Below are 57,671 nucleotides of genomic sequence, written 5' to 3' on the forward strand. Positions count from 1 at the left end.
TCGCGCATCGCCTGGAAGGCGCGAAACTGGTCGAGCGGGTGCAGCGGCGCGCGCTGGACGTTCTCGGCCAGGCTGTCTTCCTCGGCGAGCCCGTCCGTGCGGACGATGCAGGGCACCAGCGCGGTCTTGTTCATGCGCTTCTGTTTCACCAGAAGTTCCAGCGCCCGGAACCGCCGCCCGCCGGCGGGGATCGTGTACATGCCTGTCTCGGCGCCGCTGTCGTCCAGCACCGGCCGCACGGTGATGGAGCTGAGCAGCGTCCGCCGCGCGATGTCCTCGGCCAGTTCCTCGATCGAGACGCCCGCCTTGACGTTGCGCACGTTCGACTGGCTGAGCATCAGCTTGTTGAAGGGGATGTCGCGCGAGGCGCTGAGGGTGATCTTCTGTTGCTTGGTCATCGGGATATCTCCGCGACGGGCCGGCCGGGGGACACTCCTCTGACCTCCAAACCCGTCACGGAAAACCCGGCCCATCTCTCCCTCGGGGGATCGATGGGCCGTGACCGCCGAGGAAGGGCGGCTCGCCTGCTAGGCGACCCTGTCCAGCAACACCTTCGCTTTACCCTCCATCACCAGCCGCGCATCCTGGTTCGGCTTGGTGCGCGCCACAGCGGTGATCCCTTGCACGAAATCGAAGACGCTCTCGGGCGGGCGGCCTTCTTCGGCCAGAGCCGTCTCGACGATCCGCCCCGTCTCCGCCTTGGAGAACCCGCGCTTGCGCAGGAAATCCTGACGGTCCTCGTCCGACCGCGCGACGATCTTCTCGCGTGCCGCCCGGATGCCGTCGATGAAGGGCCCGGGCGAGGACTCGGCAAAGCGGTTCAGCGCCGGGGCGGCCTCGTGGGCGAAGCGGGAGGCGGCGTATTTCGAATGCCGGATCGTGATCTCCTGGAAGTCCTCGACGCCCCAGAGGTTGCGGTTCTGGCAGACCGCGCGCAGGTAGAAGCTGGCGATGCCAAGCGTCTTGGCGCCCACCTCCGAGTTCCAGCAATAGAAGCCCCGGAAATAGAGGTCGGGCGAGCCGTCGGGCAGCAGCCCCGCCTCGATGGGGTTCAGGTCGTCGACGAGGAACAGGAACACGTCGCGGTCCGAAGCGTAGAGCGTCGTCGTCTCCTTCGTGACGTCCGCGCGCGGGTTGTAGATGCCGGCCGACCAGTCGAGCACGCCGGGGACCTTCCAGCGCGTGTCGCCAACGCCGTTGCCCGCGATGCGCTGAACGGCGGAGACCAGTTCATGGTCGTAGATGCGGCCATAATCGGGGCCGGTCACGGCGCGCAGTTCGGTACGGCCATCCATGACTTCCAAGGTCTTGATTTGCTCGGCCCGGTGGTTGGTCAGGCCGTACTGCAGGTTGATCCCCGCCAGCGGCGCGGGCAGTTGGCGCAGATAGGCCGCAGGCGCGCCGACGAGGCTCGAGAGTTGGCCGAAACTCCAATGCGTCGGCGCGATGGGCTCATCCGCACCGGGCAGGACAAGCCCCAGCTTTTCCGGATTGTCGCGATGCGCCTCGACCCGGATCGCCGCACTCTCCACCGTGCGCGTCCGGCTGCGCTCCGCCCGGCCCTTGACCGAGGCGAAGAGGTCGTCGAGCGACAGATACCGCTCGTCATCGGGCCGCGAGAACCACTCCGACGACACGCGATCCACATTCTCGCCGCGCGACACATCCACCTTGTAGCCGCCGGTCGCGTCGCGGCAGCCATCCAGAACCTGCACATCCATCCTTCATCTCCCGGGACGGGCGGCGCAGGGCCTCTCCCTCGCCTCCAAACCCGTCATCGGACCAAGGCCGCAGGCTCTGGCTCTGGCAGCGCGCAGCATCCGAGTCGCCAGGCGCGGACCCCGGAATCCGAAGGTCTAACCAAGGGACTGCCCGAGCCGGAAGACCGGGCTCGCAATAGCCTTCCGATTGATCATGTCGGCGCAGAAGAAATGGCACAGGTTCGACGAGCAGAATGGCCAGCAGAAAGTCATCGAAGGGCTTGAGTTCCGCGACAGCCTCCACCACCTTCAAGCTGCCACCTGATCACGCGTCAACAACTGCCGCGCATAACGCTCACCCCTTGCGCCGGCCTGACATCGTTTCGTCTTCCCGCCTGGCCCGGAGATGGTAGATGAGCAGTCATTGGACAGATCGGTTGCTGCCCCCGCCCCTGCTTCTCAGCATCTCATTCCTCGTCCTGTTCGCGCTGCAGTTCGTTTTCGTCCTGCGCTTCGCAGACAACGACGACATCGTCATGCAGACAATCGTCTCCGGTTTCTGGAACGGCGAGCCATCGGCCTTTACCGTCTTCATGAATTACTACCTCGGCTTCGGCCTTGCGGTCCTCTATGACCTAGTGCCGTTTCTTGACTGGTATACAGCCTTCTTCTTCGTAATTTACGGCCTCTGCCTCTATGCCGGCCTGCGGGTTCTGGTCGAGGCAGCCCGGCGACGCGATCCCCCGCTGGCCGCGGCCGGCGGTCTCATTCTCTTCGTCATCATCCTGAACGTCCAGGCGCTGCAGTTCACCACACTCGCGGCCAGCGCGATCTGCTGCGCCGCGCTTGCCTACACCTTCGGGCGCGGGCGGTGGGATGGCGCCATCGCCCTTATCCTTTTGCCCATAGCCTTCCTCATCCGCTTCGAGGCGGCCGTTCTGGTCTCGCTGATCTTCCTGGTCTTTCTCGCCGTGTCCGCCGTCCTCAACACCACCGCCTTTCCCGCGCGCAAGGCGTTCGTCGGCCTGGCGGGCCTCCTGATCCTCGCGACCCTGGCCGAGACCGCCAGCAACCGCGCGATGATCGCAGCCGACGCGGACTATGTCGCCTTCAACGCGGCACGTGGCCAGATCAACGACAACAAGAATGTCGATCTCGACCGCATCACGCTGCCGCCCGACATGACCCGGGACGAGCTGGTGATGCTCGTGAATTTCCTGCCCGACCCGTCGAGCTACACGGCAGAGGATCTGCAGCAGGTCGTTGCGCAGGTGTCGCAGAACATGATCCGGTCCCTCACGCCGGAACGGCTTGCCGGCAATCTCTATATGCTGGTCACATGGGCTGAACTCACCGGGGTCCTGATCCTTCTGGCCGGGGCCACGCTCTGTTCGGGGTCGCTGCCACGGACTGCACCGGTTTTGATGGCCGTAGGGAGCCTCTTCGTCCTGCTCCTCTATGTATCGATTACGGCCGTCGTGAAGGAGCGGGTGGTCTATGCAGGGATGCTCGCGATTCTTGTCTGTTTCGCCATCTGGGCCGGGCAGCCCCACTTTGGTCGGTGGCGGTCGGTGGCACTGTTGCTATCCTACATCCCACTGTCGGCAGCGCTGCTCGTCGAAGGGAACCAGAAGACTCTTGAAGCGGCCCAGCTACAGGCGACGTTCGAAGCGGGTACCAAGCTTGTGGACGCGTGGCCGGGAAAGATCATCCCCTACAGGGGGCATTACGAGATGGAGGGGCAAAGAGTTCACTGGGGACGGTCACTGTATCTGCCCGACAACCTGGCCCTGTCCGCCTGGTTTGCCGGCCATCCGGACAATCCCGCCTATAGGGGGCTCTCCGATCTGCTCGACCCCGGCACGGTGATGTTTCTGAAAAACGACGCCGGCAGGGAGGTTCGTAACGCGATTCTGTCCGAACTGGAACACCGGACCGGGCGCCGGATCACGGAGGACATGGTGGCCCGAAACGAGACGGCAATGCTGCTGCGTTTCGTCCCGGAAGGATAGGCGCGACGCCCACCCCGCCGCACAAAACCAGGCGCCTGCTGGAGATTGCCTCAGGCCGAAACACGTTGCCAGGGGGTAGTCGGGGTGACACCATGCATCCCACATACGCTCGCCTGGGCAAAGTCCGCCAAACGCAATAAGGGTTTCCGGTTTGTCACGACGTTTATTTGTTTTGGACGGGTTGCGCGGTTGGGCTGCACTCGTTGTTCTTGGGTATCACGTCTATCTGCAAGTCCTGCCTCCTGTTAACATCTCCCGCCTTCATCTCGATCTCTGGTGGCCCTTTACTGGGAGTTTTGCCGTCGCGCTTTTTTTCCTGGTCTCCGGGTTTTCGCTTTCCATGGGGTTCGTGGAGACGGGCAACAGACATATGGTAATGCGGACAGCTGCAGGACGCTACCTGCGGCTGGGTATTCCGATCTTTTTCGCCTGCATGCTGTCGAGCGCCCTGCTTAACGCCAACCTGATCCCCGATCCGGAAAACCGTCCCTTCTGGAACCAGCAATATTTCGACTTCGATCCCACACTGTGGCATCTGATACGGTTTTCCCTTTTCGATGTTTACTTCAACCATTCATATGAAGGCAGCTACGCCCCGCCTCTCTGGACGATGTCCTATGAACTCTTCGGATCGTTCGGACTGGCGGCAATGCTGCTTCTGGTTGGCAAACCTTCCGACAACAAGCTGGCCTATGGCCTGGTGACAGCGGTGCTGTTTGTCCTTCAGCCCTGGTACAGCCTTTTCCTGATCGGCATCGTCGCGGTTCAGCTGCGTCAATGGCTGGTAGAGCATGTCCCGGGGTGGGCGGGTCTGATGTCGATGATCGCAGGATCGGCCATTGCCGTGATCCTCGATCAACACATAAAGGTTCTGGTCATTTCCAGCACGCTGTTCTTCATAGGCGCCCTGCACGCCCCGGCGGCGTGCACCTTCTTTTCGAACAGGCTGAGCCGTTGGCTGGGGGAGATTTCCTTTCCCTTGTATCTGACGCATGTTCCAATCACCTTTGCCGTTGGCATGCCGATTTACATGATTGACTTTGAAAACAACTTGTTACGCTTTGGCGCGGGGTGCCTCGCCGTGGCGGCCTCCATACTGGTGGCCATGATGTTCAGTCCCATCAACACCTGGGCCATGCAGGCCTCCAGATGGGCCGGACGCACCATCATACCCGGGCAGAAGGTCACGGGCCTAGCGTCCTGAGGCGCCCAGCCTGAACACGCCGATCAGGCTATGCCTGAGCGTCGATCCACTTGTGGAAGGTATAAAGGCCGTGAGACATGCAAAAGCCCTGCCGCGCCCAGACCTTCTGCACCGCCACGTTGTTGATCTGCGTCGATACGATCACGCGGGTGCAGCCCGCCGCGCGGCCCGCCGCCATGCCGTGCTCGACCAGCCGCCCGTAAAGGCCCTGGCGCTGCGCCTCGGGGTGCACCGCGTTCAGGACGATCTCGATCTCGGTGTCGGAGTTCCGGCGCAACGTCAGGAACCCCACGACTCGGTCAGCCTGCAGCGCCACCAGGGCCGGCCGGCGCGGGCCGACGGTCTGGACGCTGGTCTCGGCCCATTCCACATAGGCGGCGTCGGCGGCGGCAGCGCCCAGGCGCGGATCGGCATGGTAATGGCCCAGATAGCCGGCAAAGGCCGCCCGCGCCACCTGCCCCACCGCGGGCGCATCCGCCGCCGTGGCCGGGCGCAGGATCTCTCCTGCCGGAGAGGGTGCCCGATCAGCGACGCCGTCCAGACCGCGGGCATAATAGACCAGCGTGTCCATCAGCCGGTAGCCCGCCTCTTCCAGCGCATGCACGCGGGGCAGATCGCCCACATCGACGCGCGCGGTCAGCATCTGCACACCCCGGTCGCGGGCGGCGGCCTCGATCTCGGCCGGGCTTGCCTGCGCATCGGTCACCCGCGCGGCCACGATGCCGAAGCGCGCGGTTTCCAGGTCGTTCAGTTCAATGGGCATGTCCGGACTTCCTCTCCCCGAACCGCAACAGGCGGAGGCAGGTATAGATCACCACGGCGGTGATGCCGATATTGAGGATCTGCGCCAGTTCCGCAGGCAGCCAGAACAGCAGCAGGCTGATCGTCACGAGCGTACTAACGAACCCCACCCCATAGGCCAGCAGGAACTTGGGCAGATCGCGGCCATGGCTGTCATTGCTGCCAAAGGTCCAGCGGCGATTGAGCAGATAGCTCATCGCAACGCCCAGAGCGTAGCACAGCCCGGCGGATACCACCGGGGACACGCCCAGGCGCAGCAGCAGCAGGAAGACCAGGTAAAGCGACAGGTTCGTCGCCAGACCCACGATCCCGTATCTGGAAAAGCGCCGCGCTTCGGCGAAAATGCTCTTCATCGGCGGATCCCTAGACTGCCTTTCTATCATCCCGGGCGGCGATGGATTCCATCGTCGTCGTCTCGACGAGAATTCGCGGCCTGTCCTGCACCTCGCGGAAGACCCGGCCGAGGTAGAAGCCGTGAATGCCCAGCGTGGCCAGGATCAGGCCCGACAGGAACCACATGGACAGGATCGTACTGGTCCACCCCGCCACCGTGAAGGTCCCCATCAGCCACAGGATCAGCAGGAGCAGTGAAATCGCGGCCGCCGCGCCGCTGAAGATCAGCCCGATGATGACGCTGAGCTTCAGCGGCCGGTCGGTAAAGCGGATGATGATCGCGACCGCCAGTTGCAGCAGGCGGCGCACCGAATAGGAACTGCTGCCCGCATGCCGCGCGTCACGATCGACCGTATGGCGGATCGTGGACAGGCCGGTCAGGCTGACCATGACCGGCAGAAAGACCTCCTGTTCCTTGAACAACAGAAGCGTGTCGACCATGCGGCGGCTGTAAAGGCCGAAATTCCCGATATTGCTGATCGTGACGCCGGTCAGGTATTTCACTGTCCCGTAGAAGCTGCGCGAGGCCAGCCGCCGGAATTTCGAATCCGACCAGCTGCCCCGGTCGACGAGAACGGCATCGACCTGCTCTTCCCGGATGCGCCGGTACAGGTCCGGAATCACCGTCGGATCGTCCTGCAGGTCGCAGTCGATGATCGCCACATAGTCGCCCGTCGCGGCGGCGAGGCCGGCCCAGATCGCCAGATGCTGCCCGTGGTTGCGGGCCAACCGGATTCCGCGGATACGGTCATCGGCCGCGGCCAGTTTCACGATGATGTCCCAAGGCGCGTCGGGCCCGCGGTCGTCGACCAGGACGAGCTCCCAGTCCAGCTCCGTGCCTTCGAAGGTCTCGCGGACCCTGTCGGCGAGCGCCTTGAGGCAGTCGCGGCAGCCGTAGATCGGCGACAGAACGCTGATCTTTTTGCCGGATTCCGGCCGGGCCATCACGCTTCCTCCAGGGCCCGAAAAGCCGCCTCGATGACGGTCTCGATGTCGGAGCCGAGATCGAAATACATGGGCAACCGCACGAGCGTGTCGGAGATGCGGTCGGTCACCGCCATCGCGCCGGGGGTGTGCCCGAACCGACGCCCTGCCGGGGCGCTGTGCAAGGGCACATAGTGGAACGGCGTAGCGATATTCTGTTCCTTCATCCGGGCGATGAAGGCGCTGCGCGCCTCCTGGTCTTCCATCAGCAGGTAGAACATGTGACCGTTGCCGGTGCAGTGCGGCGGAACCTTCGGCAGGCCGACCCGGTTCCCTTCGGCGAGGGGCTGGAAGGCCTCCTGATAGGCGTCGAAGACCGACAGGCGGCGGGTGCGGATGGCAGATTCGCTTTCGAGCTGTGCGAAGAGATAGGCCGCGATCAGTTCTCCGGGCAGATAGGACGACCCCAGATCCACCCAGGTGTACTTGTCGACCTGTCCGCGGAAGAACTGGGACCGGTTCGTCCCCTTTTCGCGGATGATCTCGGCGCGCCTGGCCAGATCGGGCACATTTATGGTGAGCGCGCCGCCTTCCCCGCTTATGACGTTCTTGGTCTCATGGAAGCTGAAGGCAGCCATGTGCCCGAGGCTGCCCGCCGGTCGACCCTTGTAGGTCGACCCCAGAGCCTGGGCCGCATCTTCCACCAGCATGAGACCGTGTTTCGATGCGATCGCGGCCAGCGCATCCATGTCTGCCGGAAAGCCCGCATAATGCACGGCGAAAATCGCCCGGGTCCGGGGCGTGACGTATTTCGCGACCTCGGCGGGATCGATGTTCAGCGTGTCGGGGTCGATATCCACGAAAACCGGTGTCGCCCCGCGCAGAACGACCGCGTTGGCGGTGGACACGAAGGTGAAGGAGGGCATGATGACCTCATCACCGGGGCCGAGATCGCACAGGATCGCCGCCATTTCCAGGGCCGCGGTGCAGGAATGCGTCAAGAGCGCCGTCCCGGAACCGGTCAGGTGCCGAATTCGCTCGTTGCACCAACGCGTATAGGTTCCGTCCCCAGCAAGCTGACCACGCCGGACCGCATCCCGAATGTATTTGATTTCATTGCCGATGAGGCTCGGTTTATTGAATGGAATGTTTTCGGCCATACGATTTCTTTTCAACGATCCCGGCATTTCGGCCTGCGCTTCATACGATCGGTGCAAGGACGAGGCCTCATGCGTTTATGCCCCCAAGAGGGCGAAAGCGCCGGGGCGCAATCGGCCCCCCGCGGGACGGTGTACCAGCCCCTCGAAAACTGCAAGCGCGTTTCCCCGTCACGGCTAACTCCGCACTGGTGCGGCCCCCTCCAAAGACGTGGTGACCCCGTCACCAGAGCGCCGACAGGCTGTCCCACTGCAGCCAGCAGGCGAGACCGGTGATCGCAAATCCCAGCCCCATCAGTCCGAACTCGCCCTTCGGATCCCAGGCATCGTACCGAGAAATCAGCCAGACGCGCAGAGGATAGGTGAGCAGGATGGTCAACCCATGCGCCAGGATCACACCGGCGAGCCCCAGGGTCAGAACCCCCACAAGGCTGAGGGTGATCTGTACGGCAGCCATCGCTGCCATGAGGAAAAAATGTCGCTTACTGTCGCCAAAACCCAGAAGTACCTGATTGGACCCGGCCAGCGCCGCGCTCGGGATCCAGCTCAACGCGAAGAGCACGACCATGGGCCCGGCAAGCGCATAGCGAGGATCGTAGAGAAGCTGCACCAGCCAGTCGCCAATAAAGGCCAGAACCCCCAGCATCGCGATCAACAGGCTCGCTGCCATGCGCCGGGCTTTGAACAGATTGCGCCGGTTTTCCGCGCTCTCCTGCGGGGGCTTGATCCGATAAAGTGGGAAGATGACCTTCTGCGCGATGGCCATGCCGATCAATCCAGGGGCCGTTCCCAGAATCTCTGCAATGCTGAAAACGCCAAAGAGGCCAATATCAACATGAGCACCGAGAATGAACCGTCCCCCCATGTTCACTAGGAAGGTGCAGATGGTGCTCAAGAAAATGAAGCTTCCAAAACCAAAAGCTTCGCGCACGATCGACATGTCCCAGTGCAGCCGGTTGCGCCCGCCCGGCAGGAAGGCGTGGAACGCCGCGACCCGGAGGGCGGACATCACGAGGGTCCCGAACACCACGGCCCAGACCGAGCGAAGTAAAAAGGCCAGGAGCGCCATGATCACGAGACCGATCACCTGGCTTGCCAGGTCCAGCGCGACCACGCGTTCCAGTCTGAGTTCGCGGTTTGCTTCCGCCTCCTTCGTCGTCTTGAACCCCTCGATGATCAGGATCAGGGACAGAACGGGCAACATGGCCGCAATCTGCGGCTGTTCATAGATCGCGGCCACCGGATAGGCGATCGCACAGGCCACCAGCCAGAGCAGCCCCCCCCGCAGGATCTGCAACGTCCATGCGGTATCGAGGAACGCGCGATCGGTCCCCCGCCGGTGCTGGATCAGAAGGACGTCGATACCGAGATCGGAGAACAGCTTCAGGCCGACGATGAACACCATCATCAGTGCCATCAGCCCAAAGGCCTCCGGGAACAGCAACCGCGTCAGGACAAGATTGGACAGCAGGCGCAGGACATTCGACGCGACGACGTGGAAAATGGTGACCCCGGATCCCCGCAGGGCCCGGGCCTTCGTCGACCCCCCTCGCAACCCGGACAAGGCCAGGGAAAGACGCGACTTCAGCATGTTCACCCCTGCCATGGCCGCAGCCCTTATCCCGGGATCCGCCCGGCAATGGTGTCCAGAGTCGCGCTCACGCGAACGGATCCCGGTAGATCCCCAGCCGCTGCTTCAGCACCGCCCAGAGGAAGGGCGGATCCTGGATCACGTAGCGATGAAACCGGGCGCGGGGCTGCTTCACCAGCCGGTAGAGCCATTCGAACCCCGCATCGGTGATCCAGGCAGGCGGGCGGGCGAAGGTACCGCTTTCGTAGTCGATCGTGCCGCCGAGCGGCAGCCAGAGCTTCACGCCGGGCATCCGGTCACGATAGTCCATGATGAACTTTTCCTGCCGCCCGCCGCCCAGCCCCACCAGGCAGACGGTTGCGCCGCTGTCATTCACCGCCGCGATCATCCGGTCGATTTCGGCCGGGTTCGTCTCGAAATCGAAGGCGGGCGCATCGGTGCCGACGATCATCGCGCGACCTACCCTGGCGTTGATGTTCTGCGCCGCCATCTCGGCGATGCCGGGCTTGCCGCCCATCAGGAAGACCGTGACATCCGGGTTGTCCTTGTGGCGCCTGTAGAAGCGCGGGAAGTAGTCCGAGCCAGAGACCCGCTCCTTCACCGGCGTGCCGAGGAATTTCAGCGCGAAATACATGACCTGGCTGTCGCAGGTGATCACGTCGAAGCGGTCGAGGATGTCGTAGAAGGCCCGATCCTTCTGCAGCTTCACCATCATGTCGACATGAAGGGTCAGGATCGCGCCCTCGGTGACATTCTCCAGCAGCTCGTCCATGGTCAGGTCATGGACATGCGCGTTCAGGATCTTCACCCTGGGATATTGCAGCCCGGTGACGTTCCGGGCCATCGCCGTACCATCGGCCATCATGCCGCCTCCTTCGTCCTTTTGGCGTGACGCATCTTCCAGGCTCAGGGTTTCGGAAGCGCAAAGGAATTGATGGCCGGGAACGCACAGGTCCGGCAGGCCTCTATCCGACTCTTGCTGCCCATACCTGAACCCCTGCCCGACATCTGACGGGTCTATCACAATCGGCTGCGAAAACGGCGACACGTTAGTTCCGTTGCGACCAGAGGTGCAACAGGGATGGGGCTGTAACAGGACGATATCCGCAGGATTTCCGGCCTCGCCGCGATACACCGTCGGGACCGTAGCCGAATCCGAACCGATCCTCGCCCAGAGCATTCAGCGTTTCCCACGGCTTCGCCGGCGGACAGCCCTGCCGGGATTCGCCGCGATCGGTCCATGATCGCGCCGGCGCCCCTGCACGGGCGGGGGAATTCATCCGGAAGCTGAATCTTCCCGTCCCCATGAAGGCTTTCAAAGCAAAGCCCCACCAGATAATCTGAGCATGGGGATAATGTGCTTTTGCGTGTCCGGATCGGGACATATCCGAAGGGTGCTTTCGGATGAAATGCCGCGATACGGAACCTTGGGGGTGGACATGATCAGGACTGTTGTGCTGGCCTCGGCTGGCCTTTTTCTTCTTTGCGGTTCTGTTGCTCAGGCGGCGACCGTCAGCATCACGCAGACGGTGACCGGAACGAACGGTTTCGCCAATGATCTGACCTTCGCGTTCGCCGGCCTAGCCCCGAGTGACGGCATCGGGGGCGTCCTGACCATCGCGACCGGGCCTGCTCTCGACGCGCCGGATTTTTCCGGGCTGGATGTCACGGGTCCGGGCGAGTTCTTCACGCTGCGGGCCGATGGGGAAGTTTTAGGCAGCTACACCTGCGCAGCTGACGCGACAGAGGAGACTAACCCACAGCGTATTCCCGGGGGCGCAGTCAACGCAGACGATACCGATTGTACCTTCTCGCTGAACCTCGCCCTTCCGGGGGGCCTCCTCGACACGCTGCTGGCCGATGGTGCGACGGTGGTGGAGATGCTCTTCAGCGACATCGTCGACGATTTCGGGGACGGGGATACCGTGACGGCAACGCTGTCCTATACCGAGGCCAGCGCCCCCGAGATCATCCCGCTTCCGGCGACGGCCTCGATGTTGCTGGGGGGGCTGGGCCTCATGGGTGCCCTGCGACGGCGGGACAGGCGCGCCAGGCACTGATATCGGGGACCGAACGGCCTCGGAACAGAACAGACACCTCGCAGGTATTTTGCAGACGGTGCGCAGTCACTCGCAATTCGCCTCGATTGTATCAGACTGCGCTGAAACGGGCCTGAGCTTGCGGGAAGCCGAGTGCGCCACACCGCAGCCAGCCGAAACCGAACCACATGCCGCACCCCCACCCCTTGGTCGGCATGGATCCACCGACCGGACCTGAAACGTTCGGCAAGACTTCGCCGCCGATCCGGAAAGTTCATGCCACCAGATCGTGAGTGTCGTTGTCTTGAGACGGGCAACCTGTAGGTTCGGTCGCGCCAACCGCAGGCTCCAGGGCTTCCCATGACATGATGCCGGCGTCGCCCCCACACCGGGTGCCTTGGCCGGGATGTGACAGGGGGCGCCTCGATCCGTCCGTGGTTTGCACCGACGAAAAAAGAATGAAACGGCGTCACGCGCCGGAGAGGAATGGGTGAGGCGCTCGGCCGCGGTTTGGCTGCTGTGCGTGGTTGGAGTGTGCTTTGTCATGGTGACTCCCATCCGTTGCGTGGCCGGCCAGGAGCACAGCATGCAGAACGCCCTCTCGAATATTCGCGCCGATCGCACGAGAACGGAAACCGACACCACCCTCTCCACGCCTCCCCCCCGGTCCGACTGGGACATCGTCATTCTGGACCCCGGCGAAACCGAACCCCCGGCAACCGGAACGGCCGGACGTGACAGCGAAACCGCGACCCGGCGCGACCCCAACCCGGGCCGCGCCCCTGAAACAGACGACGACCGCGCCGAAGACGAAACTCCCGATCCGGCGGATCCCGGCGACAGCGGGGAAACGGGTGACGGCGAAGAAAACGGCGGGCCAGGGGACGAAACGGACACGGAAACCGGCGAAGAGGATCCCCAGCCCCCCGACGAGACCGACGGCCAGGACGATGCCGGGCAACCATCCGATCCGGCCGGTCCGGTCGTCACCCTGTCGCCGGGCACGACACTGTCGCTGGCGGGCGGGCGCGTCACGACGCTCCTGCCCGAGCAGGCCGACGAGATCGCTGCGGTGGAAATCACCGACCTGCCCGAACATGGCAACGCGACGGTGAACCCCGACAACACCATCGCGCTGGTGCTGTCGGGCAGCGATTACAGCGGGCCGCTGTCGCTGGACTACACGATCACCTACACCGATGGCACGGTCGATGCCCGCACCGCCAGCTTCGACGTCGCCGCCCCGACCCAGGAGGCCGGATGGGGCACGGGCACGCATTACATGCTGGCAGAGGATGCCAATGGCGACATCGTCGTCGAGCATGGCGACAATCACCGGAAGGTCTATGTCTCGGGCAGCGAGACCGCGCTGAGCAAGGCGGACATTGCCGCGCGGGAAGGACTGTCGGAAGGCGAGATCACCGCGAAATGGCTGGTCGCCCACCCCGAATACGGCGGATCCGAGGCGATGGCCCTGGCCGTCGACGCAGGCATGGAGCTCTGGATCGGCAAGGGCGGTCTGACCGGGCTGACCCTGAACAACACGTCACCGGCCCCGTCGTCCCACTGGCTCATGTTCGAGAAGGGCTACACATACGAGGATCTCGGCGGTGTCTTCGCCTGGGGCGCCAGGGGCGAGTCGGAATTGCACCCGCTTCACGTGACATCCTGGGGCACAGGCGACCGTCCGGTGATCGATTCAGCGTTCGGCATCGCCCCCCAATGGGCCACGTCAAACATCGTGGTCAGCGACCTGGAACTGGTCCAAGGGTTCGGCAATCTGACGGCCGACAACGTCATCCTGACCAATATGCACTTCTCCGGAGGGGTAAGTTTTCAAGGGTTCAGTCGTCCTCTCAAGGGCTTCACCCTGCACAATTCCGAAATCGTCGATGTCGTTCCGCCAGAACCGGAGGGCGGCACCTGGAGTGGCACCGCTGCCGGGCTTTTCGTACGCGAGACTTCCGGCATCCTGATCGAGGATACGCTCTTCCACCACAATGGCTGGGGAGACGACTACCGGCTGGACGGCTCCACCGAAGGCGGCATGCCGCCCAACAAGTTCAGCCATAACATCTATCTTCAGAACACGACGACCGACGTCACCTTCCGCGACAACATCTCGGCCCAGGCCGCCTCTGTCGGCGCCCAGTTCCGGGGCGGTGGCCATATCGAGAACAATGCCTTCATCGACAACAACGTGGCCTTCAACGTTCTGGGTGGGGTATACAGAAATGACGGTCCGATCGGGAATTACAGCTTCGTTGCCGACAATGTCGTCACATCCGCGGGCTACAAGCTTTCCTCGAATATTGGCGCGGTGAATTGGGGCATACAAAACACGGGGTACGACACCACCGTCTTCAACAATATCATCGCTCACCTGGCTGACCCCAACAATCCGGCGGAAATCGCCTGGAAGACCGGTACAAGCAACCCGCTGACAACCACGACGGATCTCTTCCACGACGATACCATCATCTACAACTGGCTCGGGACTGATCCGAACTCAACCCGCACCCATGGCAACGAGCGCTACGATAGCGATCTCGATACCGACATCGCCGATCAGACAACGATCCAGAACTTTGCGGCGCAGTTCCTTGGTCGCCCCGCCGGTGCGCATCCCGATGACGAACAGCTGGACAATTATTACAAAAGCGGCTGGCTCACCGAGCTGATGGCTTATGCAAGAGAGAACTGGACCGACGGCGCCCCCACGGCGCAAGATATTGTCGCCTATTTCCAGAACAGCTTCGGCGTTGCACCGAATGGCACTGAGACGACCCACCGCTTTGTGCCGAACACGCTTGCCGACGGCATCCGCTGGGACACCCGGATCAACTGGACGACCCAGGCCGTCCCCGACGATGGCGATAATGTCGATCTGGGCGGCAACTGGGTGTATTACGGCGCGCGGACCACGACGATCACGGATCTCGACCTGGGATCAGGCGGGCGGCTGCATGTCACCAGCGGCAAGCTGACGGTCGAGGGCGCGCTCGAGACCGGCGCGGATGGCGGGCTGATCACAGTGGAGGGCCCGGGCCAGTTCTGGTTCGACGGCTATGGCGACGCGGATCTGATGATCTTCGATGTCACTGGCGGCCGGCTTGCCAATACCGGTGAGGTAACGGGGACGACCGCGGTCGCGATCTCGGGCGGGCAGGCGATTCTCGCCACCGACGGGGCGCGCTATGATCTAACCGGCGGCAGCGAGCTGCGCATCGAAGGCGCGGACGCCAGCGTCGGCTTCGACGGGAACGGCACCGGCACCGCCCTGCTGCGCATGCATGACGGGTCGGTTCTGACCTTCGATGCCGACGCGGAGGGCTTCGCGACGTTGACGGAGTTCCGCAGCGGCCGCTGGGATCAGCAGGGCAGCCCGGTGGACTCGCATGTCATCCTCGACGGGACGTTGAAACTCGATCTTTCCGATCTTCCTGGCGGGGCCGACAGCCTCAGCCTGATCGAGGTGGACATGCTGTCCGGAACCTTCGACGCCATCGACATCCATGGTCTGGGTGGCGACAGGAACGCGACGATCATCCTCGACCATGCGGCCGATGAGCTGCGGCTGGAACTGAGTGCCGGCAGCGGCCAGACCGCGTTCCTCGAAATCGGCATCGACCTCGCCGATCCCGCGCTGCATGTCCTTTCGGGCGATCTGCCGGATCTGTTCGATCTGGGCTGAGCTCCGGGTTTCGCATGCGAAACCCGGACCGGCCGGGCGCGGCGGAAAGCGCCGCGCCCGCAAGAAACGATCGCCGGGAATGCCAGCCCTGGCGCCCCCTGCCGTGCCGCCTTGGCCCGGCTACAGGAACGTCGCGGCGAGGCCCGCGCCGAACATCAGGATGACGCAAATCTGACTGATCCGATCTTTCGCCGCATAGACGACGGGATCGTCATGCATGCCCCCTCGATGGGTGACCATTACCATCCGTGTGATCCAGTAGAGCAGAACCAGGCAGATCCCCCAGAGCGCCGGCGGATAGCTGTAAAGCTCCCCCACCGCAGGCGAATTGACGTAAAGCGCCATGACCAGCACCGAGACATAACCCGCCGAGACCGCGAATTGCGAGATCAGCGGCAGATCGTCCGCGTGATAGCCCCGCCCCGTGGCTGCGAGCTGGCCGCGCCGGACGCCGTCGACAAGCTCGGCCTGACGCTTCACCGCCGCCAATGCAAAGAAGAAGAACACCGAAAACGCCAGCAGCCAGACCGACAGCGCGATCCCCGTCGCGACCCCGCCAGCGACGATGCGGATCGTGTAAAGACAGGCGAGCGTCACGATATCGATGATCGTGCGGCGCTTGAGATTCAGCGAATAGGCGGTGGTGGCGACGAAATAGACCGACATGACCCCGAGGAACGCCCAGCCGAGGCTTGCCGAGACCAGCACGCCGCCGGCCAGCAGCCCCGCGGCCATCCAGGAACCATGGGCGATCGGAACGTTGCCGCTGGCGAACGGCCGACGGGATTTGCGCGGATGGGCGCGGTCCGCCGACAGGTCCAGCAGATCGTTCAGGACGTAGACGGCGCTGGCCACCAGGCTGAAGGCGACAAAGGCCATAAGGCTTAGCCCCAGCGTCGCGAGGTCATAGCGATGCCCGGCAATCATGGGCAGGAAGACGAGGATGTTCTTCAGCCACTGATGCGGGCGCAGCGCCTTCAGATAAGGGCCGACCGCCGCCCGGGCCGGTCCCAGATGCTCAACCTCGCGCCCGATCGCCGCGACCCGGCGGCGCAGGGCTGCGGGCGCGTTCACGGTGATCGCCTTCGTCGCCCGTTCCCAGACCGGCAGGTCGGCGGGCGCATCACCCATATAGGCAAAGCCCCCGTCCCCGAAGCGGGCGGTCAAGAAGTCGGCCTTGACCGCGCCCTTCAGATTGCGTGCCCCGTCCGAGCCATGGACCTCGTCGAACACGCCCAGATGGTCGGCGATCCGGGTCGCGAGGCCTTCGTCGCTGGCGGTCACCAGCGCCGTGCGCCCGCCCGCCGCCCGCCAGTCCCGCACATAGGTCAGCACGTCCGCATCATAGGGCAGCGTCGCGATGTCCACCACGCTCGCCGCGGCCAGATGGCGCTTCAGCGCCGCCCGCCCGGCCCGCAGCGTCAGCGCCGCCCGGACGGGGCTGCGCCAGTCGGCGGCAAGCGCGCTCCAGAAGGTCTCGAACAGCAGGTCCGACCGCAACAGCGTCCCGTCCAGATCGACGATCAGAACGGGACAGCGGGTCGGGCGATCTTCGAGCAAGGCTGTCGTCATGAAATCTCTGCTTGGCTGGACACTGGGCGGGCGGCATCTTCAGGATCATGTTCTACGCCCGGGGTTTCGCATGCGAAACCGAACATTGCATGAAGATGTCCCAGCCCCCCTGCCTCGCCCTACCCCCGTGCGACGAGCCAGCGGCGAAGGTCCTCGGCAAGGCCCGCGTCGACCCCTTTGCCCGACAGCGTCAGCCGGCCGCGCACCACTTGCAGGGCGACGCCAGGGGCAATCTCTTCGGGGAGGGCGGCGGATTTGCCCGCCCGGCCCTGCCCTTTCACGGCACGTTCGAGCACAGCGCGCTCGGCCGCGGCATCCCTTGAGGCGGCATCTCGCAGGGCCGCGGCCAGCCGGTCGGCGAACCCCTCTTGCGCCTGCACTGCGCCGGCCAGCGCCAGGCCCAGATGCTCGGGGATCGCGGCGGGAAAGCGCAAGCTGTCGTCGAACGCCTCGACCAGATGGGTAAAGGCCAGGATCTTGGACCGCTTCGGCGCGGGCGCAGCAGCGAACAGCCCGGCCACCGCCGCGGCCTTGTCGGGATAGACCCCCTGCCCCGCCGCCTGCACCGCGATCCGCGCGCGTTCGTAGAAGCTGAGGCCCGCGCGGATCTCGTTCTCCTCGACCATCGCGCGATAGGCCTCCGGCGCGCCCTCGGGGCTGCGGACCAGCGCCAGGATCCCGGCGAAACGATCCTCGCCGGTCTCGGCATGCAGACGCCGGAGCGCGGTCAGCCGCCGCCAGCCCGAAATCAGCCCGTAGCGACCGTGGCCGAGGTCCACTACCTCCACCGGCATCTGCTGGCCACGGTCGCGCAGGCTGGCCATCAGCGTGCCAAGCTCCGCCTCGTCCATCGTGATGCGGTCACGCACCAGGTGCGCCTCCTCCAGCGCCGCAAGCGGCAGCCGCATCACGAAGCGGCCTTCGCTGCGCGCGCTTTGCAGTTCCTGCGTGACCTCATCGAGCGCGGCGCGGGTGGCGGCATCGCGCGAGACCTCGGCGATCGGGGCAGGGGGCCGGCGATAGGTCTGGGCCACCCCCATCGCCTTGGTTTCGGGGGCGCCGCCGAGGATCTCGGGCGCGGCGGGGCTGAGACGCTTGCGTTTAGCCATGGGTTTAGACCCTCTTCCTGCTCGATCCGCCCCGTTTCGGCCTGTCCGGGGCGTTTTTCAACAGACTCTGTTCCACCACGATTTTCGCATGCGAAACCTCACTCGGCGGCCAGCCCCTCGCGGGTGCGTTCCTCACGCCTCCATATCCCGAGAAGCAGCCGCTTAAAGGCGGCGTAGGTCTCGTCGAAGGTAGCGCGGCCGCGGGCATAGGTATCACGGTTGAAGTTGCGGTAATCGGCCTCGTATATCCCGTTCACGCTTTCGCCGGCCTGACCGATGAGTGCGGTGAAATCCTGCCGGTAGGGCGACAGGGTGCGGCCCATATAGGCCTGCATTAGCGCGGCCATCTCGGCCTGCTGGGCAGCGTCATAGCGGGTGACGACGGCCTGCACCGCGTCCCATTCGAAGGCCAGTTCCTCGCGCCCCAGTGCGCGGGCGGCGATGTTCTCGCCCTCCTCGATCGAGGAAAAGGTGGCGTGCAGCATGTCGAAGAAGCGCCCCGTCGAGTCGAACTCGACGAAACTGGCGCCGACGGGCACCAGCAGGATGTCGGCCGCCGCCAGCCCGTTGATCGTGAGATAGCCAAGCGCCGGGGGGGTGTCGAGGAACACCAGGTCATAGCGGTCGAGCACGCCACCCGCGGTCAGCGCCTCGGAGAGCGCATCCCACAGCTTCCAGGACCGCGCGTTCATCCGCCAGACGGGGATCTGGAATTCCGACCAGTAAAGGTTCAGCTGCGCGCCGATCAGGTCGATATTGGGCCAGTGGGTCGGCTTGATGACATCCGCGGGCGACACCTTGAGCGCCTCGCTCAGCGTTTCGTCGAGCGGCAGGGGCGCCTCGCCCCGGTCCAGCCGGCGCTGGTTCTCGGCTCTCAGATGCTCGCCGTAATGGCGGGCGAGCAGGGGGAAGACCGTTTCCCATTCATCGGCCACCTTGCCGCCGAAGATCGAGGTCATGGACCCTTGACTGTCGAGATCCACCACCAGCACCCGGTAGCCGTCCAGCGCCGCCGACATCGCCAGATGGGCGCAGGTCGAGGTCTTGCCGACGCCCCCCTTGAAGTTCGCCACCGCCACGACCTTGGCTGGCAGCCCCTCGGGGCGGTAGGGCAGGTACTCCTTGGACTTCGAGCCCGACGCCCCGAAATGGGCCCTGAGCCGCAGCACCTCGTCGAGGCTGAACCACTTGGCCCCGCCCTCGGTCTCGGACACGCCCTGGGGCAGGTCGGGATTCTCGCGCAGCACGCGGCGGAAATGGGCGGGGGCCACGGGGATGAGATACCTGGTGATCTCCCAGGTCGAGAACGGCCGCAGCCGTCGTTCGCCGGTCTCGTCGAGACCCCGGCCCGCCAGGTCCGCCCGCCCACGCGCGCAGGCCTCGGCAATCGCCCGGAGCCCGTCCGTTCCGGTGGGCGGTGGCAGCTCCGTCATCGCCTTGTCGGGCGAGATGTTGAAATAGGGAGGCAGTTCGTTCGCCTGCATGCTCGACCCCCGATGTATCGCGTTTTGCTCAATGTGCCACAGATCCCGATACACGCAAAGGGAAACGTATCCCCCTCTTCTTTTTCTCAGCAATTGGGGGACGATTCGGACCGCCCGGTTCCTGGGGGCGGGGCATGCACCTGGCTTGGGGCTTGTTATTTTCCGTTATTTCATAGTTACGGAGGGCTTCCGGCAACAAAAAATCCTTGAGAATCAGGAGGGCAGGGCGGTTTCGGCAGGGTCGGTCCGACTCCGAAACCCCGATAAAGCGACTCCGATCCCACGCTTTCCCGACTCCGAAACGCCGATCCCGATCGGACAAGGCTGGACGGAGTTATCCACAGGCCCTAGGGTGGGGTGTCAATGAAACCCCGAAACCGGGGCGGACCCGGAAACCGGGCCGAACGGGCAGGCAGAACGAGGCAGGACGCGCATGACCGGGGCAGTCGGCTCCCCCCTCCAGCAGGATTTTTTCGTCTGCGATTTCTTCGCTGCCGTGCCCAAGCACGACCTCGCCTCGATGGAACATCCGCTGTTCTCGCTTTCCACCCGGCCCGACCGGCGGATCCTGGAATATGATCACAACGGGGTGCAGGTCACCGTGACGCCCTCGGTCAAGGGCCGGGCCACGATCTTCGATGCCGATATCCTGATCTTCTGCATCTCCCAGCTGATGGCGGCGATCAATGCCGGGCGCCCGACCGCGCGGACGCTGACGCTGACCGCCCATGACCTGCTGATCGCGACGGGGCGCGAGACGAGCGGAGACGGCTACAAGCGGCTGCGCGACGCGTTCGAGCGGCTGGCGGGCACGCGGATCACCACCAACATCGTCACCGGCGAGCAGGAGACCACCACCGGCTTCGGCCTGATCGAAAGCTGGCAGATCGTGCGCAAGACCCGCGGCGGGCGGATGGTCAGTGTCGCGGTGACGCTGTCGGAATGGCTCTACCGTGCGGTGCTGGCGAAATCGGTCCTCACGCTTTCCCGCGATTATTTTCGCATGCGAAAACCGCTGGAGCGGCGGATCTACGAACTTGCCCGCAAGCATTGCGGCCGCCAGCCGGCCTGGCGGGTCTCGGTCGAGACTCTGCTCAAGAAATCCGGCTCAGCAAGCCCGCGCCGGGTGTTCCGCGCGATGCTGCGCGAGATCATCCGCGCGGGCAACCTGCCCGATTATGACCTGGCCGAGGAAGAGGGCGACATCATCCGGGTGACGCCCAAGGCGGCGGTGATCGAGCCGGGGCAGGGCAGGGGGCCGCAGCTTTCGCCGGACGCGCTCGACGAGGCGCGCCGGCTGCTGCCCGGGGCGGATGTCTACGCGCTCGAGGCCGAGTGGCGGGCGATGTGGGCGGCCACGGGCAAGAAGGTGCTCCGTAGCCCCGACAAGGCGTTCCTGGGCTGGGTGAAGCGGCAGGCCGGGCGGGCGTGACACACCGTTTCCCGGCAGGGCGGGCAGAACCAGGCCAAGCCTGTTGCAATTCGCCCGGGGCTGGCCGATACCGGCGGGGAGTTTTCCGGCCCGGATATTTGAGCCGATGCAGATTGAACAGACCGCGCTGCCCGGCGTCCTGATCCTGACGCCCGCCCGTCACGGGGACGCCCGGGGCTTCTTCTCCGAAAGCTGGAACCGGGCGCGGCTAGCCGAGGCCGGCATCGCGATCGATTTCGTGCAGGACAACCACTCGTTTTCGCATGCGAAAGGCACGCTGAGGGGGATGCATTTTCAGGCCCCGCCCCATGCCCAGGCCAAGCTGGTGCGCTGCGGACGGGGGGCGCTCTATGATGTGGTCGTCGATATCCGCAAGGGCGCGCCCAGCTATGGGGCCTGGGTCGGGACGGAACTCAGCTTCGACAACGGTCGGCAGATGCTCATCCCCGAGGGGTTCCTGCACGGCTTCGTCACGCTGACCGAGGAGACCGAGATTCTTTACAAATGCTCGGACTACTACACCCCCGACTGCGACGGCGCGGTGCGCTGGGACAGTTGCGGCATCGACTGGCCACTGGCGGGTGATCCCGTCCTTTCGGCGAAGGATCAGGCCGCTCCCCCCTTTGCCGCGTTCGACAGCCCCTTTGTCTGGGAGATGCCATGAAACTGCTTGTGACCGGGGGGGCGGGCTTCATCGGCTCGGCCGTGGTGCGGCGCGCCATCGCCGAAGGCCATGAGGTCGTGAACCTCGACGCGCTGACCTATGCCGCCTGCCTCGAGAACGTGGCGAGCGTCGCCGCTCTCCCGGGCTATGCCTTTGTCGAGGGTGACATCCGCGACGCGGATCTGCTGGCCCGCGTCTTCGCCGAACACGCCCCCGATGCGGTGATGCATCTGGCGGCCGAATCCCATGTCGACCGCTCGATCGACGGGCCCGGCGCCTTCATTGAGACCAACGTGATGGGCACCTATGCCCTGTTACAGGCCGCCCGTGGCCACTGGGAAAGCCGGGGGCGGCCCGCCGGCTTCCGCTTTCACCACATCTCGACCGACGAGGTGTTCGGCAGTCTTGGCCCGACCGGCAAGTTCACCGAGACCACGCCCTACGACCCGCGCTCTCCCTATTCCGCCTCGAAAGCGGCCTCGGACCACCTGGTGCGCGCCTGGCACGAGACCTATGGGTTACCGGTGGTGCTGACCAATTGCTCGAACAATTACGGCCCCTTCCACTTCCCCGAGAAACTGGTGCCCGTGGTGATCCTGAACGCGATCCACGGCCGGCCGATCCCGGTCTACGGGGCGGGCGAGAATGTGCGTGACTGGCTCTATGTCGAGGACCACGCCGAGGCGCTGCTGCTGGTGCTGGAACAGGGCCGGGTGGGACGCTCCTACAATATCGGCGGCGAGAACGAGGCGAAGAACATCGACCTCGTACGCATGATCTGCGCGATCCTCGACGAGATGCGGCCCGAGGGCGCGCCGCACGATCGGCTGATCACCTTCGTCACGGACCGCCCCGGCCACGACCTGCGCTACGCGATCGACCCCACCCGCATCCGCGAGGAACTGGGCTGGCGGCCCTCTGTGACGCTGGGGGAGGGGCTGCGCCGGACCGTGCGCTGGTATCTCGACAACGAGACCTGGTGGCGCCCGCTGCTGAACCGGGACGGTGTGGGGCAGCGGCTGGGGACGGGGGCGTGAGCCTGCTGGTCTTCGGGCGGACGGGCCAGGTGGCGCGCGAACTGGCGCTGCTTGCGCCCGAGGCGACCGTCCTCGGCCGGGACATGGCCGACCTCGCCGAGCCCGAGGCCTGCGCCGCGGCCATCGCCGCCCATGCGCCTGACGCGGTCATCAACGCCGCCGCCTGGACCGCCGTGGATCGGGCTGAAGAGGAAGAGGCGCTTGCCACGCGCATCAACGGCGCGGCGCCGGGCGCGATGGCGCGGGCCTGTGCGGCGCGCGGCATTCCCTTCGTCCATATCTCCACCGATTATGTCTTCGACGGCTCGGGCACGCGGCCCTGGCGCCCCGACGATCCGCCCGCGCCGCTCTCGGCCTATGGCCGAAGCAAGTTGGCCGGCGAAGAGGCGGTGCGCGCGGCAGGCGGCGCGCACGCGATCCTGCGCACTTCCTGGGTGTTCTCGGCCCATGGGGCGAATTTCGTGAAAACCATGCTGCGACTGGGGGCAGAGCGCGACAGCCTGCGGATCGTGGCCGATCAGGTCGGAGGCCCCACGCCCGCCGCTGCGATCGCCGCCGCCTGCCTCGCTCTGGCCGAGGCGCTGGCAAAAGATCCTGACAAGGCCGGAACCTACCATTTCGCGGGCGCCCCCGATGTCAGCTGGGCGGATTTCGCATGCGAAATCTTTGCCCGGGCCGGGCTGCGCGTCGCGGTCGAGGAGATCGCCACGGCCGGGTACCCGACGCCTGCACGCCGCCCGCTCAATTCCCGGCTCGATTGCGCCGCGCTGGAGGCTCGATTCGGCATTCCCCGCCCAGCCTGGCAGGCCGGGCTCGCACAGGTTCTGGCCCAGCTCGCTGCAGAACGACCATGACGAAACCCACGGGCATTGGGGGCGGGGAGGGCGGGTGTAAACGCTCCTGCCATATCGTGCTTGCGATAGAGGGTAGTGTTTGCAACAGCAGACACATGGAGCGGTTGGGAAGATGACGATGGGTTCGCATGCGGTGAACGACGTCTTCGTGCTTTACGGTGCGCTGCGCTCGGGCACGACATTGGTGCGGCTTCTGCTCGATGCGCATCCCGATATCGGCTGTCCGGGCGAGCGGGACTTCATGCTCGACCATCTCGAACAGAACGGCGCCGATCTTGTCCTGAACGCGGGCGATCTGGAACTCGACCGGATCTTCCGAGCCTCGGGCCTGCCTGTGCCGGATGTCCGGGAGGGGGAAGCCGCCTTCCGGACCATGTTGGCCGGGGACCGGGCGCGCTCCGGCAAGAAGGTCCATGTTCTTGTCCTGCACAGGGAACTGGGGCGTCTGAGGCAGCTCTGCCCCGAGGCCCGGATCATCCACCTGCTGCGCGATCCGCGCGATGTCGCCCGGTCGTCCATCGGAATGGGATGGGCGGGGAATACGTGGCACGGCATCGATCACTGGCTCGGGACCGAACGCGACTGGGACCGTCTGGCCATTCCCGAAGAACGGGTTTTCACCCTGCGCTACGAGGATCTGCTTGCCGCCCCCAAGGACCAGCTTTCCCGGCTCTGCGCCTTCCTGGGGCTGTCCTACAGCCCTGCGATGCTGGACTATGCGCAACATTCCACATACGAGGCCATCGATCCAAGGCTGGCGTTTCAATGGCGCAGCAAGCAATCGCCCCGGGAGATCGCCGAGGTCGAATACAAACTCGGCCATCTGCTTGAGGCGCGGGGATATCGTCCCAGCGGTGCCGTTGTCGGGCCGCCGGGCGTGATCCGCAGGGCACGTCTAGCGCTGCAGAACAAGCTTCATACTTGGAAGGTCCGCACCGAGCGGTACGGCTATGTCGATCCGGTTCTCGTCATGCTGGCAGGGCGGTTGCGCTGGAAATCCCTAGGCCGGGGGGCGCAGTTGCGGATCGACCGGAAAACACAGGGATATCTCAAATGACCGTTCTGCGGCTTGGCATCTCGGGGAAGACGACATGAGCACGCGCAAGGGCATCATCCTGGCCGGCGGGTCGGGCACGCGGCTTTATCCGATCACCATGGGCGTCTCGAAGCAGCTTTTGCCGCTCTATGACAAGCCGATGATCTACTATCCGCTCAGCGTGCTGATGCTAGCCGGCATCCGCGAGATCGCGGTGATCACCACGCCCGAGGATCAGGCGCAGTTCCAGCGCCTGATGGGGGACGGGGCGAAATGGGGGCTGTCCTTCACCTGGATCACGCAGGCCTCGCCCGACGGTCTGGCCCAGGCCTATCTGCTGGCCGAAGAGTTTTTGGCCGGTGCGCCGTCTGCCATGGTGCTGGGCGACAACGTCTTCTTTGGCCATGGCTTGCCCGAAATCCTCGCTCGCGCCGATGCAAGGGGGCAGGGGGGCACCGTCTTCGGCTATCAGGTCGCCGATCCGGAACGCTATGGTGTGGTGACGTTCGATGCGACCGGCACCCGGGCCGTCGAGATCGTGGAAAAGCCCGAACGCCCGGCCTCGGATTATGCGGTGACGGGGCTCTATTTTTTGGATGGCACGGCGCCCGAACGCGCCAAGTCCATCCGGCCCTCGGCGCGCGGTGAGCTGGAGATTACCTCGCTTCTGGAAACATACCTATTCGAGGGCAGCCTGACGGTCGAGAAGATGGGCCGGGGCTATGCCTGGCTCGACACCGGGACGCATGCGAGCCTGCTGGACGCGGGCAATTTCGTGCGCACGTTGCAGGACCGGCAGGGGCTGCAGATCGGCGCGCCTGAAGAGATCGCCTACCGGCAGGGCTGGATCGACCGCGAGGCGCTCGAGGCCCATGCGAAATTCTTCGGCAAGACCCGTTACGGGACCTTCCTTGCGCGGCTGGCGGACAGCGCCTGAGCAATCCCGGAAAAGGCGGCAGCGCAGCGGGTCATGGGGCGATCAACCGCCCACGATGGGCTGGACGCGCGGGACGAGGGCCAGGAGACGCGGACGATGGCAGGCAATTACATCATCTACACTTTGCCCTATTCGGAAGACATGCGCCGCGCGCGGACTGGGTGAAGAACCACGCGCTTGCCCGTTACGGGGTCGCCTACGGGCTGGATGACATCGCTCATGCCGAGACCACCCGGGATCAGGTTCTCGGCCTGCTCGAGGCAGAGGAGGCGAAAGGCGTCACTACGGTGCGCCGTTTCGTTGACCTGACCAAGACCAGGTTCTGGGTGGGGTGAAACCTCCCGCGCGGCGGCGCGGCAGAGGGTGAAGTCAGAGCTTGATCAGACGGCCTGACGGGAGCGTTCAGGCAGATCGAAGCGCCAGATGCTGCCCGTCCCCATCGGTGACATGCCCGGGTGGCGTGCATCCGGCGACGCGCTTTGGCAAATCGATCATCATCAGACTCAGAGGTGTAAGCGCCTCGGGATACGAAAAAGGCCCACTCACAACCTTGAATCCGAAGCGCTCGTAGAAAGGCGCATGGTTATGGCGCGCGATCATTGTGCCATGGTCGGCCTTGACGCTGCTTGAAAGCCCTGCCGCCAAGCTCAACGTATACATGACGACACGTCGGCGCAGTGCGCTATCATTGCACCTGACTGCAAGGCGCGAGCCGTCGATCAATCTCTCGCCGCAGTCGAGAAGCGGATCGAGATAATCCTTGAACAAGGCATAGGTGACGCAGTTCTTGTGCTCCCGGCTTATCACACTCAGCCTTATGGTCGATACAAGGCTACCGTGAAGGGTAACGCCGTAAATCGAGGAACTGCTCTCGTCGTCCTGCCAATCCGAAAGACTTGCCTCGCCGCTGCCCTGAATGAGACCTTCGCCATGGTAGGCATCATATCGAAGCTTGAAGATGCCCTCTTTTTGCCGCGTCGTACGAGCGACGAAGTGATTGAGACCCTGGAAATTGTCGAGGCGCTTGGAAACAAGGTTCTCAAGCTTGGCTTCACTGTATCCCACGGCCGCTCTCCTCATTCTAAGGATTTTTGATTGGATATGGCGAGAAAGGGGCCAGATGCATATGGCAAGAGTATGGCCAGAATCGATCCATATTGGCTCCGTCGCGAGTGTTATGCCCGTGAAGGTTATGCTTTCGTGAAGACACTGAGGCAGTCATGCTTAAGCTCGGCAGATAACTGCCCGCAGCGGCTCTGATGGATTGATTGTTGAACCACCAGTGGTGGGGTCAGAGGCGTGTTGCACAGAAGTACTTCCTGTTGACAGCAGGGAAAGCATTCGTGCCACCCGCGCGGCCACTATTTTCCGGTAAAGTTACGGCATCATGGTGCGAGACCTGTTGAGACAAGGTGAATTCACATACGTGCTGCCACCCAAGGCAGACACCACCCCAAGGCACTCTTTCCAAACAGCCGACTAGCAAGCTAAGCGGAGGAGCCGGAGCGACAACCGAATTCTGGGAATCGTTGGGGCCACGAGCAGGCTTTCGCCACTTATGGGGTTCCGGGTGGCTGTCTCTCGCCTGCCCGACAATTGGATGTCTTGCCCTGGGCTGTTGGCTTCACTTAAGATTCCAGGCTTCGAATACAGAGCGTGATGGACCGCCGGCTTTGGCCGGCCGCGTGCAAGGTCTGCCAGCGACGGCCTTGCGGATGCCGAGAACGGTTCTCTTGAGCGCGCTGCCAACTCGTGGCACAGTAAACATGTTTGCTAAGAGAACGAGGCATGTTAACTTCTCATTGAACTATCGCGTTGGCGGCCGAGGAGAATCATGGCGGCGGCAGTGGTGGTGTATATATGTCTCAGGTGTGGACATCATTTTAGACGGGGGTAATCAGATGGATATGAAGATTTTGGCAGCGGCAGCATCGGGCGCGCTGCTCTTGGGTGTGGGACAGGCCGCGGCCGCAACGATCGTTATCGATTCGTTTGTGACCGATCAGCAGGTGGGCGATGCGGACGCTTTGCCGAGCTTGGCGCAAGGGTCTGAATTGGCGGCGGCCGATGCGGTCGGCGGTTGGCGCGATATGTATGTCGTCTCGAGTGGCACCGCGATCAGCGCGACGGGGCTCGTGGCGGGCATTCCCGATGGTGTCCTGGCGTTCAACAATGCTGACAATGTTACCGGGCAAGCCTGGGTCACCTATGACGGGAATGACGGCGATGCGATCGCAGTGGATAACCTCGGCCTGAATCTCGATCTCGGCGGCCAACCGGGCAGCGGCTTCCAGTTCCAGGTTCTGCGCCTGGATCAGGGTGCCCTTTCCGCAGAAATCAGGGTATGGGACCGGACAGGAGCGTTCACGTCGTTTGGCGGTCCGATCAGCCCGGGTGGCGACACGTTCGTGCCGTTTGCATTGTTCGATAATGCTGCTTTCGACTGGACACAGGTCGGTGCGATTCAGTTCTACGCGGAGACCACAGGGGCGATCAGCGTTGATGCGGCGATCGGTCCGATCACCGTCGAGACGGTGCCGCTGCCGGCCTCGGCGCTCCTGCTGCTGGGTGGCCTTGGCGGCCTGTCGGCCGTTGGCATGCGCCGCCGCAAGCGTAGCTGAGGACTCCGGCAAGGGGCGGGGAACCGACTTCGCCGCCCTTCCGGACATGGTCTGAAAGATTGAAAACACGCGCTTCGGCGCGTGTTTTTCATTGCGTGCCGGTCCGGGACCGCCTGCAATATACCGCGCAGGGCCGCCGGGCAGCCATCCAGGCTTACAGCCCCGCGGCGCGGGTCAGGTTGACGCGAAAACGGTCGCGGCGGCGCTGGTAGCGGCGGGTCATCTCGGCGGAGGCGTGGCCGAGGTGTTTCTGGACGTGGCGTTCGTCGATCTCGGCGCTGCTGGCGAGGCCCGCGCGTAGCGAGTGGCCGGAATAGAGCGCGAGGCGCTCGGCTTCGGGCAGGTCCGGGCGCAGGCCGGCGGCGAGGACGCAGCGCTTGACGAGCCGCGCGACATGGCGGTCGTTCAGGCGGGCCCCGAGCGCGCGGGTCCCGTCGCGCGAGACCCGCACGAAGACCGGGCCGAAGTCGATCCGGGCAAAGTGCAGCCATTGTTCCAGCGCGTGCACCGGGCAGGTCCGGTCGGAGGTGCCGCGGCCCACCTCGACCTCGCGCCAGCCGGTCTTGGCGTTCAGCGTCAACAGCGCGCCGCCCTCCAGGAATTCGATCCAGCCGCGCTGGTCGGGCGTGTCGTCACGCCCCGTATCGAGCCCCACGATTTCCGAACGCCGCAGCCCGCCGGCATAGCCCAGCAGCAGCATCGCCCGGTCGCGCAAGCCCCGCAGGTCATGGGGCAGGGTGGCGGCCATCGCAAGGATATCCTCGGCCTGAACCGCCTCTTTCTGGCGCGGCGGACGGGCATGTCTGCGCCGGATCCCGGCCAGCACGCCGGCGACATGGCGGTCGTCGCGGTCGAGGCGAAAGCCGCGCTGGCGAAAATTCCAGGCCAATCCGGAAAGCCGACGCTCGATACTGGCGACCGAGAGGGCAGGGGCCTTGCTCGCGGGCGCGGCCAGATCAGCGATGTAAAGCGCGATCAGTTCCGGCGAGGGGGGCAGGGGCTCTGCCCCGCGCCTCCGGCACCAGCGCGCGAACTGGGCCCAGTCCGTGGCATAGGCCCGCTGCGTGGTCTCCGCGGCGGCGGCCTGCGCGTAATCCCGCGCGGTCTCGACGAGCCGGTCGAGTGTGCCGGAGCCGGCAACGTGGTCGGGCAGGGCGATGTCATCTTCGGGCATGGCCGGCGCCTTCTCTTGACTTAGCTAAGTTAGCCATATAAGAATATTCTATGCAGTTCTCCGTCCATACCGCCAAGACACAGCTTTCCAAACTCATCGACGCGGCGCTGCGCGGCGAGGAGGTGGTGATCGCCAAGGGATCGCAGCCGGTCGTGCGCCTGGTGCCCGTGCCGCAGAGGCGCAATCTGATCGGTGCATTGGAAGGCAAGGTGACCGTGCCGGAGGATCTGTTCGAGCCGATGTCCGAGGACGAACTCAGGCTCTGGGAGGGCAACTGATCCTTGGACGTGCTTCTCGACACGCATGCATGGACCTGGATGCTCACGAACGATCCGAAACTGACCCGCGCGGCGCTTGAGGCTGCAGAGGCGGCCGATGCGGTTCGTCTCAGCCCGATCAGTTTCTTCGAGATCAGCCAGAAGGTCCGGATGGGAAAGTGGCCGGAGATGGCGGCCTTTCTGGACCAGCTCCCGGATCTTGCGGCGGGGCAGGGCATCCTTTCGGCCCCGCTTGTCCCGGAGGTGGCGGTCCTCGCCGGGTCCATGGTCTGGCCCCACCGCGATCCGTTCGACCGGATCATCGCGGCCACGGCGGTTCTGTCCGGTGCGGTCCTTCTGTCGGCGGACGCGATGTTCGACACGCTCGAAAACGGTGGTCTGCAGCGCGTCTGGTAGCGGGGTTCCCATGCTCTGCCGCCGTTTCCTGACATGTCCGATAAACCAATATTACCGGACATATAAGTACCGAGCAAGGTGCGGCGGTTTTACTGTTTCGAAGTGGCAGAAAGCGCCGTCACGGGGTAGGCTCGGGGCATGCAGCACGCCCGTCCGACACCCGCCCGCGACCCCGAAAGCCTGCCCCGGATGCCCGCCTGGGTCACCCGGGGCGGCGGCCAATCCGCTGAAGATGTGGCCTTCCGGTCGGGCGCGGCGCTGGCCACGCTGGATCTTGTGGCCGGGTCCGCCGAGATTCCCCTGGGCCTGTTGCGCGACCGGCTGGCGCTCGCTGCGGCAGAGGCCTGCGTCGCGCGCGCCGGCCGTCCGGAACGGGCGCGCGACCTGCGCGATGCGGTGCATCTTCTGCGCCCCGGCGGGGCTCCGGGTCCGGCCGGCGCGGTCTTCGCGCTGTGGCGCCGGGCGGTGCGGGTGCCGCTGTGCCCCGGGCTGGCGGGCCTGCGGCGTCTGGTGCCGGAGGCGGCCGGCGCGGCGATGTCCGCCGACGCGGCGGGGCAGGGGGCCGTGACAGGTGCGGCCGCGGTGCTCGCGGCGGTGCTGCCCGCTCGGCCGCAGGAAGAGGACGCGGCGCTGATCTTGGCCGATGCTACGCTGGCGCACGCGCTCGGCTGGCCGCACATGCTGCCGCTGCTGGCCACCGGGCTGAAACGCCGCGACCTGGCGCTGACCGGGGCCGATCTGCACCGTGCCTGCCACCGCGCCGCACTGTCCGGGGCGGTGGTGGCGCACCGGACGGCGCTGGATCTGGCCCGCCGCGCCGCGCATCTGCGCGCGGTCGCGCCCCGGCTGCGCGCGAAGGGCGCGGCGGCGGCGGTGGCGCTGTTTCTCGCCGAGGATGCACTGGCGCCCGGGCTGGCGCTGTCGCCCGTGGTCCGGGGCAGCAGGGTTTCGATGAGCGATCGCGCCGCGCGCCGGCTGTGCGACCGGCTGGTCGCGCTCGGCGCGCTGCGCGAGCTGACCGGCCGGCCCGAGTTCCGGCTCTACGGGCTGTGAGAATGGCCGGGCGGCGGATACCGACAGGCGCTGCGGCGGGGACGCTCGACCGCGAGCTGGCCGACCTGCCCCCGGAGCGGCGCTGGCGCGAATGGATACGGCGGATCGAGGCGGTGCTGTTCGCCTCGGCCAGCCCGGTAGCGCGCACGGATCTGGCGCGCGTGGTGGGACAGGGGGTGTCGGTCGATCTGCTGGTCGCGGACCTGGCCGCCGAGCTCGAGGGCCGCGCGGTCGAACTGGCCCGCATCGGCGATGGCTGGATGCTGCGCACCCGGCCCGCCTATGCCGCGGCGATCCGCGTCGCGGCGGATGTGGCGGGGCAGGGGCTGGATCTCTCCGAGACCGAGCTCGCCGTCCTCGCCGCCATCGCGTATCACCAGCCGATTACCCGCGACGGGCTGCGGCAGATCTTCGGCAGCGAGATCGGCCGCGAGCTGATCGGCCGGCTCGCCGCGCGCGAGCTGATCGCCCCTGGCCCCCGCGCGCCCCGCCGCGGCGCGCCCTACAGCTTTGTCACCACCGATACCTTCCTCACCGTCTTCGGCCTGGAAACCTTGCGCGACTTGCCCGACCCGGAGCAGATGCAGGATTCGGGTCTGTACGGCGGAGGGGGCTGAGGCGATTTTCCAACCGACCCAGCGTGGCCGACCGGCCGATACGAGGGGCAGGCGCTGCCGTCCGGTTCGGATACGCTGGATTGACGCGTGTGCGTTCCGCCCGCCGGTTGAGATGGGTGGAACGCTCTGTGTCACACATTCATGCAACGACGGCACAGCTATCCGGCACTCTGGGACGGCCCGCCTTTCGCCAGAGCCGTCGGCGGGCGGAGCCTGTATGTTCTGGACTCTGCGATTGCCAAATCGCGCCCTGTATCGCCTTTCCTGTAACGCTTGACCTTCCCCTCCGAACCGGACCAGATCGGCAGGCGTGGGGGCGCGATGTCGGGGCGGGGCGATCTCCACGTGTCGCCACTGGTGCCGATCTGTTAAAACCTTCGGCCAAAGCGCCCGGAGTATAGAAGAGACCTGTTTCCATGATCCATCCCGTCATTCTTTGCGGCGGCTCGGGCACCAGGCTCTGGCCTGTCTCGCGCAAGGCATATCCCAAGCAATTCGCCCCCCTGGTCGGCACCGAAAGCCTCTACCAGCAGACCCTGCGTCGTTTCGCCGGGCCCGATTTCGCGGCCCCCCTGATCATGACCGGGGACGAGTTCCGCTTCATGGCCGCCGAACAGGCCGCCGCGCTTGGGCTGTCGGATGCCCGCGTGGTGATCGAACCCGTGGCGCGCGACACCGCGCCGGCGATCCTGACCGCGGCGCTGCTTTTGGCCGACGACCCGGAGGCACGGATGCTGGTGGCCCCCTCGGACCACGTGATCGGCGATCTGCCCGCCTTCCTGGCGGCGGTGGCCACCGGCGCGGGCGCGGCGACCGGTGGCAGGCTGGTGACTTTCGGGGTGACGCCGGACCGGCCCGAGACGGGATATGGCTACCTGGAACTCGCCTCAGAGCCCGTTCCGGGCGAAACAGTGTCTTTGAAGAGCTTCCGCGAGAAGCCCGACCAGGCCACCGCCGAGGCCTTCCTGGCGGCCGGCACCTACTTGTGGAACGCTGGCATCTTCCTGTTCCGGGTGACCGATGTCATCGCCGCATTCGAGGCGCATGCGCCGGGGCTGATCGCCCCCTGCCGCGCGGCGATCGAAAAGGGACGCGAGGATATCGGCTTCCTGCGGCTCGACGAGGACGGCTATGCGGGCGCGCAGGCAATCTCGTTCGACTACGCGATCATGGAAAAGGCGCCCCATGTCGCCGCGGTACCGTTGGCGGGGGGCTGGTCCGATCTCGGGTCCTGGGATGCGATCTGGCAGACCCGCGCGCCCGATGCCAACGGGGTCGCGACCGACGGGCCGGTGACCGCGATCGAGTGTTCCGACAGCTACCTGCGCTCGGAAGAGGGCAACATGCAGCTGGTGGGGCTTGGGCTGAACGGCATCGTCGCGGTGGCGATGCGCGACGCGGTGCTGGTGGCCGACAAGTCCCGCGCCCAGGACGTCAAGGCGGTGGTCAGCGCGCTGCGCGCGGCGAAGGTCGCCCAGGCCGACGACTATCCCCGCTTCCACCGGCCCTGGGGCTGGTACGAGACGCTGTGCCTGGGCGGGCGCTTCCAGGTCAAGCGGATCATGGTGAAACCGGGCGGCGTGCTGTCGCTTCAAAGCCACATGCACCGGTCGGAACACTGGATCGTGGTCGAGGGCACCGCCGAGGTGACGATCGGCGAGGAGGTGCGCCTGGTGACCGAGAACCAGGGCGTCTACATTCCGCTGGGCACCGTGCACCGGATGGCCAATCGCGGCCGGCTGCCGATGTACCTGATCGAGGTGCAGACCGGCAGCTATCTCGGCGAGGACGACATCACCCGCTACGAGGACATCTACGACCGGTCCTGAAACCGGCCAGACCCGGGACGGGAATCGGTTTCAATTTTGGATTGCATGCCTCGACGAGGCTGTCGCGCCAGTCTTGTACAAGGCGCATGAAAGGGCTTTCGCCCCCTGCCCCCGCAACCCGAAACGACACCGCGCCGGCTGGGACCAATATTCCCTCGGCATGCGCATTTATGCGCGCCGGGAAACAAACCCGATCCCCACCCGGACTCCCCTCAAAAATGTGGCGGAAATCCAGAAGAAACTTGTCACAAGGATGGCATTCCTGCTTATCATGTTCCCCGTGAGTGGTGACGGGGGTGAGGAAGACCGGCCAGGCGCCGAGGGGAGTTTCGGGTTTTCGATTACAAGACCATTGGAAAGACTATTCGTCGAAGCAGGCGCATACGGGCCCTGCCTTAGTGATTAAGGAACGGCAGACCCGGCCATGTTTCGGCCACCATGGGCAAAGACCGCTCCCCTTTCCGTCCCCAAGGCATCAGGACCAGGCATCTTTCGTCCGACATGCGCGATTTGACTCGGGCCATCGTGGGTGGTGGCTCGGCACGGACCGGTAACGGCGCCCTTTAGAGGCCCAGAGGGGACAGAGAGATGACCTATTATTACAGCAGCTACACGACCTACGAATTCACCGCCTTCAGCGAGAGCAGCCTTCTCGCGCAGGGGGAGCTGGGCACCAATGTCGGCTGCGGCGACACCTTCACGATGCCGACCCATGCCGATACCTGCATCTCGGTCTGCGACAACGACCGCTACCTCTCGGGCGATGCCTGCTATAACGAGAAATCCGACGACAGCTATGGCCAGCAGGCCACGATCACGACGGACGGCGCCCATGTGGGCAATGGCGGCCAGATTTACGCCGAAAGCTATTTCTGGGTCTGTGACCAGCACGGCAACTGGTACGTGATGATCGAGATCGAGCAGGAAGGCGCCTCGGGGGACTATTTCACCTTCCACTCGGGCTACGGCATGCCGCCGGCGGGCGCCCATCTGACCGTCCACAGCGAGTGCAACGTCTCGGGGAACTGGGTCGACTACAAATGCCTCGACGCCGGGCCGCAATGCGACCCGAACGACGCGCCGGTCTTTGACAACGTTCCGGCGGACGGCGAGGTCTGCATCGACGAGAACACCACCGCCGTTCTCGACCTGGATGCAAGCGATGCCGATGGCGACAGCCTGACCTATGCGATCGCCGGTGGCGCCGACGCCGCGCTGTTCGAAATCGACGCCCATACCGGCGAATTGCGTTTCAAGGCCGCCCCCGATTACGAGGCCCCGGCCGATGCCGGCGGCGACAATGTCTACGAGGTCGAGGTTAAGGTCTCGGACGGCCAGGGCGGCGAGCAGACCAAGCTGCTCAAGGTCTGCGTCAACGACGTGGACGAAGGCACCCCGGGCGGCACCTGCACCGTGATCGAGGCCGAGGACATGCACCTGTCGGGCTATACGGTCGAGCATCGCTCGGATGCCTCGGACGGCGCCGGAATCAAGCTTTGCTCGTCCTATGGCTATGCCTCGACCACCTTCAAGGGCGATGCCGGCAGCTATGACCTCAAGATCAGCTACATGGACGAGAGCGACGGCGAGGGCTGGCTGAAGGTCTATGTCAACGGCTGCGAGGTGAAGCGCATCCAGCTGAACGCCAATGACGGCGGCGACGGGCTGGACGGCAGCTCGTCCTGGTCGGTGCTGACGCTGGAAGACCTGGACCTGAAATACGGCGACACGATCACGCTGAAGGGCGTGGGCGACTGCGCGGAATACGCCCGCATCGACAAGATCGAGATCTGCGAGCCGGCCTGCGCGCCCTGCGTCACGATCGAAGCCGAGGACATGTACGCCTACAACTACAAGACGGTGTGCGGCGCCGAGGCCTCGGGCGGCGAGCTGGTCAAGCTCAAGACCGACTGGTGCGGCGGCATCGAGGACGGCAAGCTGAAGACCACCTTCAAGGGCTGCGACGGCACCTATGACCTGAAGATCCTGGCCCAGGACGAGAATGACGGCCAGTCGACCATCGTGGTCAAGGTGAACGGCGTCGAGGTCGGCACCGTGTTCCTGGACCAGGACGATGACGGCGCGGGCGACGACAATGGCGGGTTCTCGGAATTCACGCTGGAGAATATCGAGATCGGCTATGGCGACGAGATCGCGCTTTATGCGTTCAGCGATGGCGGCGAATATGTCCGCATCGACAAGATCGAGCTGTGCAAGGACGAAGAGCCCCAGCTGGGCGCGATCGGCGACACGGTCTGGTTCGACGCCGATGGCGACGGCATCCAGGACGCGAGCGAGGCCGGCGTGGCGAACGTCACCGTGACCCTGCTGGACGGGGACGGCAACGAGGTCGCCAGCCAGGCCACCGACGGCAACGGGAACTACCTGTTCGAGGGCCTGGCGGCGGGCGATTACCAGGTGGTGTTCGAACTGCCCGCGGGCGGGTTCGCCTTCACCACGCCGGACGCGGGCGGGGACGACGCGGCGGATTCCGATGCCGATGCGACCGGCGCGACCGGCACGATCACCCTGGCGGCGGGCGAGGAAAACCTCACCGTGGATGCCGGGATCGTGGAACTGCCCGGGTCGATCTCGGGCCGCTATTTCTGCGACACCAACGACAATGACGTGGATGACGGCAGCGTCGATCCGGGCGTCGAGGGCGTGGTCGTGGAATTGCTGGATGCCAGCGGCGTGCCAACCGGCATCACCACGACGACCGGCGCGAACGGCGAATACAGCTTTACCGGGCTGGAAGCGGGCACCTACGGCGTGCAGTTCACCGACCCCGACGGCGTGCTGGCGGGCAAGCAGCTGGTCGCGCCGAACGTGGGCGATGACGACACGGTCGATTCCGACGCGATCGGCGACACCACGCTTTCGGTCATCGAGAACATCGTGGTCGAGGCCGGCCAGGAGAGTGCCGACAACGACGCCGGCGCGGAATACACCGCGAGCCTTGGCGGCCTGGTGTTCGAGGATCTCGATGCCGACGGTATCCAGGATGCCGGCGAGACCGGGATCGAGGGCGTGACGGTCACCCTGACGGGCGGCGGCGCGGATGGCGTGATCGGCACCGCCGACGACACCACCGCGACGGCCACGACCGATGCCGACGGCGAATACGCGTTCACCGGGCTGAACCCCGGCGAGGAATACCAGGTCAGCTTCGGCCGGCCCGACGGGGCCGAGGTCAGCCCCGCCGATGAAGGCACCGACGACACGGTCGACAGCGACGGTCTGGTCGCCCCGATCGTGACCCTGGCCCCCGGCGAGGTCGACGACACGATCGACCAGGGCTTCTACGAACTCGCGGAACTGGGCGATTTCGTGTTCCTCGACGCGAACGACAACGGCATCCAGGACGAAGGCGAAGCCGGCGTCGAGAACGTCACCGTGAAGCTGTTCAAGGACGGCGTCGATACCAACCGGTCGACCACGACCGACGCCAACGGCGCCTACAGCTTCACCGGGCTTGTTCCCGGCACCTATTCGGTGATGTTCGTGGCCCCCACGGGATTTGCCTTTACCGCGGCCAATGCCGGGACCGATGATGCACGCGACAGCGACGCGGACGCGGTCACCGGCATGACCCAGGAGGTCACGGTGATCTCGGGCGAGGTCAACGGCACGCTGGATGCGGGGCTGGTCGTGCTGAACAACGACCCCGAACCGCAGCCCGACACGGCCAAGACCTGCGCCGACGAGACGGTGACGGTGGACGTGCTGGCCAATGACAGCGACCCGGACGGCGATGTGCCGTTCATCACCGCGGTCGACGGCCAGGCGATTGCCGAAGGCGGCAGCGTAACAACCGGTGCGGGCACCGTCGTCAGCCTGATCGGCGGCGAACTGGTGATCAACGGGGAAGCCGCCTACGCCGATCTCGACATCGGCGAGCAGAATGTCGAGGTCATCTCCTACACCGTCTCCGATGGAAACGGCGGCAGCGCCACGGCCGATGTCACGGTCACCTTCTGCGGCGACGCGAACAGCTATGCCTCGCTCGCGCTGTCGCTGCCGGAGACGGCCAATCTCGAAGTCGCCGGGGCACTGGCCGACCCTGGGGCCTTTGATGTCACAGTCTCCGGATCGGGCGATGCCCGCTTCGACGGGGTGACGTTCGAGAATGCCTACTGTCTCAGCTTCTTCGACCCGATTCCGCTGGGGCAAGCGATCCCGGGCGATGTCTACGGCACCGAAAATGCCGGCGTTCCGGGTATCTTCGATGCCGACCAGATCAGTTCGGTTAACGGCCTCACCGCCGCCGAAAACATGGACCTGATTCAGTACATCGTGTCGAAGAACTGGGAAAACGATCCAAACGTCGACTATGACGGCTGGGACGTCCAGTTCGCCATCTGGGAGCTGACCGACGACATCGAGACCGCTGACTGGCTCTCGACCTTCACCGAGGCGACGGTGGCCAATGTCGATGCAATCATCGCGGATGCGCTGGCCAACGGGAACGATTTCTCGTTCGAGGGGGATGGCGAGATCGCGGGCATGATCTGGGATCCCAACCCGGAATCGGCCCAGATCCAACAGCCGTTCATCATCGGCTTTGAGTTCGACGATTACGATTGCCTCTGCTGAGGCGAAAAGATTGACGGCAGCCGCTGTTGCAAGCGGCCGCCGTCATAGGTGGGCAATCCCCACCGTTTCGTTGGGGTGCGATGGTGTACCCCATATCCTTTCGCGAAGGAGTAAAACATGAAGACTATTCTGACGGCCCTTGTTGCCGCGCTTGCGGCCACCTCGGCATCGGCCAACGCGTTCGCTCCGGTTTCCGTGCCAGAAATCAGTGCGCTGGAAGGCACCGCGGCGCTGGCCGCCGTGGCCGCCATCTTGCTGCTGGTCTGGGAGCGCCGCCGCCGCGCGGCCTGAGACCCGGCATATACCATCGGACAGGCCCGTCCCCGACCGGGGCGGGCCTGTTCACTTCCCGCTCTGAAACGCATTCCCTTCTCAGCGCCTCGCCGCCCATCGTGACGCCATGAGCTTCATTACCGATCTTTCTCTCCGGCCTTCGCGCATGGCCCTTCTGGTGACCGCCGCGCTACTTGTGGCCGAGCTGGGCGCCATCGGGGTGATCTTCAAGCATGCGATCGCCTTCGAATGCCTCGCCAACTGGCCGGCCCGGGCCTGTTCGGGGGCCAGTGGCGCGCTGGTGGCGCTGTACTGTCTGCTGGGCGCGCTGGCGCTGTTCGGCATGCTGCGGCCCCAGCCGTTGCGCGATCTAGTCCGTCAGGCCGGGGAACGGCTCTGGCCGCTGGCCCTGAATGCGGCCGGCGTGGTTCTGGCCTTGGTTCCGGTGGCATTCCTGCGGGAGGGCAGCGGCACCGCGGCGCTGATCCCCAGTTTCGGGTTCTGGTTCGCCGGCATGGTGTTCTTGTTGGCGGGGCTACTTCTCTATCTTGCCCCCCTGCCCCGCTGGCGTGTCTTTCTGGCCGGCAACCTGACGACGCTTGTGCCGGTGCTGGTCGCGGGGGCACTGGCGCCTTCGCTGTCAATCCTGATCCGGCCGCTCTGGCGGATCGAGACGATCGCCGACACCACATTCACCATCGTCGCCTGGGCGATCGGAGCCATAGGCTATGAGGTCTTCAGCGATCCCGCGGCCAAGGTCATCGGCACCGAGGAGTTCTCGATCTCGGTCGCGCCTGTTTGCTCGGGGATCGAGGGGATCGCGCTGGTGACGGTCTTTGTCACGCTGTATCTGGTGCTGTTCCGCCGCGAGATGCGCTTTCCGCGGGCGCTGCTGCTCTATCCGATCGGGATCGCAGCTTCGGCGCTGTTCAACGTGATCCGGATCACGCTGCTTCTGATGATTGGGCTCGAGGGCAATCCCGCACTGGCCGTAGGCGGCTTCCACAGCCATGCAGGTTGGCTGATGTTCACGCTGGTCGCGCTGGGGATCATCGCGCTCGCCCAGACCGTGCCGGTCCTGAAGACCGCCCCGGACGCGGGCGCGATAGACCCTGTTCTGGCCGAGAACGACCTTGCCCCCCTGCCGTTCTGGCGCGACCCGGTGGTCGCCCGGATACTGCCCTTCGCGGTGTTCATGCTGTCCGCGTTGGCGGTTTCGACGCTCTCGCAGATGCCGGGAATGCTCTACCCCGCGCGGGTGCTCGTGCTTGGCGCGGTGGTGCTGGTCTTCCTGCCGATCTATGCACGGCTGAGTTGGGCGCTCGACCCGATCGCGATCGCCGCTGGGGCGGCCATCGGCGCGATGTGGATCCTGATCCCGGTGCCCGAGGCGGAGGGGGGCGCGCCCTACGGCACGCTCGCGGGCGGAGTGCTGGCGCTGTGGTTCGTCGCCCGCGGCGTCGGCACCATCGTTCTCGTCCCTCTCGTTGAGGAACTGTTCTTCCGCGACTACCTGGAAAGCCGGCTGCGGCTTGACCGCGGGACGGTCTGGGCGATCTTCGCCGCGCTGATCACCGCGACGCTCTTCGCCGCGCTCCATGATCGCTGGGCCGAAGCCTTCGTGGCCGGGTTGGTATTTTCGGCGGTCGCCCGGCGGAGACAGAGGATTGCCGACGCGATTCTTTCCCATGCGGTGGCGAACGCGATCGTTTTCGCCGCCGCCGCGATCGGTGGAAATCTGCACATCATCTGAACATTCCCCAGCAAGCCCGCAATCGGCCGGCCGATGGGTCCTCATCGGGTCCGCAATCCTTGCCAAGGCCCGGCGGACACAGCACCATGTCCACCGTGCAGCCCACTCGGAAAAGGCCGGGTGATGATTGTGCCCTTGATTGAAGCGTCCGCCCGGTCGCTTGGCTGCGCCGTGATCTTCGGTCTGATCGGGTTTCCCACCGCTGCGCTCGACATTTCCGAGGCCACCGATTTCGGCACGCGCACCGCGCGGACGGGCGGAGAAGTTTATACCCTTTAGGGCGGCACCAACGTCTTCGAGGGGCGGCTGCAGGGTAAGGTGGCATTCCCGCTCGACCAAGAGGTTATCAATTTCTCTCTTGCCACGGCGGATCAGATCGAGGAAGCCCGCTTCGACTATCTGGGCGGCACGGTGAAGGCGTTCGAGGTGCTGGAAATCGATCTCCGGCTTACATGCGATTAAGGGCATTTCTTCAACCAGCAGGCCCGGCCTTTTGATGCCCTGGGCGAGCTGGTCCGGATCGATTTCATTCCCTAGGCGCTTGCGCTTTTTGCTGCGCGCACGGAGGTGCCGGACGCCTATGTCCGGATCGGCTTCGGCAAGGGGTCTGGCCACATCCCCGTCGCTTACGATGTTGCCTATCGCCTGCTGATCGTCGTCGCACCCTGAGCGGGGGCTTGCCACTCAGAACCGGCCATGGCGCCATGGACAGGAATCCGGCGGTTTGCACGGGATCACACGCCGCCCATCAGGACATCGACAGCCCGGGTGATTTCATCCCCTTGGTCACTGGCGCTACCCACATGCCGCAAGCTGGACCGGCGTACGGCCGCGATCAGGCGCGTCGCCAAAACAAGGCGGCGGCCCCCGTGGCGGATCACGGGATTCAGGTATCGGATGGCAGGGTAGTCGGGCAAAAGCGGAATGACGACCACGGAGGGGTCAGGCGGCAGAAGGTCGCTTTCAACGACTACCATGGCGACACCGCCATATTCTGCGATGTCGAAGCGCTTCAGCTGCTCCACGATGCCCTTCCCGGCGATGTCAGGATGTCGGCCAGCGGGTGGCTGTTGCGGTCGTGCCATTCCGCTTGGGCTGCAAATGCCTCGGCGTTCTCCTGAAGCCACTCGCGCCGGCGAGCTTCTTCGACCGCGTGCCGGAGGGCAGCATCGGCCACCGCCGAGATGTTGACGCCGAGCTCCCGCGCGGCGTCCAGCGCGACCGCGTCAAGGGTGAGCGATGTCTTGCGTTTTGAAGCGGTCGCCATGACAGGTTACTCCTGATGCAACATACCTTGAATTTATACCGCCCAATAAGCTGTATCAAGCCGGAAGTGTCGCCATGCCGCCGCGGTCAGAGGCCATTGATGAGTTGAGGCAGAACATCGATCCGCTTCAGCTTGCGCTTGCTCATCACCACCATCCCCATGTCTGCTCCCGCTGTCTGTTCGGCCCAGCGGGGAGAGTGACATTCCTGCTTTGCTCAGGTGTTCAGTCCCGGCATTTGGTAGATCGGGTCGAGGATGAATCGATCCGGCTCTGAGGTCCAGAATGTGCAGATGTCGTATGGCGTGAGGCCATCCAGGATCTTGGCGGGTCCAATTCACCACACGACTTGTGGGTAACTGCAAGCCCAACCGGGCGGTTACAAAGATCAGTCGGCAGGATCCGGATCAACGGCTCTGGGGTCGATCAGCAGCGCCAGGATCCAACCCGCCACAAATCCGCCCAGATGGGTTTCCCAGGCGAGTTGCCCGTGCATCGCCCACCAGAGCACCACGTTCAATCCCACCAGCAACAGCACGGCGCGAACCACCGGCCACAGCCCTTCGCGATGGGTGAAGCGGTCGACATAGGCCCAGGCCAGGATGCCCCCCACCAGCCCGAACAGCGCCCCCGAGGCGCCGACCATGGGGCGGAGATCCGGGGCGAGCAGGGCGAACCCCGCCGCACCGCCCAAGATTGAGCCGGTATAGAGCAGGGCGAAGCCGGGTGCCCCCACCCGGCCCAGAACCGCCTGACCCAGCGACCAGAGCGTGATCATGTTGACCAGGAGATGCGCGGGTCCGCCATGCAGGAAGCTGTAGCTGAGAAACATCGCGTAGGGCTGTGCGGGGTAGTTCGGTTTCCAGCCCGTCAGCAGCCCCGGCCAGAAGCCGCCGTAATCATAAGCAAGCTGGCGCAGGCGGATCGGCCCGATCAGCCCCGCATCGGCGAGGGAAAGCGCCAACTCGATCGCGCAGCAGACGAGGATCAGCCCGTATAGAAGCAGATGGCTTCCCCTCAGAATCGCCTCCAGAAGCTTTTCTCGATGGACAGGAAGATCTCGTTGGAGCGCTCGGTGGTGTCGTTCTCGCTGTCGATCCTGTGCGTATAGCCGGCCACGAGGCCCCAATCCTCGGCCAGGCTGTGGCGGTAGCTGAGGTTGAGGTCGATCTGGCGGTCCGCATCCTCGGACCCGCCCAGATAGTCGGTCGAGCGCAGGAACACCGCGGCCTGCAGGCTGGAGAGTTCGGTCAGGTCCCGGTTGTAGGAGACGCTCAGGCGGCTGTTCAGTGCTTCGTCGCCGTTGTCGTCTGTGGTGAACGCCTGATCGAGCGACAAGTTCAGCCTGCTGGTGGGGCGTTCGTGGAGATAAGCAAGGCTGTAGAGCGGCCGCAGATCGCCATCCTCGCCCTGGCTGAGCCCGAAGCCCGCGTCGAGTGCACCCCGGGGCAGGTCGAGGCTGCGGTTAATCCGGACGGTAGAGCGGCGCTCACCATCATCGTTGAGGTCAGAGACGAAGCTTCCGGTCCAGGCGCCGTTGAGCCGCTCCTCGGTGAATGACAGCTCGAAACTTGCACCCTCCTGCTGGTCTTCGATGCCACCTTCGGTTTCCGTGGTACGCGTGTAACCTACGAAGATATCGGTGCTCAGGGTCGGTGTCACCGCAAGGCGCGCACCGGCCGAGATGTTCTCGTAAAGCACATCCCGCCCCGCCGCATCCTCGTCGGTGTCGGAATACGTACCGCGGAGCAGGGCGGTGATCCGGGGATCGATCACGAAGGTGAGCGTACCCGTCGCCGAGACCGTCTCGCCGTCCACCAGGTCGGGATCACTGGTATCGGCATAGCGGGTCGTGCGATATCCTAGATCGAGACCGCCACCGAAGGGTGCGTCGCGTCCGAACACGAAGCCCAGATTGGCGGACATGTCCTCGCGGGTGCCGGTAGAAAACCGCACGATGTCTTCCAGATCGTCGTCCGGCTCCAGCGTATCGACATCGCGCTCACGGTATTCCAGATCGAGATCGACGGCGCTCGAGAGGTTTTCCCGCCCATAGGTCAGCCGCAGGCGCGGTTGCTGCACATCGGAGGACCCGTTCGAGAGGTTCTTGCGCAACCCTGCGCTTGCGTCGAAGCTGATTGCCGAAACGGAGGTCGCGGCATTCAGCGAGATCGAGAGGTTGGTGGTCGCTGTCAGCCCCTCTTCTTCCACGTCGAGGTCGTCTCCATCGCTCAAGCCGAGCCGTTCGGAGAGCGTGAATTTAAGGGCGGGTCTGCCGGGACCCTGGTCCTGACCCAGGCCGGCAAGCGGCCACGCACAGAGAAGGCCCGCCGCGGCGAGCCCTCCTGCCAGTCTGGATGTCCTGCACCCGGCCATCGTATCACTCGAACAGGCGCCGCTCCGGCACCAGGATCACGTCTCCGTCCTGCAGCCGGATATCCTGTTTCAGCGCGGCGCCCTCGGTCAACGCCTTGTAATTGATCTGGTAGACCTTCTGCGTGCCCGAGCGCGGATCGGTCCGGCGCAGCTGCACGCGCTTGGTTGCGGCGAACCGCGTTACCCCGCCCGACTGGGCCAGGGCCTGCAGAAAGGTGGTCCCGCGTTCGACCTGGATGAGGCCGGGCGTATTCACCTGGCCGAGGAAATAGATACCTATGCCCGGCGCGCCGCCGGTGCCTGGGCTGGCATAGGCCGCCGCCGAGCCCGGCTGGGCCGAAACGAAGACATTGGGCGAAACCGCGAAATTCGGCGCGATCGCCTGGGTGATGGCACCTGCGATCTCGCCGGTGGTCTGCCCCGCGGCCTGCACCGTGCCGGCGAAGGGAAAGCTGAAGCGCCCGTCGGGCAGCACCACGACTGAACGGTTCAGAGTGGAATCCTCGAGCACCTCGATGGTCAGCGTGTCGCCGGGACGCACCTGATATTCCTGCTGCGCGGCCGCGACCGTTGTCATCAGCGCCAGAACCAGCCCGGTCACGATACGTTTGAGGTACAGCATGGTCTTGTCTGCCTTCCTGCCAGATATGGCGTCATATTCTCCGGTCAGGCCGGGCAAGGAAAGGGTCCAATATGCCTGGGCGAATATCGGACCCAATGTGTAGTGGTCGTGTCACGTATAGGATAGGCTGATGCCCTGCTCAGTTCTCCGGCGCGACCGCGCTCAACTCCTGTATCTGGGCCCGGGCCGCCTCGATCTGAGCGCGCTGGTCGCCCGGGCCAGCGATCTCGACCGCCTTCCGGAACTGTGCCAGCGCATCGTCTCGGCGTCCCAGCGCGAAATAGACCTGCCCCAGATGATACTGCACCAACGGGTCGTTCGGCAGACCCTGGGCGGCAGCCTCGAGATAGGGCAGCGCCTCCGCGCTCTCGCCGCGGCGATGGGCGATCCAGCCATAGGTGTCCTGCATCGCGGGGATTTCGGTGTCGTTGAAGCGGCGGGCGATGGTCCAGGCGCGTTCGAGGCTTTCATCATCCTCGCGATAGGTGGCCAGGAGACTTGCAAGGTTGTTGGCCACGACCGCCGAGCCAGAACTCCTCTCATAGAGATTTTCGTAGATCGCGAGGGCTCCGTCGATATCGCCATCCTGTTCCAGGAAGGAGGCCTGGGCCCAGAGAAGCTGCGGGTTTTCGGGCGCGCTCGAGAGGGCTTCGGCAATTGTGGTCTTCGCGCCCTCCCGGTCACCCTGACGTTGCTGTAGCCGGGAAAGTTCGAGCCAGACACCCGGGCGGGCCGGGTTCCGGTCGAGAAGTCCCCGATAGATCGCCTCAGCCTCGGAGAGGTTGCCGTTCACCGCCTGGGCCGTGGCCAGCACGATGTCGAGCGCCTCGTTGTCGGGGTTCTCGGCCTTGAGCGCCTGGGCCTGTTCGAGTGCGGCTTCGGTGTCGCCGGTGCCGATGCGGGCGCGGATCAGTGCGATCCTGTTGGCAAGCGTCGCATCCGCCGCGTTGGCCAGCTGTTCGAGATAGGCCATCGCCTCCTCGGCGCCGCTCTGGCGGTTGAGCCGTTCCGCCTCAATGGCGTTGGCGGCCTGGACCGCAGCCTCGTCGCCCTGGCGGCGGAGCGTGTCGGCCACGTTCTGGGCGCGGCCGAAATCCTCCATCCGGAGGTAGAGCTGGCCCAGCATGACGAGAAGGTCGCGGTTGTCGGGCGCAAGCCGCAACGCATTGATCAGGATGTCCTCGGCGGGCAGGTAGCGTTCCTCGCCGATCAGGAGCCGGGCGTATCGGATGGTCTCGGCCGGTGCGTTGCCCGAGGCCTCGACTGCAAGCGCGAGGAAATCGCGGGCCAGTTCGGGCCGGCCCGAGCGCGAATAGGCCTCGGCCATCAGCGTCATCGCCTGGGCATCCTCGGGGGCGGAATCGAGCGCGGTGCGCAGCGCGGCGATCGCGGCGTCGGTGTCGTCGGCCTCGATCTGCCAGGCCGCCTGCATCTTGAGCGCCTCGGGATGGTTCACCTCCTCGGTGAGGACCTCTTCGACCAAGGTGCGCGCGCCGACCTCGTTGCCCGTGGTCAGCAGCATGCGCGCGAGGGTGATCTTGATGTTGTGGGTCTGTTCCGAGGGTTCGGCACCCTCGAGCGCGCCCTGCATTGTCGCGATCGCCTCGTCACGCTGGCCGGCGGCGAAGTCGAGACCCGCGCGCAGCACCAGGAACGGTACGGGATCGGGCCGTTCGGCGATGGCCTTGTCGATTTCCACCCGGGCGGCTTCCACGCCGCGGACTTCCGCCAGGAAGCGGATCAAATCGATCGTGGGGCCGGGTTCGTCGGCGGGGGCCGCCTCAGCGAGGTCACGCAGGAAACCCTCGGCCGCGTCGAAATCCTGTCGAGAAAGGTAGAAGCGGACCAGCGTCGCCTTGTTGTTGGTGTCCTCGGGGAAACGCTCGACCATCTCGCGTAACTGCGCCTCGATGGCCTCCATGTCGCCGATCTGTGCAAGAACTCTCAGCCGCTCCCTGTAGTAGCGGGGATCATCGGGGGCTAGCGCGATCACCTTGTCGATCTCGGCCAGCGCTCGTGAAAGATCGCCCTCGCGCAGAGCGTTGTCGATCACGATCATGCGAAGCGGAAAGCTCTCAGGTTGTTCGGCAAGCTGGTCATCGGCCTGGCGTGCGGCCTCGCGGCGCGCCGGTTCGTCCTCGGCAAGCGCCGCCGCCCGGTAGGTGCGTATCGTGGCGATGGCCTTGACACGCGGTTCCTCGGGGGCCAGTTCCTCGGCCCTTTGGCCGTGGCGCTCCACCTCCTCCCAGAGATTGGAGGCGAAGGCGAGTTCGGTCAGGGCGATGCGCGCCTCGAGATCGTCGGGGTACTGCTCGGCGATCCGCAGATACTGGCTGTAGGCTCCCTGCCGGTCTCCCCGCTGCTGCAGCAGCACCTCGGCCAGCGTGCGGCGCGCCTCGAGATGGCCGGCGTCGTTCTGGAAGACGTTGCGAAGCTCGACGATGGCGCGATCGTAATCCTGTTCCGCGATCAGGTCGAGCGCGGTCTGGTAATGCCCCTCGGCCTTCTCCTCTTCGGACTGGCAAGCCGAGAGCATGAGCGTAGTGCTTAGAAGAGCGGCGGGGAGGAGACGGCTGAAAACGCGCACGGCACAATATCCTTCAGGTCAGTCGATCCAAATACCAAGCAGAGGCAGGCCCAGGCTGGCCTGCCGTACTTTCGGCCGCATGCATGGGGCTTGGCAAGGCGCGGATCGTGCGGATCGTTAAAATGCCGGTCAGTAGCCGGTTCCGCGCAGCACCACAGCGACCGTACGGAAGAGCACGCCGAGATCGGTCCGGAAGGACAGGATACGGAAATAATGCTCGTCATAGGGCGCCCGGCCTACGAAATCACATTCGTTGCGGTCCGAGATCTGCCACAGCCCGGTAATACCGGGGCGCAGGTTATAATAGGCGGTGCCTGGGTAAAAGACCTTCTGCTCGACCATCATCGGCCGGGGCCCGACCAGCGACATGGTGCCATTCAGCACGTTGATCAACTGCGGCAGTTCGTCGAGCGAGGTCTTGCGCAGGAATCGGCCCACCCGGGTGATGCGCGGGTCGTGCTTGAGCTTCTGGGTCGCGTCCCATTCCAGGCGCGCGGCCGGATTGCGGGCGAGATAGGCCTCGAGGATGCGATCGGCATCCGGCACCATGGTGCGCAGCTTCCATAGCTGGAACGGCTTGCCGTTCCGGCCGACGCGTTGCTGCGTGTAGAACGGGCGATGCCCGTCAGTCGCCACCAGCAGGGCCAGCACCAGGATCAGCGGCACGGTGAATGGCGCGGTCAGGACGACCAGCGCTAGGTCGAGCATGCGTTTGAAGATGGCACGATAGACCCCCGTGGGAGCCGGGCGGTAGAGCGGCGAGGGACCGATTACCGGCTTCGCCTGCATGTCCGCGTTCAAGTCGGTCAAATACAATGTCATAAGCAGCAGTCGGCTGAAGCCGATCCTTCAAGAAAATGGCACCCTGTCACCAGCGGCGTTGCACCGCCAAGATTCCCCCGGAGCCAGACAATCGCTGGCCCACCTCTATTGTGGTAACATTATGGTCGAATTGAATCAAAGCTCCAGTTGACCCCTCCTTGATTTTCCAGTCAAAAATTTGATGGTGGCCCGTATTTGGGCAGAACCGAGGCAGGGCACAGGAAGCGGCGGGCCGGTGTTCGGAACACTCTTTCAACCCTGGCGCGATTGTGGGTCGCTCGGAAACATTGCCGGGCGCCGCTGCCCCTTTTCGGATGCCGTTTCGACGAATCACCGTGCCATAGGGTAAACTCTGATCTCATTCTTACGGAATGCCTTGAAAATGACATTCCTTGCGGCTACCGCCAGCTATAGAGGCAACAGTTTCTTTCCGATCATCTCTTGTGACCGGCCGTGCCACGCGCGAGGCGGGAGACCAATTAGACAGTACCCGAGCAGGTCATGAACACCTCACTCTACAACGAGCATTTCGGTTTCAGCGAGCGACCGTTCTCGCTCGTGCCGGACCCGGACTTCCTGTTCTGGTCGCAGGCCCATGCCCGCGCTTTCTCGGTACTGGAATACGGGCTGGTGACGCGCGCGCCGCTGACCGTGGTCACAGGCGAGGTCGGTACCGGCAAGACCACACTGATCCAGGCGCTTCTGCGCCAGATCGACGAGGATGTCACCTTGGGCCTGATATCGAACGCCCAGGGCGGGCGGGGGGATCTGCTGCGTTGGGTTTTGAACGCGCTGGACGTCGCCACACCGCCGGGGGCCGATTATGTCTCGTTGTTCCAGCAGTTCCAGAATTTCGTGCTGGACGAATACGCCGCCGGGCGGCACGTCGCGCTAATCGTGGATGAGGCGCAGAACCTTGGCGCGGAAACGCTGGAAGAGCTCCGGATGTTGACGAACATCAATTCCGGCAAGGACGAGCTTCTGCAGATCATCCTGGTCGGCCAGCCCGAGCTGCGCGATCTGATCCGCCGGCCCGAGTTGAGGCAGTTCGCTCAGCGGGTGATGGCGGTTTACCATCTCGAACCGATGGATGTGGTCACGACCCGTGACTATATCGCACACAGGCTGAAACATGTGGGTGGCACCGGCAAGGAATTCTCGGCCGAAGCGACCCGCTTCATCTTCGAAGAATCCGGGGGTATCCCGCGCGTGGTGAACAAGCTCTGCGATCTTGCGCTCGTCTACGCGGCGAGCGCCGGGCATGCCAAGGTTGGGATCGCCACAATCCGCGAACTGGTGCGCGACGGGCTGATCCTCAAGCCGCTTGGCGACCCGCTCGTTCTGACCGAGTCGCTCGACAGTTTCGGGAAGGCCGCTGAATGAATTTCGACCTGCAACTCTACTGGGCTCTGTTCCTGCGCCGCCTGCCTGTGATGCTTCTCTTCGTGTTGATCGGCGCTGCCGCCGGTGTGGTGGCGGCCCTGCGGCTGCCCGAGACCTATGAAACCTCCGCGCGGCTGCTCGTCGAGGCGCCGCAGATCCCCGACAGCATGGTCGAATCGACGATTCAGACCGAGGCGACCGAACAGCTCGACATCATCGAACAGCGGCTGCTGACCCGGGCGAACCTGATCGACATCGCCAACCGGTTCAATGTCTTCCCGGACATTCGCCAGATGGAACCCGATACAGTCGTCAGCAAGATGCGAGCCTCCACCAGAATCCGGCGCTCGGCAGGGCGGGAGCAGGCCACGCTGATGACGATCAGCTTCACCTCCCATTCCGGTAGGGTCGCGGCGAATGTCGTGAACGAATACGTCACGCTGGTTCTCGAGGCGAATACCGAGTTTCGCGTCTCGCGCGCCGAGAGCACGCTCAGCTTCTTCGAACAGGAGGTCGAGCGATTGGGCCAGGAACTCGACCGCCAGAGCGCGGCGATCGCCACCTTCCGCTCGGAAAACGCCGAGGCCCTGCCCGAGGACCAGAGCTACCGGCTGAGCCGCCAGACTCTCCTGCAGGAGCGGCTTGCCCGGCTGGAGCGGGATCTCAAGGCCGGTGAAGCGCAGCGTGCGGAGATCATCAGGATATTCGAGTCCACGGGTCGGGTCTCGCCCGGCGTGGGCCCCGCTCGAGCCCGCAGCCCCGCAGAGGAACGGCTGCTCGCCGCCCAGGCCGAGCTCGATAACGCCAAGGTGATCTATTCCGAGGAAAACCCGCGGGTGGTTCGCCTGCAGGCCCTCGTGGATCAACTCGAAGACACCGTCCGGGCCCAGACCGAGGCCGGTGTGACCGGCGAGGAGGCCGAGGCCACCTCGACCGAACAGGCGCTGCTGGACGCGACGCTGGCACAGATCGACACCCAGCTCGAGACGATCAGGACCGATATCGGGAGCACTCAGACGGAACTGGACGAACTGCAGAGGCGGGTTTCGCAAAGCGCGGCCAACGGCCTTCAGATCAACGCGCTCGAGCGCGACTACGATGTCATCCAGAGCCGCTACAATGCGGCCGTGACCAACCTCAACCAGGCGCGGATGAGCGAGCGCGTCGAGAGCACCGCCCAGGGCCAGCGCATCACCGTGATCGAGAACGCCGTCGTTCCGCGGGTGCCCACGGGCCCCGACCGGCCCAAGGTTGCGATCCTGGGCGTCCTTGGTGGGGGCGCGCTTGCGGCGGGCTATTTCCTGCTGCTCGAGCTGCTGAACCGGACGATCCGCTCGCCGGCCGAGCTGACCGGCCGGTTCAACATCACTCCGATCACAACGATCCCCTACATGCGCGTCAAGGACGGACGGCTGGTGCGGCGCCGGCGCTTCCTTGGGGCAAGCTTCGCGCTTCTGATCGGCCTGGTTCCGGTGGCGGGGGTCGTCGGGATGGCCGGCCTGGGTTAGGGCGGCGCGAGCAGGACGAGAGAGATAATGGAAAAGCTACAGGCAGCCCTGGACAAGGCCCGCAAGACCCGCACGGGCGAGGGGAGCGTCCCCGTCCGGCGTCAGCTCCAGACCCGGCCCCAGGCGATCGCCCCCGAGGTCGACGCGCTCTGGCAGGATCTCGCGTCCTTCGAGGTCGATCCGCGCCTGCTGGTCGACCATCTTGTTGTCACCCGCGAGGCCGGAGAGGCGGCCACGCCGTTCGACATCCTGCGCACCAAGACGCTGCTGCAGATGCGCCAGAACGGCTGGAAGCGACTGGCGATCACTTCGCCGATGCCCGGCGCGGGCAAGACGACGGTGGCCTGCAATCTGGCGCTGGGAATGGGGCGGCAGCGCGACCTGCGCTCGATGCTGTTCGATCTGGACCTGCGCGACCCCTCGGCGCACCACTTCTTCGAGACCGCGCCGCCGTATCCCATCGGCGATGTGCTGACCGGCAAGGTGCCCTTTGCCGCGCAGGGGATGCGCTATGGCGACAATGTCGCGATCTCGACGGGACATCACCCGGTGGCCGACCCGACCAGGCTGCTTCTGGCCGAGGAAACGGCAGAGGTGCTGGATGCGATCGAGGCCGCTTACAAGCCCGACCTGATGATCTTCGACCTGCCCTCGGTGCTGGTCAACGACGACACCCGGGCCTTCCTCAAGAACGTCGATTGCGCGCTGATCGTGATCCGCGCCGAGGAGACCCGCTTTGGCCAGTTCGACACCTGCGAGCGCGAAGTCGCCGAACACACGAATGTTCTGGGCGTCGTTCTGAATGCCTATCGCTATGGTGAGAATACCGCCCACAAATCCTGGAAAGGCGAGAAGGCCTGACCTTCGGGTATTCAGTCCGACATCTGATGAACCGGGTCGATGATGGATGTCTCTGACCCGATGTCCGGATCATGCCGATGGCGTCATGGGGCCGGAGTTCCCCCGGTCTTGGAGCGAGCATCCCGCCCGGAAAAACTCTGTTTCCGGAACCCTTGCGACTTGCCACGATGGCCGGAGGCGCCCGTATACCCTGATGGCCGTATCGCTTTACTCAAAAGGGGTCCTGCGCCATAACGCGCGCGACTGTATTCAAGGACATTTCCCGTGCCCGCCCTGCCGCGCCTTGCCTATCTCACCTCGCTTTATCCGGCGGCCTCGCACACTTTCATCCTGCGTGAGGTGACCGCCCTGCGCGAACTGGGCTTTCAGGTCGAGACCTGCTCGATCCGTCGGCCCGCGCCGTCGCATCTGATCGGGCCCGAGGAAGCGGCGGCCGTCGCCTCCACTTTCCATGTCGTGCCGCGCGGCCGGAACCCGGTGACGATGCTGCGCGCCCTTGGCGCCGCGCTGCGGACACCGGGGCGGTTGCTGGCCACGCTGGCGCTTGCCTGGCGGACGGCCCCGCCCGGTGCCGCGGGCACCCTCAAGCAGCTCTTCTATCTCGCCGAAGCGCTGGTGCTGGCCCGGCACCTGCGCATGCAGGGCATCGATCACCTGCACAATCATTTCGCCGATCCTTCCGCCAATGTGGCGATGCTGACCTCGGCGCTGTCGGGTATCCCCTTCAGCTATACCCTGCACGGGCCGGCCGAGATCTACGAGCCCTACAAGTGGCAACTGCGGGAAAAGACGGCACGGGCGGCCTTCGTCGCCTGCATCAGCCATTTCGCCCGCTCCCAGGCGATGTATTTCTCCGATCCCGCCCATTGGACCAAGATCCGGATCGTCCATTGCGGGGTGACCCCCGAACGCTATGACCGGCCCGCGCCCCTCGGGGGCAACGGCACGCGGCTGGTCTTCGTCGGGCGGCTGACCGCGATCAAGGGGCTTCGGGTGCTGCTGGAGGCCTTCGCCCGGGCGCGCGAAACCTGGCCCGACCTGCATCTGACGCTGGTGGGCGATGGCGAGGATCGGGCGCATCTGGAAGCGCTCGCCGCGCCTCTGGGGGATGCGGTGGCCTTCACCGGCTATCGCTCGCAGGAGGGGGTGGCCGAAACGCTGGCCGCCTCGGACGTATTCGTCCTGCCAAGCTTTTCCGAGGGGTTGCCGGTCGTGCTGATGGAGGCGATGGCCGCGGGCAAGCCGGTGATCGCCACCCAGCTGGCCGGGGTGGGCGAGCTGGTCGAGGAGGGGGTCTCGGGTTTTCTGGTGCCTGCGGGCGATGCCGAAAGCCTGGCCGAACGCATGGTGCGGATCGCGGGCGATCCAGCCCTGCGCGAGACGATGGGGGCGGCGGGGCAGGCCCGGGTGCGGGCCGACTTCGACGTGCGCCAGGAGGCTGCCCGGATCGGGGCGCTGTTCGCAGGCCAGGGCGGCAGCGGGCCCCGGCCGGACCCCATGGGGACGACCTGATGTGCGGGATCGCGGGCTTTCTGGCTGCGCCGGGGGCATGGGGGCCGGAAGAGCCCATCGTCACCGCGATGATGGCGGCGATCGCCCATCGCGGCCCGGATTCCCGCGGCCAGTGGTGCGATACGGCGGCGGGCGTCGCGCTTGGCCATCTGCGGCTTGCCATCCTCGATCTGAGCCCCGCTGGCCATCAGCCGATGATCTCGGCCTCGGGGCGGCATGTGCTGATCTTCAACGGCGAGATCTACAATCACCTGCATCTGCGCGCCGAACTGGACGCGGCCGGCAGGGCGCCCGCCTGGCGGGGCAGTTCGGATACCGAGACGCTGTTGGCCGGGATCGACGCCTGGGGGCTGGAGGCCACGCTGGAGCGATGCGTGGGCATGTTCGCCGTTGCCCTGTGGGACCGGCAGGACCGGCGGCTGTCGCTGGCGCGCGACCGGTTGGGGGAAAAGCCGCTCTATTACGGCTGGCAGGGACAGGGGGCGCGGGCGGCCTTCCTGTTCGGCTCGGAACTCAAGGCGCTCTGCCGCCACCCGGCCTTTGCGGGCGAGATCGCGCGCGGCAGCGTCGTCGAGGTCTTGCGCCACGGCCATGTCGGCGAGGACCGGTCGATCTGGCGCGGGATCGGCAAGGTACGCCCCGGCGAAATCGTCACTGTTTCAGCCGAAGAACGGAATCCGCAGCGGCACCGCTACTGGGACGGCGCGGCCGTCGCCGCCACGCCCAAGCCGCCGCGCCTGTCCGACCGAGAGGCGGTGGACCGGCTGGAGGCGCTGCTGCTGGACGCGGTCGGCCAGCAGATGATGTCGGACGTGCCGCTGGGGGCGTTCCTGTCGGGCGGGGTCGACAGTTCCACCGTCGTGGCGCTGATGCAGCACCTGTCGGACCGGCCCGTGCACAGCTTCTCGATCGGCTTTCACGAGGCGCGTTACAACGAGGCGGAGTACGCCAGGGCGGTCGCAGCTCACCTGGGCACCCACCATACCGAACTCTATGTCAGCGACCGGGACCTGCGCGACGTGATCCCGAGACTGCCACGACTCTATGATGAGCCCTTCGCCGACAGTTCGCAGATCCCGACCTTCCTGGTGGCCGAACTGGCGCGCGCCCATGTCACCGTGGCGCTGTCGGGCGATGGCGGGGACGAGCTTTTCTGCGGCTATGACCGCTACCGGCAGGCGGCCAGACTGCGCGCCGCGCTGGCCCGGGTGCCACTGCCCCTGCGCCAGGCTGGCGCCACCGCGATCCGCAGCCTGCCCGCGGGCGCGCTGACCCGGGTTCTGTCACCGCTCTTTCCGACGCCCCAAGGCAAGGAGCCGATCGGCCAGCGGCTGCACCGGCTGGTGCACTACGCAAGGCAACCCGATCTGGAAGCCCTGCACCGCACCATGGTCTCGGTCTGGCGCTTCCCCGAGGCGGCGGTGCCCGGGGCCACCCAGCCCCCTGGCCTGCTGGCCGACACCCTGCCGCCGCGGGGCACCCTGGGCGATGTCGAGCGGATGATGCAGCTGGACATGCTGGCTTACATGGTCGACGACATCCTGACCAAGGTGGACCGCGCGACCATGGCGGTGGCGCTGGAAAGCCGCGCGCCGTTGCTCGACCACCGGGTGGTGGAGTTCGCCTGGGGCTTGCCCGAGGACATGAAGCTGCGCGACGGTGTCTCGAAATGGGTGCTGCGGCAGGTTCTTTACCGGCACGTCCCGCGCGAATTGATCGAGCGGCCCAAGATGGGCTTCGAGGTGCCGATCGGGCTGTGGCTGCGGGGCGGGCTGAAGGACTGGACCGCAGCCCTGCTGGATCCGGCGCGGCTTGCGCGCGAGGGCCTGTTCGATCCGGCCGTGATCGACCGGCTCTGGCAGCAACACCTGTCCGGGCGGTTCAACTGGGGCCAGCAATTGTGGTGCGTGCTGATGGTGCAGGCCTGGCTGGAAGAGACCCGCAGATGAGGGGGCGATCTCACATCCGCCGCCCCGCCATTGGCGGCAGGCGCGCGCCAGCGCCGGCCTTCATGGCAGAGGTCACACCCTGATGCCCGCCGCCGCCGCGCACGACCGTTATCTGGCCACCCGCCATTTCGGCAGTCTCGATGGGCTGCGCTTCCTGTGCATCACGGCCGTGCTCTGGCACCACACGCCGTTCCGGGAAGAGATCGTCCAGCTCTCGATCCTGTTTCGGCGGGGTCATGTCGGGGTGGACTTCTTCTTCGTGCTCAGCGGCTTCCTGATCACCACGCTGTTGCTGCGCGAAGAGGCGGCAAAGGGCCGCTTCTCCTTGCGCGGGTTCTACTGGCGCAGGATTCTCAGGATCGTGCCGCTCTATTTCTTCGTGATCAGCCTCGCCGCCTTCTATGCCATCGGCATCAAGGGCTATACCGAGCAGATCGAGATCCTGCCCTATTACTACCTGTTTCTCTCGAATTTCCTGAGCGCCGAGCATATCGGCTTTCTTGCGCCCACCTGGTCGCTGTCCGTGGAGGAGCAGTATTACCTGATCTGGCCGACGCTGCTGCTGTTTCTGCCCCGCCGCTGGATCACGCCGGTGCTGCTGGCGCTGATCGCGGTCAACGTGCTCTCGGCGGCGGGTTTTTTCGGGCTGCTGGGGATCGGGCCGATCGAGACCGGACATCTTCGTTTCGCCATCGAGGGGGCCACCTATGCGCCCATCCTGATGGGGTCGCTCGTGGCGATCCTGCTGCAGGATCGCGTCTGGTTTGCGCGCATGAACCGGGTAACGGGGTTTGCCGGCGCGCCCTGGCTGTGGTTTCTGGCACTTCTTCTGGCCTTGGCAGCTTTTCCCGGTGTCCTCGAAGGCTGGCCGAACCTTGTCGTGCACAGCCTGATGGCGCTGATGCTGGTCAGCCTGGTGGTTCGCGAAGACAACGCCATGGCCCCGATCCTCAAGTTCAGACCCATCGAGCGGATCGGACAGATCAGTTACGGCATCTACCTTTACCATCTCTTCGCCGCGGCGCTGGTGACCAAGCTGGCCATCATGGTCGGCTGGACCCATTGGGCCCCGGTCCTGCTCGGCTATTACGCCATGACGATCGTGATCGCCGAAATCAGCTTCCGCACCCTGGAGGCCTGGTTCCTTGGCCTTCGGCACAAGCGGATCGGTCTGGTCGATGCCTCTCTGGGCCGGATCAGGACAAGCATACCCGACAAGTTTTCCGGTCGCGATCACCGATGAGTGCGAGGGAAACGCCATTGGCCAGAATCTTGCCGTGAAAGGATGGACATGAAACCCGCCGTACTTTTCACCCTTGTCCTTCTTGGCCTCGCGGCCGGCCTCGCCTACAGGCTTTACCCCATCGTCCTGGGCCCGCCGGTGCTGTCGGAAGCCTTCATGACCGAGGACGGCTATCTGATGCTGACTGTCGCCCGGAACATGGCGTTGGGGCTCGGCATGAGCGTGTCGGACGGCACGATCCCCACCAACGGCGTGCAGCCCCTGGCGACCTTTCTGTTCGCCATCCCCTACCTTCTGACCGGCGGCGACAAGGTGACGAGCCTTGTCGGCATCCATTTGATCGCCGCGACCGTCGCGCTTGGCGGCGCTTTTGCGGTGCGCGCCTTCGCCCGCCGTGTGCTGGCGCCTCTGGACGACGCGCCGCTCTGGTCTTGGATGGCCGCGCTCCTGTGGTTCCTGTCACCGCTGCTGCTCTATCATACGATGAACGGGCTCGAGACCGGACTCTACACCGTCGTGCTGCTGCTGACGCTGTTGCAGTTCGGGCGTGTCCTGGGCAAAGGCGCGGGGGTAGGCCCGGCGGACCGGCTGCTGCTCGGCGCTCTTGGCGGGCTGGTGTTTCTGGCGCGCAATGACGCCGTCTTCCTTGTGACGGCGATCTTCGCCATCTGGGCCCTGCATGACCTTGTCCGTGTCCGCACGGGCTTTGTTCCCATGCTGCGGCGGCTGGTGCCGCCGGGCCTAGCCAGCCTTGCGGTGGCGGCGCCCTGGCTGATCAACAACCAGATCCGTTTCGGTTCCATCGTGCCGATCAGCGGGTCCGCGCAATCGCTGGCGGCCGAGTTCGGACAGAATGCCGGCCTGCTGCCGGTGAAGATGTTCGAATACCTGTTCCCGATGCTGCCGGTTCCCGGCGGGCTGGAGGGCACGTCTCCCGCGATCTGGGGCGGGGTGCTTGTCGTGGCCCTGGTTCTGGGCCTGTTCCTTGTCCAGCTCCTCCGGCGCGGCAACGCCGTGCTCTGGGCGGTGGTGGGGGCCTATCTGGTCCATGGCTTGGCCCTTGCGGGCTATTACGGGCTCTATTTCGGGGCTGCCCATTTCATGGGCCGCTATCTTGCGCCCCTTGCGCCGCTCCTGATCGTGGCCGCGCTCTGGGCCGCGATCGAGCTGGGGCGGGTCCTCTGGCCGGGCCGGCCCCGGCTTGTGGCGCAGGTCTACGGGGGGGGGCGGACTGGTCCTCTCGGTGCTGCTATTGGGGCGGCTTCTGATGCCCGGCGTTCATGATCAGGGCCACGGACAGGTGGTGCGCTGGG

Annotated in this window: 51 protein-coding genes and 2 pseudogenes (1 of these 53 running past the window's edge); 32 read left to right on the forward strand and 21 right to left on the reverse strand. The window is 65.1% G+C overall.

The window, feature by feature from the left end; translation table 11 throughout:
• Together EV662_RS14995 and EV662_RS15000 are read right to left on the reverse strand one after the other, a co-directional pair.
• Positions 1–398, reverse strand: a 398-nt coding sequence (locus tag EV662_RS14995) for a ParB/Srx family N-terminal domain-containing protein (RefSeq protein WP_165915609.1), incomplete at its 3' end; no start/stop codon positions are given.
• A 129-nt stretch (positions 399–527) separates the two neighbouring features.
• Positions 528–1,721 carry a DUF932 domain-containing protein gene (locus EV662_RS15000; protein ID WP_132464298.1) on the reverse strand — a complete coding sequence of 398 codons (1,194 nt, stop codon included), beginning with the start codon at positions 1,719–1,721 and terminating at the stop codon, positions 528–530.
• A 142-nt stretch (positions 1,722–1,863) separates the two neighbouring features.
• Between EV662_RS15000 and EV662_RS19935 the strand changes: the two are divergent.
• The 3 genes and pseudogenes from EV662_RS19935 to EV662_RS15010 all read left to right on the forward strand — a co-directional run.
• Positions 1,864–2,025: pseudogene (locus EV662_RS19935) on the forward strand (IS256 family transposase); the annotation flags it as partial.
• Between the two features lie 88 nt (positions 2,026–2,113).
• On the forward strand, positions 2,114–3,712 hold the full coding sequence (locus tag EV662_RS15005) for a hypothetical protein (protein ID WP_132464301.1): 1,599 nt from the start codon (positions 2,114–2,116) through the stop codon (positions 3,710–3,712).
• 151 nt (positions 3,713–3,863) lie between these two features.
• Positions 3,864–4,916, forward strand: coding sequence for an acyltransferase family protein (locus EV662_RS15010; protein WP_165915610.1), 1,053 nt, complete (start codon positions 3,864–3,866; stop codon positions 4,914–4,916).
• 28 nt (positions 4,917–4,944) lie between these two features.
• Here the strand turns inward: EV662_RS15010 and EV662_RS15015 are convergent, their stop codons facing one another.
• From EV662_RS15015 to EV662_RS15040, 6 genes are all read right to left on the reverse strand, one after another.
• Positions 4,945–5,679: a GNAT family N-acetyltransferase gene (locus EV662_RS15015; RefSeq protein ID WP_132464307.1), complete on the reverse strand. Its 735-nt coding sequence runs from the start codon at positions 5,677–5,679 to the stop codon at positions 4,945–4,947.
• Positions 5,669–6,070: a GtrA family protein gene (locus EV662_RS15020; protein ID WP_165915611.1), complete on the reverse strand. Its 402-nt coding sequence runs from the start codon at positions 6,068–6,070 to the stop codon at positions 5,669–5,671. The genes EV662_RS15015 and EV662_RS15020 overlap by 11 nt, the downstream gene beginning before the upstream one ends.
• A 10-nt stretch (positions 6,071–6,080) precedes the next feature.
• Positions 6,081–7,055 (reverse strand): glycosyltransferase family 2 protein, encoded by a 975-nt coding sequence (locus EV662_RS15025; RefSeq protein ID WP_132464312.1) that lies wholly within the window; start codon positions 7,053–7,055, stop codon positions 6,081–6,083.
• Positions 7,055–8,194, reverse strand: a complete 1,140-nt coding sequence (rffA, locus tag EV662_RS15030; RefSeq protein ID WP_132464315.1) for a dTDP-4-amino-4,6-dideoxygalactose transaminase — start codon at positions 8,192–8,194, stop codon at positions 7,055–7,057. Before rffA ends, EV662_RS15025 begins: the two co-directional genes overlap by 1 nt.
• Before the next feature lie 220 nt (positions 8,195–8,414).
• Positions 8,415–9,797: an oligosaccharide flippase family protein gene (locus tag EV662_RS15035; RefSeq protein ID WP_132464318.1), complete on the reverse strand. Its 1,383-nt coding sequence runs from the start codon at positions 9,795–9,797 to the stop codon at positions 8,415–8,417.
• Positions 9,798–9,849: 52 nt separating this feature from the next.
• Positions 9,850–10,644, reverse strand: coding sequence for a WecB/TagA/CpsF family glycosyltransferase (locus tag EV662_RS15040; protein ID WP_165915612.1), 795 nt, complete (start codon positions 10,642–10,644; stop codon positions 9,850–9,852).
• Between the two features lie 577 nt (positions 10,645–11,221).
• Between EV662_RS15040 and EV662_RS15045 the strand changes: the two genes are divergently transcribed.
• Both EV662_RS15045 and EV662_RS15050 read left to right on the forward strand, forming a co-directional pair.
• Positions 11,222–11,842 (forward strand): PEP-CTERM sorting domain-containing protein, encoded by a 621-nt coding sequence (locus tag EV662_RS15045; protein WP_341799085.1) that lies wholly within the window; start codon positions 11,222–11,224, stop codon positions 11,840–11,842.
• Between the two features lie 565 nt (positions 11,843–12,407).
• A complete protein-coding gene (locus EV662_RS15050; protein WP_132464327.1) occupies positions 12,408–15,515 on the forward strand; it encodes a right-handed parallel beta-helix repeat-containing protein in 3,108 nt (1,035 codons plus the stop codon).
• Between the two features lie 120 nt (positions 15,516–15,635).
• Here the strand turns inward: EV662_RS15050 and EV662_RS15055 are convergent, their stop codons facing one another.
• The 3 genes from EV662_RS15055 to EV662_RS15065 form a co-directional block, all read right to left on the reverse strand.
• Positions 15,636–17,087 (reverse strand): UbiA family prenyltransferase, encoded by a 1,452-nt coding sequence (locus EV662_RS15055; protein WP_132464330.1) that lies wholly within the window; start codon positions 17,085–17,087, stop codon positions 15,636–15,638.
• 119 nt (positions 17,088–17,206) lie between these two features.
• A complete protein-coding gene (locus tag EV662_RS15060) occupies positions 17,207–18,196 on the reverse strand; it encodes a ParB/RepB/Spo0J family partition protein (RefSeq protein ID WP_132464333.1) in 990 nt (329 codons plus the stop codon).
• A 98-nt stretch (positions 18,197–18,294) separates the two neighbouring features.
• Positions 18,295–19,680 (reverse strand): AAA family ATPase, encoded by a 1,386-nt coding sequence (locus EV662_RS15065; RefSeq protein ID WP_132464336.1) that lies wholly within the window; start codon positions 19,678–19,680, stop codon positions 18,295–18,297.
• A 433-nt stretch (positions 19,681–20,113) separates the two neighbouring features.
• Here EV662_RS15065 and EV662_RS15070 point away from each other — a divergent pair, with 433 nt between their 5' ends.
• The 8 genes from EV662_RS15070 to EV662_RS19595 all read left to right on the forward strand — a co-directional run bounded on the left by EV662_RS15070 (position 20,114) and on the right by EV662_RS19595 (position 25,975).
• Positions 20,114–21,112, forward strand: coding sequence for a replication initiator protein A (locus EV662_RS15070; RefSeq protein ID WP_132464339.1), 999 nt, complete (start codon positions 20,114–20,116; stop codon positions 21,110–21,112).
• Between the two features lie 106 nt (positions 21,113–21,218).
• Positions 21,219–21,776 (forward strand): dTDP-4-dehydrorhamnose 3,5-epimerase, encoded by a 558-nt coding sequence (gene rfbC, locus EV662_RS15075; RefSeq protein ID WP_132464341.1) that lies wholly within the window; start codon positions 21,219–21,221, stop codon positions 21,774–21,776.
• Positions 21,773–22,813, forward strand: a complete 1,041-nt coding sequence (rfbB, locus tag EV662_RS15080; protein ID WP_132464344.1) for a dTDP-glucose 4,6-dehydratase — start codon at positions 21,773–21,775, stop codon at positions 22,811–22,813. Before rfbC ends, rfbB begins: the two co-directional genes overlap by 4 nt.
• Positions 22,810–23,667, forward strand: coding sequence for a dTDP-4-dehydrorhamnose reductase (gene rfbD / locus EV662_RS15085; RefSeq protein ID WP_132464347.1), 858 nt, complete (start codon positions 22,810–22,812; stop codon positions 23,665–23,667). Before rfbB ends, rfbD begins: the two co-directional genes overlap by 4 nt.
• Positions 23,668–23,779: 112 nt before the next feature.
• Positions 23,780–24,724: a sulfotransferase family protein gene (locus EV662_RS15090; RefSeq protein WP_132464350.1), complete on the forward strand. Its 945-nt coding sequence runs from the start codon at positions 23,780–23,782 to the stop codon at positions 24,722–24,724.
• A 34-nt stretch (positions 24,725–24,758) separates the two neighbouring features.
• Entirely contained in the window at positions 24,759–25,640 is an 882-nt protein-coding gene (gene rfbA / locus EV662_RS15095) for a glucose-1-phosphate thymidylyltransferase RfbA (RefSeq protein ID WP_132464353.1), read from the forward strand.
• Positions 25,641–25,673: 33 nt separating this feature from the next.
• A complete protein-coding gene (locus EV662_RS20060) occupies positions 25,674–25,805 on the forward strand; it encodes a hypothetical protein (RefSeq protein WP_279533256.1) in 132 nt (43 codons plus the stop codon).
• Positions 25,802–25,975 carry a hypothetical protein gene (locus EV662_RS19595; RefSeq protein ID WP_165915613.1) on the forward strand — a complete coding sequence of 58 codons (174 nt, stop codon included), beginning with the start codon at positions 25,802–25,804 and terminating at the stop codon, positions 25,973–25,975. The genes EV662_RS20060 and EV662_RS19595 overlap by 4 nt, the downstream gene beginning before the upstream one ends.
• Positions 25,976–26,042: 67 nt before the next feature.
• Here EV662_RS19595 and EV662_RS15100 read toward each other — a convergent pair whose 3' ends face one another.
• Entirely contained in the window at positions 26,043–26,705 is a 663-nt protein-coding gene (locus tag EV662_RS15100) for an N-acyl amino acid synthase FeeM domain-containing protein (RefSeq protein WP_132464356.1), read from the reverse strand.
• 836 nt (positions 26,706–27,541) lie between these two features.
• On the opposite strand from EV662_RS15100, the gene EV662_RS15105 reads away from it, so the two are divergent.
• Positions 27,542–28,261, forward strand: coding sequence for a VPLPA-CTERM sorting domain-containing protein (locus EV662_RS15105; RefSeq protein WP_165915614.1), 720 nt, complete (start codon positions 27,542–27,544; stop codon positions 28,259–28,261).
• Positions 28,262–28,415: 154 nt separating this feature from the next.
• Here the strand turns inward: EV662_RS15105 and EV662_RS15110 are convergent, their stop codons facing one another.
• Positions 28,416–29,435, reverse strand: a complete 1,020-nt coding sequence (locus EV662_RS15110; protein WP_132464362.1) for a tyrosine-type recombinase/integrase — start codon at positions 29,433–29,435, stop codon at positions 28,416–28,418.
• Positions 29,436–29,485: 50 nt separating this feature from the next.
• Between EV662_RS15110 and EV662_RS15115 the strand changes: the two genes are divergently transcribed.
• The 10 genes from EV662_RS15115 to EV662_RS19605 all read left to right on the forward strand — a co-directional run bounded on the left by EV662_RS15115 (position 29,486) and on the right by EV662_RS19605 (position 40,692).
• The gene (locus EV662_RS15115) at positions 29,486–29,713 is read left to right on the forward strand and encodes a type II toxin-antitoxin system Phd/YefM family antitoxin (RefSeq protein ID WP_132464365.1); all 228 of its coding nucleotides are present in this window, start codon (positions 29,486–29,488) and stop codon (positions 29,711–29,713) included.
• Between the two features lie 9 nt (positions 29,714–29,722).
• A complete protein-coding gene (locus EV662_RS15120) occupies positions 29,723–30,109 on the forward strand; it encodes a type II toxin-antitoxin system VapC family toxin (RefSeq protein ID WP_243695873.1) in 387 nt (128 codons plus the stop codon).
• Between the two features lie 138 nt (positions 30,110–30,247).
• The gene (locus tag EV662_RS15125; protein ID WP_132464370.1) at positions 30,248–31,162 is read left to right on the forward strand and encodes a DUF1403 family protein; all 915 of its coding nucleotides are present in this window, start codon (positions 30,248–30,250) and stop codon (positions 31,160–31,162) included.
• Between the two features lie 2 nt (positions 31,163–31,164).
• The gene (gene scpB / locus EV662_RS15130) at positions 31,165–31,779 is read left to right on the forward strand and encodes an SMC-Scp complex subunit ScpB (protein WP_132464373.1); all 615 of its coding nucleotides are present in this window, start codon (positions 31,165–31,167) and stop codon (positions 31,777–31,779) included.
• 416 nt (positions 31,780–32,195) lie between these two features.
• Positions 32,196–33,608 carry a mannose-1-phosphate guanylyltransferase/mannose-6-phosphate isomerase gene (locus tag EV662_RS15135; RefSeq protein ID WP_132464376.1) on the forward strand — a complete coding sequence of 471 codons (1,413 nt, stop codon included), beginning with the start codon at positions 32,196–32,198 and terminating at the stop codon, positions 33,606–33,608.
• A 588-nt stretch (positions 33,609–34,196) separates the two neighbouring features.
• Entirely contained in the window at positions 34,197–38,204 is a 4,008-nt protein-coding gene (locus tag EV662_RS15140; RefSeq protein WP_132464379.1) for an SdrD B-like domain-containing protein, read from the forward strand.
• A 117-nt stretch (positions 38,205–38,321) separates the two neighbouring features.
• Positions 38,322–38,495, forward strand: coding sequence for a VPEID-CTERM sorting domain-containing protein (locus EV662_RS15145; protein WP_132464382.1), 174 nt, complete (start codon positions 38,322–38,324; stop codon positions 38,493–38,495).
• A gap of 109 nt (positions 38,496–38,604) precedes the next feature.
• Entirely contained in the window at positions 38,605–40,230 is a 1,626-nt protein-coding gene (gene xrtE / locus EV662_RS15150; RefSeq protein WP_132464385.1) for an exosortase E/protease, VPEID-CTERM system, read from the forward strand.
• Between the two features lie 135 nt (positions 40,231–40,365).
• Positions 40,366–40,509 carry a hypothetical protein gene (locus tag EV662_RS19600; protein ID WP_165915616.1) on the forward strand — a complete coding sequence of 48 codons (144 nt, stop codon included), beginning with the start codon at positions 40,366–40,368 and terminating at the stop codon, positions 40,507–40,509.
• Positions 40,510–40,548: 39 nt separating this feature from the next.
• Positions 40,549–40,692, forward strand: coding sequence for a hypothetical protein (locus EV662_RS19605; RefSeq protein ID WP_165915617.1), 144 nt, complete (start codon positions 40,549–40,551; stop codon positions 40,690–40,692).
• A gap of 272 nt (positions 40,693–40,964) precedes the next feature.
• On the opposite strand, the gene EV662_RS15155 is transcribed toward EV662_RS19605, so the two are convergent.
• The 8 genes and pseudogenes from EV662_RS15155 to EV662_RS15190 all read right to left on the reverse strand — a co-directional run bounded on the left by EV662_RS15155 (position 40,965) and on the right by EV662_RS15190 (position 47,902).
• Complete coding sequence (locus tag EV662_RS15155; RefSeq protein WP_207903626.1) at positions 40,965–41,255, reverse strand: CcdB family protein; 291 nt, start codon at positions 41,253–41,255, stop codon at positions 40,965–40,967.
• Positions 41,243–41,497 (reverse strand): type II toxin-antitoxin system CcdA family antitoxin, encoded by a 255-nt coding sequence (locus EV662_RS15160; protein ID WP_132464388.1) that lies wholly within the window; start codon positions 41,495–41,497, stop codon positions 41,243–41,245. Before EV662_RS15160 ends, EV662_RS15155 begins: the two co-directional genes overlap by 13 nt.
• A 215-nt stretch (positions 41,498–41,712) precedes the next feature.
• Positions 41,713–41,820 (reverse strand): annotated as a pseudogene (locus tag EV662_RS15165) (IS481 family transposase); the annotation flags it as partial.
• Positions 41,821–41,883: 63 nt separating this feature from the next.
• Positions 41,884–42,459: a rhomboid family intramembrane serine protease gene (locus EV662_RS15170; RefSeq protein WP_243695870.1), complete on the reverse strand. Its 576-nt coding sequence runs from the start codon at positions 42,457–42,459 to the stop codon at positions 41,884–41,886.
• Positions 42,460–42,512: 53 nt separating this feature from the next.
• Positions 42,513–43,730, reverse strand: a complete 1,218-nt coding sequence (locus EV662_RS15175) for an LPS-assembly protein LptD (RefSeq protein WP_132464391.1) — start codon at positions 43,728–43,730, stop codon at positions 42,513–42,515.
• 145 nt (positions 43,731–43,875) lie between these two features.
• On the reverse strand, positions 43,876–44,493 hold the full coding sequence (locus EV662_RS15180) for a polysaccharide biosynthesis/export family protein (RefSeq protein ID WP_132464394.1): 618 nt from the start codon (positions 44,491–44,493) through the stop codon (positions 43,876–43,878).
• A 139-nt stretch (positions 44,494–44,632) separates the two neighbouring features.
• Complete coding sequence (locus EV662_RS15185) at positions 44,633–47,029, reverse strand: tetratricopeptide repeat protein (protein ID WP_132464397.1); 2,397 nt, start codon at positions 47,027–47,029, stop codon at positions 44,633–44,635.
• A gap of 180 nt (positions 47,030–47,209) precedes the next feature.
• Positions 47,210–47,902 (reverse strand): sugar transferase, encoded by a 693-nt coding sequence (locus EV662_RS15190; protein ID WP_132464400.1) that lies wholly within the window; start codon positions 47,900–47,902, stop codon positions 47,210–47,212.
• Between the two features lie 501 nt (positions 47,903–48,403).
• Here EV662_RS15190 and EV662_RS15195 point away from each other — a divergent pair.
• The 8 genes from EV662_RS15195 to EV662_RS15230 form a co-directional block, all read left to right on the forward strand.
• Positions 48,404–49,285, forward strand: coding sequence for an ExeA family protein (locus EV662_RS15195; protein ID WP_132464403.1), 882 nt, complete (start codon positions 48,404–48,406; stop codon positions 49,283–49,285).
• Positions 49,282–50,793, forward strand: coding sequence for a GumC family protein (locus EV662_RS15200; protein WP_132464406.1), 1,512 nt, complete (start codon positions 49,282–49,284; stop codon positions 50,791–50,793). Before EV662_RS15195 ends, EV662_RS15200 begins: the two co-directional genes overlap by 4 nt.
• A 27-nt stretch (positions 50,794–50,820) precedes the next feature.
• Positions 50,821–51,654 (forward strand): CpsD/CapB family tyrosine-protein kinase, encoded by an 834-nt coding sequence (locus EV662_RS15205; protein ID WP_132464408.1) that lies wholly within the window; start codon positions 50,821–50,823, stop codon positions 51,652–51,654.
• 264 nt (positions 51,655–51,918) lie between these two features.
• The gene (locus EV662_RS15210) at positions 51,919–53,166 is read left to right on the forward strand and encodes a glycosyltransferase family 4 protein (protein ID WP_132464411.1); all 1,248 of its coding nucleotides are present in this window, start codon (positions 51,919–51,921) and stop codon (positions 53,164–53,166) included.
• Positions 53,166–55,115, forward strand: a complete 1,950-nt coding sequence (asnB, locus tag EV662_RS15215; RefSeq protein WP_132464414.1) for an asparagine synthase (glutamine-hydrolyzing) — start codon at positions 53,166–53,168, stop codon at positions 55,113–55,115. Before EV662_RS15210 ends, asnB begins: the two co-directional genes overlap by 1 nt.
• Before the next feature lie 82 nt (positions 55,116–55,197).
• Positions 55,198–56,358 (forward strand): acyltransferase family protein, encoded by a 1,161-nt coding sequence (locus tag EV662_RS15220; RefSeq protein ID WP_132464417.1) that lies wholly within the window; start codon positions 55,198–55,200, stop codon positions 56,356–56,358.
• 48 nt (positions 56,359–56,406) lie between these two features.
• Complete coding sequence (locus EV662_RS15225; RefSeq protein ID WP_132464420.1) at positions 56,407–57,642, forward strand: hypothetical protein; 1,236 nt, start codon at positions 56,407–56,409, stop codon at positions 57,640–57,642.
• Positions 57,626–57,671, forward strand: the start of a protein-coding gene (locus EV662_RS15230; protein ID WP_132464423.1) for a hypothetical protein. The gene runs 317 nt beyond the window's last position; 46 of the gene's 363 nt are visible here — the first part of the coding sequence; the start codon lies at positions 57,626–57,628; its stop codon lies beyond the right edge, outside the window. The genes EV662_RS15225 and EV662_RS15230 overlap by 17 nt, the downstream gene beginning before the upstream one ends.

Origin of the sequence: Rhodovulum marinum (assembly GCF_004343075.1) — a bacterium.
GTDB lineage: Bacteria > Pseudomonadota > Alphaproteobacteria > Rhodobacterales > Rhodobacteraceae > Rhodovulum > Rhodovulum marinum.

Excerpts from the sequence above, each read along its gene's own strand:
- EV662_RS15000 (WP_132464298.1), bottom strand. The coding sequence starts at position 1,721 with ATGGATGTGCAGGTTCTGGATGGCTGCCGCGACGCGACCGGCGGCTAC.
- EV662_RS15005 (WP_132464301.1), top strand. The coding sequence starts at position 2,114 with ATGAGCAGTCATTGGACAGATCGGTTGCTGCCCCCGCCCCTGCTTCTC.
- EV662_RS15015 (WP_132464307.1), bottom strand. The coding sequence starts at position 5,679 with ATGCCCATTGAACTGAACGACCTGGAAACCGCGCGCTTCGGCATCGTG.
- EV662_RS15020 (WP_165915611.1), bottom strand. The coding sequence starts at position 6,070 with ATGAAGAGCATTTTCGCCGAAGCGCGGCGCTTTTCCAGATACGGGATC.
- EV662_RS15025 (WP_132464312.1), bottom strand. The coding sequence starts at position 7,055 with ATGGCCCGGCCGGAATCCGGCAAAAAGATCAGCGTTCTGTCGCCGATC.
- rffA (WP_132464315.1), bottom strand. The coding sequence starts at position 8,194 with ATGGCCGAAAACATTCCATTCAATAAACCGAGCCTCATCGGCAATGAA.
- EV662_RS15035 (WP_132464318.1), bottom strand. The coding sequence starts at position 9,797 with ATGGCAGGGGTGAACATGCTGAAGTCGCGTCTTTCCCTGGCCTTGTCC.
- EV662_RS15040 (WP_165915612.1), bottom strand. The coding sequence starts at position 10,644 with ATGGCCGATGGTACGGCGATGGCCCGGAACGTCACCGGGCTGCAATAT.
- EV662_RS15045 (WP_341799085.1), top strand. The coding sequence starts at position 11,222 with ATGATCAGGACTGTTGTGCTGGCCTCGGCTGGCCTTTTTCTTCTTTGC.
- EV662_RS15050 (WP_132464327.1), top strand. The coding sequence starts at position 12,408 with ATGCAGAACGCCCTCTCGAATATTCGCGCCGATCGCACGAGAACGGAA.
- EV662_RS15055 (WP_132464330.1), bottom strand. The coding sequence starts at position 17,087 with ATGACGACAGCCTTGCTCGAAGATCGCCCGACCCGCTGTCCCGTTCTG.
- EV662_RS15060 (WP_132464333.1), bottom strand. The coding sequence starts at position 18,196 with ATGGCTAAACGCAAGCGTCTCAGCCCCGCCGCGCCCGAGATCCTCGGC.
- EV662_RS15065 (WP_132464336.1), bottom strand. The coding sequence starts at position 19,680 with ATGCAGGCGAACGAACTGCCTCCCTATTTCAACATCTCGCCCGACAAG.
- EV662_RS15070 (WP_132464339.1), top strand. The coding sequence starts at position 20,114 with ATGACCGGGGCAGTCGGCTCCCCCCTCCAGCAGGATTTTTTCGTCTGC.
- rfbC (WP_132464341.1), top strand. The coding sequence starts at position 21,219 with ATGCAGATTGAACAGACCGCGCTGCCCGGCGTCCTGATCCTGACGCCC.
- rfbB (WP_132464344.1), top strand. The coding sequence starts at position 21,773 with ATGAAACTGCTTGTGACCGGGGGGGCGGGCTTCATCGGCTCGGCCGTG.
- EV662_RS15090 (WP_132464350.1), top strand. The coding sequence starts at position 23,780 with ATGACGATGGGTTCGCATGCGGTGAACGACGTCTTCGTGCTTTACGGT.
- rfbA (WP_132464353.1), top strand. The coding sequence starts at position 24,759 with ATGAGCACGCGCAAGGGCATCATCCTGGCCGGCGGGTCGGGCACGCGG.
- EV662_RS20060 (WP_279533256.1), top strand. The coding sequence starts at position 25,674 with ATGGGGCGATCAACCGCCCACGATGGGCTGGACGCGCGGGACGAGGGC.
- EV662_RS15105 (WP_165915614.1), top strand. The coding sequence starts at position 27,542 with ATGGATATGAAGATTTTGGCAGCGGCAGCATCGGGCGCGCTGCTCTTG.
- EV662_RS15110 (WP_132464362.1), bottom strand. The coding sequence starts at position 29,435 with ATGCCCGAAGATGACATCGCCCTGCCCGACCACGTTGCCGGCTCCGGC.
- EV662_RS15115 (WP_132464365.1), top strand. The coding sequence starts at position 29,486 with ATGCAGTTCTCCGTCCATACCGCCAAGACACAGCTTTCCAAACTCATC.
- EV662_RS15125 (WP_132464370.1), top strand. The coding sequence starts at position 30,248 with ATGCAGCACGCCCGTCCGACACCCGCCCGCGACCCCGAAAGCCTGCCC.
- scpB (WP_132464373.1), top strand. The coding sequence starts at position 31,165 with ATGGCCGGGCGGCGGATACCGACAGGCGCTGCGGCGGGGACGCTCGAC.
- EV662_RS15135 (WP_132464376.1), top strand. The coding sequence starts at position 32,196 with ATGATCCATCCCGTCATTCTTTGCGGCGGCTCGGGCACCAGGCTCTGG.
- EV662_RS15140 (WP_132464379.1), top strand. The coding sequence starts at position 34,197 with ATGACCTATTATTACAGCAGCTACACGACCTACGAATTCACCGCCTTC.
- EV662_RS15145 (WP_132464382.1), top strand. The coding sequence starts at position 38,322 with ATGAAGACTATTCTGACGGCCCTTGTTGCCGCGCTTGCGGCCACCTCG.
- xrtE (WP_132464385.1), top strand. The coding sequence starts at position 38,605 with ATGAGCTTCATTACCGATCTTTCTCTCCGGCCTTCGCGCATGGCCCTT.
- EV662_RS15160 (WP_132464388.1), bottom strand. The coding sequence starts at position 41,497 with ATGGCGACCGCTTCAAAACGCAAGACATCGCTCACCCTTGACGCGGTC.
- EV662_RS15180 (WP_132464394.1), bottom strand. The coding sequence starts at position 44,493 with ATGCTGTACCTCAAACGTATCGTGACCGGGCTGGTTCTGGCGCTGATG.
- EV662_RS15185 (WP_132464397.1), bottom strand. The coding sequence starts at position 47,029 with ATGCTCTCGGCTTGCCAGTCCGAAGAGGAGAAGGCCGAGGGGCATTAC.
- EV662_RS15190 (WP_132464400.1), bottom strand. The coding sequence starts at position 47,902 with ATGACATTGTATTTGACCGACTTGAACGCGGACATGCAGGCGAAGCCG.
- EV662_RS15195 (WP_132464403.1), top strand. The coding sequence starts at position 48,404 with ATGAACACCTCACTCTACAACGAGCATTTCGGTTTCAGCGAGCGACCG.
- EV662_RS15200 (WP_132464406.1), top strand. The coding sequence starts at position 49,282 with ATGAATTTCGACCTGCAACTCTACTGGGCTCTGTTCCTGCGCCGCCTG.
- EV662_RS15205 (WP_132464408.1), top strand. The coding sequence starts at position 50,821 with ATGGAAAAGCTACAGGCAGCCCTGGACAAGGCCCGCAAGACCCGCACG.
- asnB (WP_132464414.1), top strand. The coding sequence starts at position 53,166 with ATGTGCGGGATCGCGGGCTTTCTGGCTGCGCCGGGGGCATGGGGGCCG.
- EV662_RS15220 (WP_132464417.1), top strand. The coding sequence starts at position 55,198 with ATGCCCGCCGCCGCCGCGCACGACCGTTATCTGGCCACCCGCCATTTC.
- EV662_RS15225 (WP_132464420.1), top strand. The coding sequence starts at position 56,407 with ATGAAACCCGCCGTACTTTTCACCCTTGTCCTTCTTGGCCTCGCGGCC.